Source organism: Gemmobacter sp. (genome assembly GCF_046292685.1).
In the GTDB taxonomy this organism is placed as follows: domain Bacteria; phylum Pseudomonadota; class Alphaproteobacteria; order Rhodobacterales; family Rhodobacteraceae; genus Wagnerdoeblera.
Window position 1 is genome coordinate 16,125 of the sequence record NZ_JBKBQM010000016.1, and the last position, 42,921, is coordinate 59,045.

A 42,921-nucleotide genomic window follows, 5' to 3' on the forward strand; every position below is an offset into this window, starting at 1 on the left:
GGGGCAGCCGCCCCCCCCCACCCCCCCGGGCGCCTCATTCTGCGGCCGCGCGCAGGGTATCGGCGGCAATGCGGCCATCGACCAGCCGCACGACCCGGTCGCAGCGGGCGGCCAGGTCGGGCGCATGGGTCACCAGCACCAGCGTGGCGCCGTGCCGGTCGCGCAGGCCGAACAGAAGGTCCATGATCGCCGCCCCGTTGGCACCGTCGAGGTTGCCGGTCGGCTCGTCGGCCAGCAGGATCCGCGGCCGCGTGACCGCCGCCCGCGCCAGCGCCACGCGCTGCTGTTCGCCGCCCGACATCTGCGACGGGTAATGATCGGTGCGCGCGCCCAGGCCCACGTTGCGCAATTCAGCCTCGGCGCGGGCAAAGGCATCGGTCACCCCGGCCAGTTCCAGCGGCACCGCCACGTTTTCCAGCGCCGTCATGGTCGGGATCAGGTGGAAAGACTGGAACACCACCCCCATATTCAATCGGCGAAAGCGCGCCAGCTGGTCTTCGTCCATCGCGGTCAGATCCTGCCCCAGTGCATGAACCTGGCCCCCGGTGGCGCGTTCCAGCCCGCCCATCAGCATGAGGAGCGACGACTTGCCCGACCCCGAAGGCCCGACCAGCCCCAGCGTTTCGCCTGCCTTGACCTCCAGCGTGATGCCCCGCAGGATTTCGACCGGCCCGGCGTTGCCGGCCAGCACCAGCCGCGCGTCTGCCAGGGAAAGCACCGTCTCGCTCATGAATATCGCCTTGTCCCGCATCCGTTCCGTGATCCTTACCGCCCGATATGGGGCGCGCATCGCGGTTCTCAACCTCTGCGTCACGTTCGGGCTGGCAGTTTCCGTCGCGGCGGATCCGATGCGGCTGGTTGCCCTGGGCGACAGCCTGACAGCGGGCTACGGCCTGGCCGAAGGCGAAGGCTTCGTGCCGCAGTTGCAGGCCTGGCTGCAGGCGCAGGGCCGCGCGGTGACGGTGGTCAACGCCGGGGTGTCGGGCGATACCACGGCGGGGGGCCTTGCCCGGCTGGACTGGACGCTGGCCGAACCCGCCGATGCCATGATCGTGACCCTGGGCGGCAACGACCTGCTGCGCGGCATCGACCCGGCGGCCAGCAAGGCCAACCTCGACGCGATCCTGACGGGCGCTGCGGCTCGCGGCATCGCGGTGCTGCTGATGCCGATGGAGGCGCCGGGGAACTATGGCCCCGCCTACAAGCAGACCTTCGACGCGATGTATGCCGAACTGGCTGCCAGGCACGGCGTGTTGCTGGGCGAGCCCTTTCTGAAACCGCTGGTGCGGGGCGAAACCGAACGCTCGATCATGCGCGAGCTGATGCAGGCCGATGGCATCCACCCCAACAAGGAAGGCGTGGCCAAGATCGTCGAGGGCATGGGGCCGAAGGTGCTGGAGCTCTTGAACGCCGCCGCGAAAAGCTGACGCTGCGAGCCCTCTGGCGCCCGGAACGGTTTCGCGCAAAGCTCGTGGCTGACGGAGGAACCCATGCTTGACACCCTGCGCGCGCTGCTGGGCCCGGCCCATGTGCTGACCGGACCCGATACCGAGCCCCATACCCGCGAATGGACCCGGAAATACCGCTGGCAGCCGCTGTGCGTCGTGCGGCCCGCCGATACCGCCGAAGTCGCCGCCGTGCTGCGCGTGGCCCAAGGCGCCGGCGCCACGGTGGTTCCCGTCGGCGGCAACACGGGGCTGGCCGGCGGCACCCATGCCCAAGGCGCCATCATGCTGTCGCTGGAAAGGCTGAACCGCATCCGTGCGCTCAATCCCGCGGCCCGCACCGTGACGGCCGAAGCCGGGGTCGTGCTGTCGCGCCTGCACGAGGCGGCGGCAGAGGAGGGGCTGTATTTCCCGCTGTGGTTCGGGGCGCGCGGGTCGGCCATGCTGGGGGGCGCGCTTTCGACCAATGCCGGCGGGTCGAACGTGCTGCGCTATGGGTCCACCCGAGGCCTGTGCCTGGGCCTGGAGGTGGTGCTGGCCGATGGCCGCGTGCTGGACCTGATGAGCGAAAGCCACAAGGACAACACCGGCTACGACCTGAAGGATCTGTTCATCGGCGCCGAAGGCACGCTGGGCATCATCACCGCAGCGGTGATGAAGCTGGTGCCCGCCGCCCGTGCCCATGCCACCGCCACGCTGGCCGCGCCGTCGCTTTCGGCCGCGCTCGATCTGCTGCACCGGCTGCAGGATGCCACCGGCGGGCTAGTCGAGGCGTTCGAATTCATGCCGCGCAGCTACATGACCCGGCTGGGTCAGCGGCGCCCCGACCTTGGCCAACCCTTCGACACCCTCCATGACGTGACGATCCTGGTCGAACTGGGCGCCACCGCCCCGCGCGACTGCACCGCGCGCGAGGATGGCACCGTGCCGCTGACCGACCTGCTGGAAGAAACGCTGGGCACCCTGATGGAGCAAGGCGCCGTGCTGGACGCGGTGATCGCGCGGTCCGATGCCCAGCGCCGCCGCATGTGGGAACGGCGCGAGGCGGCGGCCGAAATCACCCTGACGCAGACCCCGCTGGTCGATACCGATGTCTGCGTGCCGCTGGACCGGGTGGAAAGCTTCCTGACCGAGGCGCAGACCCGGCTGGCCGCGATGGACCCGGACGCCACCGATGTCACCGTGGCGCATCTGGGCGACGGCAACCTGCATTACACCGTGTTCCCCAGCCGCGACGACCCTGCGCATCTGGACGCCATCCGCGAGATGATCGAGGACGTGGTGCTGAGCCTTCGCGGCAGTTTCTCGGCCGAACATGGCATCGGGCTGTCCAAGCTGCCCAGCATGGCGCGGCGCAAGAACCCGGTCGCGCTGGACGTGATGCGCGCGATCCGGGCGGCGCTGGACCCGAAGCACACGCTCAACCCCGGCAAGACCCTGCCCCCTGCCACGGAGTGACCCGATGACCGAAACCCGCCAGATCGTGCTGGCCGCCCGCCCCGAGGGCGAACCGGGCCCCGAACATTTCCGGCTGGAAACCGCCACCTTGCCCGCGCTGGCCGAAGGGCAGTTCCGCGTGCGGCTGATCTGGATGTCGCTCGACCCCTACATGCGCGGCCGGATGAGTGCGGCGAAATCCTATGTGCCGCCCATCGCGGTCGGCGCGCCGATGCAGGCGGGCGCAGTGGCCGAAGTCGCGGAAAGCCGCCATCCGGGCTTTGTCGCCGGCGATGTGGTCTTCGGCTACTTTCCCTGGGCCGAACAGGCGGTGACCGATGGCGCCGGCGTGACGAAGGTGGACCCGAAGGCGGCCCCGCTTTCGGCCTGGCTGGGGGTGCTGGGGATGCCGGGCTTTACCGGCTGGATCGGGCTGAACCGCGTCGCCCGGGGCAAGGCCGGCGAAACCATCGTGGTTTCGGCCGCCACGGGGGCGGTCGGGTCGATGGTGTGCCAGCTGGCCAAGGCGCGCGGGATGCGGGTGATCGGCGTGGCCGGCGGGGCGGCGAAATGCGCGCGCGCAGTGCTGGACTATGGGGCGGATGCCTGCCTCGACCATCGCGGCGCGCCGGATGCGCGCGCGCTGTCGAAGGCGATTGCCGAACAGGCCCCGGATGGCGTGGACGTGTATTTCGAGAATGTCGGCGGCAAGACGCTGGAAGCCGTGCTGCCGCGCATGAACGACCACGGCCGCATCGCGCTGTGCGGTGCGATCGCCTGGTATTCCGGCGCGGAAAGCCCGCCGCCCCTGCCGCCGGTCTGGCAGACGATCCTCGTCAAGCGGTTGACGGTGCAGGGATTCATCGTGACCGATCATCAGGCGCATTACCCCGAATTCCTCGCCGAGGTGCTGCCGATGGTGGGCGCCGGCCGCATCCGCTGGGCCGAAACCGTGGCCGAGGGGCTGGGGTCCGCGCCAGCCGCCTTCCTGTCGCTGCTGCGCGGCGGGAACGATGGCAAGCAGCTGGTGCGCATCGGCGCCGACCCGGAGGCCGCCGCATGACCGAGGATCGCCTGACGCGGCTGGAGGCGCTGGCGGCCGAGTTGCAGCGCATGGTCGAGGACCTGTCCGATGTCGTCGCCCGCCAGGAACGCGAGATCGCCACGCTGAACCGCCGCATCGGCCTGCTGATGGAACGCGAGGCCGAACGCGAGGCGGAAGGCGGCGCCATTCCCCTGGCCGACCAGCGCCCGCCGCACTGGTAGCGGGCGGTTAGGGGGTTGCATCTGCCGGCTTGCGGTGATGGTCTGCCCGCAAAAGGGTTGCGGGCATGACGGACTGGCGCAAAGGCTTGATGCGGGGCCACCGGCCGGCCCCGGTCGCTGCGACATTCGCACTGGGGGCACTGGGTGGGCTGGCGGGATGGGCGGTCGGGCTTCCCTTGGGCGTTCTTCTGGGGTCGATGCTGGCGGTGGCCGTGGCGGCGGTGGTCGGGGTGCGGTTCTGGGGGGCGCTGCCGGGCGTGCCGCCGCACTGGCGCTTTGCGCTGGTGCCGGTGATCGGCGTGGCGATCGGGGCCAGCGTTCCGCGCGACATCGTGGACCAGGCCTTGCGCTGGTGGCCCAGCCTGCTGGCCGTCTGCGCCTTTGTGCCGCTGGCGCATTGGGCGAGTTTTCAGCTTTACCGCCGCCTCGGCGCGGTGGATGCGGTGTCGAGCTATTTCGCCGCCATGCCCGGCGGCTTCATCGAGGCGCTGGAGATGGCCGAGGAACGCCGAGCCGAGATGCAGATGGTCATCATGCTGCAATTCCTGCGGCTGATCCTGTGCATCGTGCTGGTGCCGCTGACCTTTGCGCTGGTGACAGGGCACGCCGTGGGGTCGGGCTCGGGCGTGGAGATGCCGGGGGCGGATGTGCCGTTGCACGCCTGGGACGTGGCGGTGCTGGCCGGGGCCGCGGTCGTCGGCTACTGGGGGGCGCATCGGCTGAACTTTCCGGCCGCGGTGTTGTCGGGGCCGCTGGCCCTGTCGGGGCTGGCGCATGCGCTGGGGCTGACGGCGGCAACGCCGCCCGACTGGGCCATCACGGTGACGCAATGGGTGGTGGGCACCACGCTGGGCACCCGTTTTGCCGGCATGGCCTTGCCGCGGCTGTGGCTGGCGATGCGCCTTTCGGTGGTGGCCATCGTGGTGTCGCTGGCCCTGGCGGTGGGCATTGCGGTGGTGCTGGCGGGCCCGGTGGACGAACCTGCCAGCGCTGTAATCCTGGCCTTTGCCCCGGGGGGCATCTCGGAGATGGCGCTGGTGGCGATTTCGCTGCAGATGTCGGCGGTCTACGTGACGCTGCACCATCTGCTGCGCATCGTGCTGGCCGTGGTGGTGGCGCGCGCGGGGCTTCGCTTCCTCTGATGAGCCTGGAACCGCGGCAAGACCGGGGCGCTGCCCCGGACCCCGGGATATTTATCGACAGAAAATGAACGCAGGCCGGAGTCATGAACATTCGGCGAACAAAGCTTTTCCTTGCCGCCCGATCCGCTATACTGCACGCATGTTCCCGGATGATGCCATGACCGACACCCTGCCCTTGTCTGCCCGCGCGATGGCCGCGCGGCCCGCGCCCTATCTGGACGGGCTGAACCCTGCGCAACGCGCGGCGGTAGAGGCGCTGGATGGCCCGGTGCTGATGCTGGCCGGCGCCGGCACCGGCAAGACCAAGGCCCTGACCACGCGCATCGCGCATTTGCTGGCCACCGGCAAGGCGCGGCCGAACGAGATTCTGGCCGTGACCTTTACCAACAAGGCCGCGCGCGAGATGAAGGAGCGGGTCGGCCGCCTGCTGGGGTCGGTGGCCGAAGGGATGCCCTGGATGGGCACGTTCCATTCCATCGGGGTCAAGCTCTTGCGCCGTCATGCCGAACTGGTGGGGCTGAAGGCGAATTTCACCATTCTGGATACCGACGACCAGATCCGCCTGATGAAGCAGGTGATCGCGGCGGCCAATCTGGATGAAAAGCGCTGGCCGGCGCGGCAACTGGCAGGGCTGATCGATGCGTGGAAGAACCGCGCCTGGACGCCGGAGCGGGTGCCATCGTCCGAGGCCGGCGCCTTCGGCAACCGCGGGATCGAGCTTTATGCCGCCTATCAGGAGCGGCTGCGCACGCTGAACGCCTGCGATTTCGGCGACCTGCTGCTGCATTGCGTCAGCATTTTTCAGACCCATGCCGATGTGCTGGCGCAATACCAGCGCTGGTTCCGCTACATCCTGGTAGACGAATATCAGGATACCAACGTGGCGCAGTATCTGTGGCTGCGGCTGCTGGCGCAGGGGCACCGCAACATCTGCTGCGTGGGCGACGACGACCAGTCGATCTATGGCTGGCGCGGGGCCGAAGTGGGCAATATCCTGCGGTTCGAGACGGATTTTCCCGGTGCGCAGGTGGTGCGGCTGGAACAGAACTACCGCTCGACCCCGCATATCCTGGCCGCGGCCTCGGGCGTGATCGCGGCGAATGCCGGGCGGCTGGGCAAGACGCTGTGGACCGACCTGACCGAAGGCGAACGGGTCCGCCTGATCGGGCACTGGGACGGCGAGGAGGAAGCCCGCTGGATCGGCGAGGAAATCGAGGCGTTGCAGCGCGGCCATCGCGGGCGCGATCCGGTGTCGCCCGACGGCATGGCGATTCTGGTGCGGGCGGCGCACCAGATGCGCGCCTTCGAGGACCGTTTCCTGACCATCGGCCTGCCTTACCGCGTGATCGGCGGCCCGCGGTTCTATGAACGTCAGGAAATCCGCGATGCCATGGCCTATTTCCGGCTGGTGGTCAGCCTGGAGGACGACCTTGCCTTCGAGCGCATCGTCAACCTGCCCAAGCGAGGCCTGGGCGACAAGGCGCAGGCCGATATCCAGCGCGCCGCCCGCGCCTGCGGCGGCAGCCTGATCGACGGGGCGGCGGCGCTGCTGGCGCAAGGCGGGTTGTCGGGGCGCGCCGCGGGCGCCTTGCGCGGCTTTCTGGACGGCATCGCGCGCTGGCATGTGGTGGCGGCGACCCCGGGCTACGACCACATCCGCCTGGCCGAAACCATTCTGGACGAATCGGGCTATACCGCCATGTGGCAGGCCGACAAGTCGCCCGATGCCGCAGGGCGGCTGGAAAACCTCAAGGAACTGGTCAAGGCGCTGGAACAGTTCGACACCTTGCAGGGGTTCCTGGAACACGTCGCGCTGATTATGGACAACGACACCGAGGATGCGTCCGAAAAGGTCACCATCATGACGCTGCACGCGGCCAAGGGGCTGGAATACCCGGTGGTGTTCCTGCCCGGCTGGGAGGACGGGCTGTTCCCCAGCCAGCGCAGCATGGACGAACAGGGCCTGAAAGGGCTGGAGGAGGAGCGGCGCCTGGCCTACGTGGGCATCACCCGGGCCGAGCGGTTGTGCACGATTTCCTTTGCCGCCAACCGCCGGGTCTATGGCCAGTGGCAAAGCCAGCTGCCCAGCCGCTTTATCGACGAATTGCCCCCCGAGCATGTCGAGGTGCTGACGCCGCCCGGCCTGTATGGCGGCGGCTTCGGGGCGGCGGCGACCTCCACGGTAGAAACCCGCGCGGCGCAGGCCAATGTCTACAACAGCCCCGGCTGGCAGCGCATGCAGGCGCGCGGGACCGGACCGCGCAGCGTCGCCGCCCCGAAAGAGGCGCGCGGCCTGACGATCGACGCGACCGCCGCGCCGGCCCATGCGCCGGGCGCGCGGGTGTTTCACCAGAAGTTCGGCTACGGCACCGTTTCGGCCGCCGAGGGCGACAAGCTGACGGTCGCGTTCGACAAGGCCGGGGTCAAGCACCTGATGGCGGCCTTCGTGGTGGCCGCCGACCGGGCGGACGACGTGCCGTTCTGAGCACCCGGCGTTGTGACCGATGGTCGGGTGCGGGATGGTGCCGGCAGAGGGACTCGAACCCCCGACCCTCTGATTACAAATCAGATGCTCTACCAGCTGAGCTATGCCGGCGCCGTGTCCCTGATAGCGGAGCCCCCGGGGCAAGGCAAGCGCCGGGCGCCGGGCTCAGGTCACCGCCGCCTCGCCGTTGCGGGTGCCGCGCGCCAGCAGCGCCACCGCCAGCAGCGACACCGCCATCACCAGCAGCGCGGCGGGGGCAGCTTCGGCCAGGGCTTCGGTGCTGGCCTTTTCGTAGACGCGGGTGGCCAGCGTATCGTAGCCGAAGGGGCGCAGCAGCAGCGTGGCCGGCAGTTCCTTGACGCAATCGACGAACACCACCAGAAGCGCGACCCCGACCGAGCCGCGGATCAGCGGCAGGTGCACCCGGGCCAGCGTGCCGCCCGCGGTCTGGCCCAGCGACCGCGCCGCCAGCGGCAGCGAAGGCGCAATGCGGCCCATCGCGCTGTCGGCCGCCCCTTGCGCAATGGCAAAGAAGCGCACGACATAGGCCAGCACGATCAGGCTGGCCGATCCGGTCAGCAGCAGCCCGGGGTCGCGGCCGGTCAGCGCCAGCACGGCATCGGCCAGACGGTGATCGAACGCCGCCACCGGAATCAGCAGCCCCACCGCCAGCACCGCCCCCGGCGCGGCATAGCCGAGTGTGGTGGCAGGCATCAGCAGACGCACCGCCGGGTTCCGGGCCATGCGCAGGCCGTAAACCATGACCAGCGCCGACGCGGTGCACAGCACTGCCGCCAGACCGCCGACCGCGATCGTGTTCCACAGAGCCTGGCCCAGACCGGGGGCGACCCAGTATTCGGGCTTGCGCGCCGCATGCCAGCCGATCACCGCCACCGGCAGCACGAAGCCGGCCGCGAAGGGCACCGTGCACAGCACCGTCGCCAGCCCCCCGCGCCAGCCCGTCAACCGCCGCGGCACCACCGGGCGCGACTGGCGCGCGGCGCGGTGGAACCGCGCCTGACGGCGCCCGGCCCGTTCCACCAGCATCAGCGCCAGAATCACGCCCAGGCTGACCAGCGACAGTTGCGCCGCACCGCCCGCGTTGCCGGCCGTCAACCAGACCGAGAAGATGCCGGTGGTCAGCGTCTGCACCCCGAAATGGGTGACCGCACCGAATTCGTTCACGGTTTCCATGCAGGCCAGCGCCACGCCGGCCGCAATCGCCGGGCGCGCCAGCGGCAGCCCCAGCCGCCAGAACAGCCCCCAAGGCCCTGCGCCCAAGGCACGCGCCACCTCGTAGGCATTGCCCGACTGTTCGCGGAACGCCGCCCGCGCCAGAAGGTAGACATAAGGGTAAAGCGCCGCAGCCAGCACGACCACCGCGGCACCGCGCGACCGCACCGGCGGAAACCAGTAGTCGCGCGGGGTGGCCCAGCCGAAGGCCGCGCGCAAGGCGCCTTGCACGGGCCCGGCATATTCCAGCAGATCGACCAGGGCATAGGCACCGATATAGGCCGGCACCGCCAACGGCAGAAGCAGCGCGATATCCAGCACCTTCGACCCGGGAAAGCGATACATCGTCACCAGCCAGGCTGCCCCGGTGCCCACCGCTGCGGTCAGCACCGCCACCCCCGCCATCAGCACGGCGGTATTCGCCAGATAGCGCGGCAAGGTGGTGGCCAGCATGTGCGGCCAGATGTTTTCCACCGGGTTGAAGGCCATCCACAGCACCGACACCACCGGCACCAGCACCAGCGCCGCGATGACAAAGGCCAGCAGCGGCCACAGGCCGGGCAGGCGCCGCAAGCGGCGGGAAACAGGGGGCATGGCGGTATCCATCGGCCGCGCTTACACCGAAAGCGGTTTGCCTGTAAAGAAAAGCGCCTATACTGCGCGGCACGAAGGGGCCGCAGAGCCCTTGCAGGAAAGGTTGAGGCGCATGCAGATCGTCTATCACCTCGGGGCGCATTGCACCGACGAAGGGGGCCTGCTGCGTGTGCTGCTCCGCAACCGTGCCGCCTTGCTGGCGCAAGGCATCGCCGTGCCCGACCCCGACCGCTACCCGGCCTTGCTGCGTGCGGCCGCCGCCGCCTTTGCCGGGCGCCTGCCCGACGAAAGCCAGTCCGAGGCGCTGCTGGAAACGCTGCTGCCTGCCGACGAGGACGACGCGGCAACCCGGCTTGTGCTGTCGTTCGAAGGGTTTCTTGCCTTTCCGCGCGATGCGGTGACACAGGCGCAACTCTATCCGGCCGCCGGCGCGCGGGCGCGCGGCCTGGCCGCCCTGTTCCCGCAAGGCGACATCGCCTTTCACCTGGCCTTGCGCAACCCGGCCACCTGGCTGCCCGCCTTGTCGGCCCGCCGGCGCAGCAAGGGGCAGGATCCCTTGCCCGACGGCTTCGACGCCGGCGCCCTGCGCTGGTCCGAGCTGGTCGGGCGCCTGCGCACCGCCTGCCCCGATGCCAGCCTGACCGTCTGGTGCGACGAGGACGCACCGGTGCTGTGGCCTGCGATCCTGCGCGCGGTCGCCGGCCACGCCGAGGGCGAGGCGCTGGAAGGCGCGCTGGCGTTGCCCTCAGGGCTGATGACCGACGAAGGCGCCCGGCGCCTGACCGCCTGGGCCACGGACGCCCGCCCCGCGACCGATGCCGCCTGGACCGAAGGCATCGCCGCCTTCTTGTCGCAGTTCGCCGTGCCGGAACGGATGGATACCGCCATCGACCTGCCGGGCTGGACGGACGAAACCGTCGCCCGCCTGAGCGCCCTTTACGACCAGGATTGCGCGCGCATCGCCGGCATCGAAGGGGTGCGGTTCCTGACCCCGTAAAGGCGGCTCAGGCGGTAACGTCCAGCCCGTAAATCCAGTCGTAACGGCGCAAAAGCTGCCCCGGCGCCAGACGCGACACCGCACCGAGGCCCAGATGCGCAAAACCGCGCCACGGCGCGCGCAGGTGGTAGTTGCGCGCATTGGCATTCGCCGCCTCGACGATGCGGGCGCAGCGCGTGGCGCGCGCGGCCTGGTAGGCCGCCAGCGCCGAGGCCAGATCGCCGGCCTCGTCCAGCGTTCGCGCCAGCACCCAGGCATCCTCCAGCGCCATGTTGGCGCCTTGCGCCAGAAAGGGCAGCGTCGGATGCGCGGCATCGCCCAGCAGGGCAAGGCCGCGGTCGGGCACAGCCGTTGCCGCCTGCCCCCAGACCCGGGCGACCGGGTGGCGGAACAGGCCCCAGAGCCCGCTTTCCTGCACCTGGTCCAGCCAGCCGCGCACCCGCGGGGCAAAGCCCTCGAACGCCAGCCGCAGATCGGGCGAATCGTCTTGCAGGGACCAGCTTTCCTCGACCCAGCGGCCGCGTTCCTCGACCGCCACGATGTTGCGCAACCGGCCGCCGCGCAACGGATAGCTGACCAGATGCCGCCCCGGCCCCATGTGAACCTCGGCCACTGGTGCTGCGTCAGGTTCGGCCGCAATCACCGCGCGCCAGGCCACCTGCCGGGTAAAGAACGGTGCCACCCGGCCATTCAGCGCCGCCCGCACCGCCGAATGCAACCCGTCGGCGCCGATGACCAGCCCCGGACGCAGCGCCTCGCCATCTGCGGTCGTCAGCACCGGCCCCTCGGGCGAAAGGTCCACCCGGGCGATCCGGTGCGACAGGCGGATGTCCGCGCCGGCGGCGCGCGCGCCTTGGGCCAGCAGGTCGATCAGGTCGGCGCGATGCACGAATTGCCAGCTTTGCCCCGGGCGCAGCCGGCCCAGGTCCAGCCGCGCGACCGGCGCGCCCGACGGCCCGTCGATCAGCGCCACCCCGGCCGAACGCAGCCCCGCCGCCGCCAAGGCATCGCCCAGGCCCAGGGCCCGCAGCACCGCCGCCCCGTTGGGGGTGATCTGCAACCCGGCGCCGACCTCGCGGATGGCGTCGGCCTGTTCCAGCACGGTGACCGCGGCGCCGCGCAAGGCCAGCGCCCGCGCGACCGCCAACCCGGCCACACCGGCGCCCAGCACGGTGATCGGTCGGTCCTTCAGCATCGGGTTCCCTTTTTTGCAAATGCGAACGCCGGGGCAGAACCCCGGCGCGGCGGTCACTGCAGCGACCTCGGTCTTGCCCGGGCAGATCGGGTCAATCGTCGCGGTGCACGCGCTCGCGGCGTTCGTGCTTTTCCTGCGCTTCCAGCGTCATGGTGGCGATCGGGCGGGCATCCAGCCGCTTGAGGCTAATCGGTTCGCCCGACATCTCGCAATAGCCGTATTCGCCGTTCTCGATCCGGCGCAGCGCGGCGTCGATCTTGGCGATCAGCTTGCGCTGGCGGTCGCGGGTGCGCAGCTCCAGCGCGCGGTCGGTTTCCTCGCTGGCGCGGTCGGCGATATCGGGCACGGACCGGGCGCTGTCGTGCAGGCCCTCCAGCGTCTCGGCGCTCTGGTCCAGCAATTCGGCTTTCCAGACCAGCAACTTGCGGCGGAAATATTCCAGTTGCCGCTCGTTCATGAACGGCTCGTCCTCGGCGGGTCGGTAATCCTCGGGCAGGAAGATTTCGGCTTTCATGACTGCTCCCCGTGCGGGGGCCGGCCGGTTCGGATGGTCGGAAACGGACATGCGGCCCCTCCTTCTGGCGGGGTCCATAGACCATGCGCCGGGGATTGTCACGAGGGATTCCGGCCGGGGATGCCGCCGGGTTGCAGGGGCGGGCCAGCATGCTATTGTCCGCGCCAGCCCGCGCAAAGGACCGCAAACCCGATGAAATTCGCCTCGACCGAAACCTACGTCGCCACCGAAGACCTGACGGTTGCCGTCAACGCCGCCGTGACCTTGCAGCGCCCGCTGCTGGTCAAGGGCGAACCCGGCACCGGCAAGACGGAACTGGCCCGCCAGGTCGCCGCTGCGCTGGGGTTGCCGATGCTGGAATGGCACGTCAAATCCACCACCCGCGCGCAACAGGGGCTGTACGAATACGATGCCGTCAGCCGCCTGCGCGACAGCCAGTTGGGCGACGAGCGGGTCAAGGATGTGAAGAACTACATCCGCAAGGGCAAGCTGTGGCAGGCGTTCGAGGCCGACACCCGCGTGGTGCTGCTGATCGACGAGATCGACAAGGCCGACATCGAGTTCCCCAACGACCTCTTGCAGGAGTTGGACCGGATGGAATTCTTCGTCTACGAAACCGGCGAAACCATCCGCGCCCGGCACCGGCCGGTGGTCATCATCACCTCGAACAACGAAAAGGAATTGCCCGACGCCTTCCTGCGGCGCTGCTTTTTCCACTACATCCGCTTTCCCGATATCGAGACCCTGCGCGCCATCGTCGCCGTCCACTTTCCCGGCATCAAGGATGCGCTGCTGACCACCGCGCTGACGCAGTTCTACGAGTTGCGCGAAACGCCGGGGCTGAAGAAGAAGCCCTCGACCTCCGAGGTGCTCGACTGGCTGAAGCTGCTGCTGGCCGAGGATCTGTCGCCCGAAGACCTCAAGCGCGACGGCAGCAGCCTGTTGCCCAAGCTGCACGGGGCCTTGCTGAAGAACGAACAGGACGTGCACCTGTTCGAACGCCTCGCCTTCATGGCCCGGCGCCAGCAGGGGCGGTGACACGGTGGCCGAGGTTCCGGATATCCGCGACGACCGGGTGCCGGACCTGGCCGACGTGTTGGAGCTTTACCGCGCAAACCATTGGTCCAGCGCGGAAAAACCGGATCAGCTGATGGCTGGCCTGCGCGGGTCGCACAGCCTGCTGACCGCCTGGCAAGGCGCACGGCTGGCGGGGCTTGTGAATGCGGTGTCGGATGGTGCCCTGGTGGTCTACTATCCGCACCTGCTGGTTCACCCCGCGCTGCAAGGCCAAGGCATCGGCAGCGCCCTGCTGCGCGCGATGATCGCGCGCTATGCCGGGTTTCACCAGCACGTCATCATGGCCGATGGCGACGCGATCGGGTTCTATGAAAAGCTGGGCTTCGCCCCGGCAGGCCGCACCCGTTCGATGTGGATCTACGACGGCAACGACCACTGATTCTCGCGCAACGGCCGATGCCCCGTTCCCCTGCTCGACCTGACTCTCCTTTCGCATCGCAGGCGCACCGGCGGCCACCGATGACATGAAGGTGGCCGGACCCCGGTCTATAGTATTGGATTCGCAACACATGTTGCGAGCGTCATCGGATCTTGCCGAACCTTCGTTCCGATGACGCCGGCACCATTGCAAACCTTCTGGCCAGCGCCGGGGCGGCGCGGTAGACAGGGCGCCGGAAGGCTATATCGGCGCAAGGACCATGACCACCCCAATTGCAGGCCTTGCGCGAAACTGGCGCGACCGGGTCTTCGGCCCGCCCGAAACGCGCCGCATGATGCGCGAGAACCTGCGCGGCAAGGCCGACTTCGTTGCCGCGGCCCATGCCTACATGAAGCATCCGGTAACGCTCTACACCTATGCGCTGCCGCTGACGCTGCTGTTCGTCGGGTTGATGAAACCGGAATACCCCAAGCTCGATGCGCCGGAATATGTCGGCCACCTCATCACCTCGGCCAAGGTGCTGGTGTTCTGGGGGGTGAACTGGCTGCTGCTGGGGCCCATCCTGTGGTGGGCGATGCCGCGCGGGGTGCCGTTCGTCGCGGTGCCGATGACGCTGTGGCTGGTCGCGGTTGTCGGCTCGCAAGCGCTGTCGCTGCTGATCGTGCCCGGTTTCGAATGGAGCTGGGTGCGCCTGCTCCGCCAGGCGACGCTGACCCTGCCTTCGACCCTTGTCGCCGTGCATGCCGTGGCGCCGATCCTGCGCGAAAGGCTGGGCAATATCCCCGAGCTGGTGCCGATCTGGTCGCCCAAGGTCGGCGTCCGGGTGCCCCTGCTGCTGAAACTGCCGCCCGACCGGCGCGGGCGCATCCGCCGCATCCATGCCGCCAACCAGTATGTCGAGGTGGTGACCGACCAGGGCGTTACGTTGTTGCGCATGAGCCTGCGCGACGCCGTGGCGCTGTTGCCGGCCGAAAAGGGTTGGTTGTGCCACCGATCCTTGTGGATCCGGCGCGACGAGGTGGTGGCGGTGGCCTATACGCGCGGGCAGCCGCAGATCACCGACCGCGACGGCCAGACCTGGCCGATCAGCCGCAAATCCGTTGCCGAGATCCGCGACGCGCTGAACATCGAACCCGAGGAGGCGCCGACGGGTTAGGCCGCCGGAAACCGGCGCCCCCCGCACCGCGTCAGGTCAGCTGCATCTCGAATGGCCGCAGTCGGCGCAGGTCATGCAGCCTTCGACCATCTTCATGGCATAGCTGCCGCACGACGGGCAGGCCGGCCCGCGCGGGCGTTCGCCCACCCGCACCGCCTCGGCCTTGGGGTCGGACTTCAGCCCCAGCCCTTCGCCGGCGATGAAACCGATGGCCACAAGGTGCCGTTCGATCACGCCGCCGATCGCCGCGAGGATCGAAGGGATATAGCGCCCGTCCATCCAGGCGCCGCCGCGCGGGTCGAACACGGCCTTCAGTTCCTCGACGACAAAGGACACATCGCCCCCGCGGCGGAACACGGCCGAGATCATCCGCGTCAGCGCGACGGTCCAGGCGAAATGTTCCATGTTCTTGGAGTTGATGAACACCTCGAACGGCCGGCGGTGGCCGGCGACGACGATATCGTTGATGGTGATGTAAAGCGCGTGTTCGCTGTCGGGCCATTTCAGCTTGTAGGTCGCCCCTTCCAGCGCGGCGGGCCGGTCCAGCGGTTCGGACAGATACACCACCTCGGCCCCTTGCGCGCTGCTGGCGCGGAGCTGATCGGGTGCCTCGGCCGGCACCTTGTCCGAGCTTTCCGAAACGCTCAGCACCGAGCCGGTCACGTCATTGGGCCGATAGGTGGTGCAGCCCTTGCACCCCATGTCCCAGGCCGCGAGGTAGACATCCTTGAAGGCATCGAAGGAAATGTCCTCGGGGCAGTTGATGGTTTTCGAAATGCTGCTGTCCACCCACTTCTGCGCCGCGGCCTGCATGCGCACATGGTCCAGCGGCGGCAAGGTCTGGGCGTTGACGAAATAGTCCGGCAAGGGCGCATCGCCGTGCAGGCGCCGCCACAGCGCCACGGCGTAATCCACCACCTCCTCCTCGCTGCGGCTGCCGTCGGGTTGCAGCACCTTGCGGGTATAGGCATAGGCGAACACCGGCTCGATGCCCGACGACACGTTGCCGGCATAAAGGCTGATGGTGCCCGTGGGCGCGATCGAGGTGAGCAGTGCGTTGCGGATGCCGTGGGTGCGGATCGCCTCGCGCACATCCGCATCCATGTTGCGCATGTTGCCCGAGGCAAGGAACCTTTCGGCATCGAACAGCGGAAACGGCCCCTTTTCGCGCGCCAGATCGACCGAGGCCAGATAGGCCGCGCGGGCAATCGCCTTCATCCAGGCTTCGGTCTGGGCCACCGCGGCATCCGAACCATAGCGCAGCCCCATCATCAGCAGCGCATCGGCCAGCCCGGTCACCCCAAGGCCGATGCGGCGCTTGGCGCGCGCCTCCTCGGCCTGTTGCGGCAGCGGAAAGCGGCTGGCATCGACCACGTTGTCCATCATCCGCACCGACACCCGCACCAGCGCATCCAGAGCGGCCGGGTCCAGCCTGGCCCGGGGGGTGAAGGGCTCGGTCACCAGCCGCGCAAGGTTGACCGACCCCAGCAGGCAGGCGCCATAAGGCGGCAAGGGCTGTTCGCCGCAAGGGTTGGTGGCGGCGATGGTTTCGCAATAGGCCAGGTTGTTGGCCTTGTTGATACGGTCGATGAAGATCACGCCCGGCTCGGCGTAATCGTAGGTCGCGCGCATGATGCGGTTCCACAGGTCGCGCGCCTGCACGGTGCGGTAAACCCTGCCGCCGAACTGCAATTCCCACGGGCCATCGGTCTTGACCGCGTCCATGAAGGCATCGGTCACCAGCACGCTGAGGTTGAACATGCGCAGGCGGGCCGGATCCTGCTTGGCGGTGATGAAGGCGTCGATGTCGGGGTGGTCGCAGCGCAGCGTGGCCATCATCGCGCCGCGGCGGCTGCCGGCCGACATGATGGTGCGGCACATCGCATCCCAGACATCCATGAAGCTCAGTGGCCCGCTGGCATCGGCGGCCACGCCCTTCACCTCGGCCCCGCGCGGGCGGATGGTGGAAAAATCGTAACCGATGCCGCCGCCTTGCTGCATCGTCAGCGCGGCTTCCTTGAGCATGTCGAAGATGCCGGCCATGCTGTCGGGGATGGTGCCCATGACAAAGCAGTTGAACAGCGTCACGCTGCGCCCGGTGCCGGCGCCGGCGGTGATGCGCCCGGCCGGCAGATAGCGGAAATCCTCCAGCGCGGAATAGAATTGCTGTTCCCAATGCGCCGGGTCGGCCTCGACCTCGGCCAGCGCGCGGGCGATGCGGCGCCAGGTGTCTTCGACGGTGCCGTCCACCGGGGTGCCGTCGGCCTCTTTCAGCCGGTATTTCATGTCCCAGATCTGCGCGGCGATGGGGGCGTCGAAACGGCTCATGCATGGTCCTCGGGCGGGGGCGGAAGGGCGAGGATAGTGCGCTGCCCCGGTCGGGTCAACCGCGGGCGGCTTTCTCACCATCGCGTGAGGGCCGATGGCGGCGGGCTGACAGGCGGGCAAACCGCGTTACCCTCGGCAAAAGCCGCCTGCCCTGCCCTGCCTTGCGGAGGACCGATGCGCCTGTCTGCCCTTGCCATGACGATCCCGCTGGCGGCCCTGCCCGCCGCCGCCCAGGTGCCCGGCGCGGTGGGCACGCGCATTCCCAGCCATTGCATCGCGCTGGCCCAGGCGCCGGGGCTGGAGGTGGTGCACCGCGCGGCCTTCGGCCAACCCATCGCGCAGGATCGGGTGCGCATCAGCTTTCTGCACCACGCGATGTTCCTGATCGAAACGCCCGGCGGGCTGACGGCGGTGACCGACTATACCGGGATGCTGGGCTCGGCCGACCACGTGCCCACCGTGGTCACCATGAACAACAGCCACAGCACCCATTGGACCGCAAACCCCGACCCGCGCATTCCGCATGTGCTGGAAGGCTGGGGCACGGCCGACGATCCGCAGAACCACGACCTCGACCTTGGCGAAATGCGGGTGCGCAACGTGCATACCGACACGCGCGGCGGCTGGGAAGGCGGCGGTCGGCGCAACGGCAACTCGGTCTTCGTGTTCGAGGCGGCGGGCCTGTGCATCGGGCATCTTGGTCACCTGCACCACGAACCCGACGAGGCGCAATATGCCGCGCTGGGGCGGCTGGATGTGGTGATGGTGCCGGTGGACGGCGGCTACACCATGGGCCTGCCCGAGATGATGCGGGTCATCAGCCGGCTGAAATCCTCGGTCGTGCTGCCGATGCACTGGTTTTCGGGCACCGCGCTGGAATTGTTCCTGCAAGGCATGAAGGACGAGTTCGACGTGGTGCGGCTGGACCAGAACCACATCGAACTGGGGCTGCGCGACCTGCCGGGGCGCCCCACCATCATCGCGCTGCAACCGCAGATGCTGCGCTGAGCGCGCGCCGCCGTCAGTCGGTGCGGTCGCGGCTGAAGGCATAGGCCAGGCACCCGGCCGCCAGCACCAGCGCGAAAAACCCGAACAGCGTGGCAAAGGCGGCTTCCGGCGGGGCGCCCGGCGCGCGGGCTGCATCGTACACCCGGCCCGACAGCATCTGGAACAGTCCGACCCCGCCGATGGCGAACAGGTTGCACAGCGTCACCCCCCGCCCCACCAGATGCGGCGGAAAGAACGCGCGGCCATGCGCCATCAAGAGCGGGAACGACATGCCGAAGCACCCTACGGCCGCAAGCAGCAGCATCGCGGCCAGATAGCCCGGCGCCGGCCAGACCCACAGCACCGCAAGACAGGCCACCCCGATCAGGTTGCCCCACAGCACGACGCCCTTGCGGGTGCCGAACACCCGGTCCATCGGGCCATAGGCAAAGTTGCCCACCACCATCGCCAGCCCCATCGCCAGCGTCAGCGCACCGATGCCGGCGGCATCCAGCCCCAGCACCTGCGCGCCATAAGGCCCGACCCACAGGCCCCGGATGGCCCCCGAAGGCGCATAGTTGACCAGCAGCATGGCAAACACCGCCCACATCGCCGGCCGCATCAGGATCTCGCGCATGCCGCCCGGGCCTTCGGGCGCCGGGGCGGGCGGCGGATCCTGCACGGTGCGCCACAGCACCAGCGCCACCACCAGCGTCAGCGCGCACAGCGCCCAGACCGTGCCGCGCCAGCCGAAGGCCTCGACCGCCAGCGACAAGGGCAGCGCCGCCCCGAGGTTGCCCATGCTCCCCACCCCGATCAGCACGCCTGCCAGCGTGCCGAACACCGCCGGCGGATAGGTGCGCGCAAAGATGTAGAAGGCCGACATCAGCACCGGCGCGCAGCCGATGCCGATCAGCGCCATCGCCAGGCTGATGGCGCCGGGCGTGGTCGCGCCGGCGAACACCGCCGTGCCCCCCGCCCCGCCGATCGCCAACAGCACGGCCACGGTCCGGCGCGGGCCAACCCGGTCCAGCGCATAGCCGACCGGGATCTGCGCCAGCGCAAAGATCAGGAACCACAGACCCGAGGCATCGGCCAGTTGCACCGGGGTCGCCCCCAGATCGGCCTGCAAGGCCGGCGACAGCACCGCCAGAAACGCCCTGTAGAACTGGCTGAGCACATAGCCCACCACCAGCGCGGCAATGCCGAGCCTCATGTCACGGTCTCCTCCCCGGTTCGCGGCGCGACTGTGCCGGGGTCGTCTGCGGGTTGCAAGGGCCCGCAGGCGCGAGGGCGCGCGTTCAGTGCCCGTGGCGGGCCAGCCAATCCTTCATCCAGGCGATTTCGGCTTCCTGCGCGGCAATCACCGCTTCGGCCAGCTTGCGCACCTCGGGATCCTTGCCGTGCTCCAGCACGATGCGCGCCATGTCCACCGCGCCCTGATGGTGCGGGATCATGCCGCGGATGAAATCCACGTCGGCATCGCCGGTGTATTCGATGGCCATGCCGCCGTGCATGCGGTCGTTGGCGGCCATGAAGGCGCCGGTCGAAGGCGCCTCGGTCATTGCGGCGGCGTGGCTGCCATGCCCGGAATGTCCAGTGCCCTGGGCGGCAACCGGCGCGGCCAGCGCAAGAAGGGCGGCAAAGGCGATGCGGATCATGCGATGTCTCCTGCTGCAAGTCGTTCTGCTGCGTGATGCGGCCTTCCAGTTGCAGGAAGGCAAGTCACGCCCGCGTGAGGCGGCGCGCCTCGGCCAGCGCCTCGGGCAAGGCCGCGGCCAGCGCGGCCAGATCGGCCTCGGTGCCGCAGCTGATGCGGATGCAGCGGTCGTGGGGGGCCACGAAGGGCATGCGCACGAAGACGCCGCGCGCCACCAGCCCGGCCAGCACCGCCCGCGCCAGCGCGCCATCGCCGCCGCAATCCACCGTCACGAAGTTGGTGGCCGAGGCCAGCGGCACCAGACCGTTCGCACGGGCAATGGCGCCGATGCGCGCGCGCGCCGCCACCACCTCGGCCCGCACATGCGCAAGCCAGGCGCGGTCCTGCAAGGCCGCCAGCGCCCCGGCCTGCGCCACGCGCCCGATGCCGAAATGGTTGCGCACCTTGTCGAAGGCGGCGATCAGCCCCGGCGCGGCCAGCGCATAGCCCACCCGCAACCCGGCGAGGCCATGCCCCTTGGAAAAGGTCCGCAACCGGATCACCCGCGGGTCATCGGGGTCGATCTCGGCGGCGGTGCCTTCGGGTGCGAGGTCCACATAAGCCTCGTCCAGCGCCAGCAGGCAGCCATCGGGCACCGCCGCGACCATCGCCGCGATGGTCGCGCCATCGTGCCAGCTGCCCATCGGGTTGTCGGGGTTGGCCAGATAAACCAGTTTGGCCCCCACCTCGGCCGCGCGCGCGACCAGGGCGACGGGGTCTTCGTGATCGCCGCGATAGGGCACCTTGTGCAGCACGCCGCCAAAGCCCGCGACATGGAAGTTGAAGGTCGGATAGGCCCCGTCCGAAGTGACCACCGCATCGCCCGGCGCCACCAGCAGCCGCACCAGATTGCCCAGGATACCGTCGATGCCCTCGCCCACCAGCACATGCGCCGGGCTGACACCATGCTGCGCGGCAATCGCCGCACGCAGGTCGAAGACTTCGGGGTCGCCATACATCCAGGCATCGGCCGCCGCCGCCGCCATCGCCGCCACCGCCGCAGGCGACGGGCCGAAGCGGCTTTCGTTCGCGCCAAGCCGCGCGGCAAAAGGCGCCCCCCGCGCGCGTTCCTGCGCCTCGGGCCCGACAAAGGGCACCGAGGCAGGCAACCCCGCCACCAGATCCGTGTATCGCGGCCCGCGCATCGGCCCCTCCCTTGCCTGACTTCGACGAAAAACTGCCCCCGGCCGCCGCGTCAAGGGGGCGCGAGGGCCCCCCGCGCCCGCCGCCCGCCCCCGCCTTTCCACCGCCGGTGCACCCAGAACCATTGTTCCGGGTGCCGGCGCACCAGCGCCTCGAGCGAATCGTTCAGCGCCTGGGTCATCGCTTCGGGCGTGCTCGGCGGGATCGGCGCCTCGACCACGATGTCGAAGCCCAGGCCATCGGGGCGCCGCACGCCATAGGTGGGCACCAGAAGCGCATCGTATTTCAGCGCCAGTTCCGCCGCCGACAGCGCCGTGCGGGCCTCGACCCCGAAAAACTCCAGCAATGCGCCGTGATCCATGTTGTGATCGACCAGCATCCCCACCATGCCGCCCGACCGCAAGTGCCGCACCAGCGCGCCCAGGCCCTTGGCCCCCCGCGGGAACAAGGGCTGGCCGATGCGCCCGATCGCCGCCTCGTAGATGCGGTTGAAGCTCGCGTTCTTCATCGGCATGTAGAGCGCGCCGACCCGGTAGCCCCGCGCCACCAGCGCGGCGCGCGAGGCATCGTAATTGCCGAAATGGCCGGTCACCAGCACCACCGGCCGCCCGGCGGCATGGGCGGCCTCCAGCGCCGCCACCCCCGGCCCGGTCGGCGGTATGGCGGCCGCGCGGGCAATGAACTCTGGCCCGGAAAAGATCTCGATCACCGTGCGCCCCACGCTGTCGGGCACCTCGCGGCACAGCCGATCCACCTCGGCGGGGGGCAACTCGGGCCAGGCCAGCGCAAGATTGGCCCGGATGCGCGCCGGCCAGCCCGCCAGCGGCGCCACCAGCCGCGCCACCAGCCAGCCGAACAGCGGCACCCGCCAGCGATAGGGCAAGGCCAGCGCCAGGCCGATCAGCCCGCGCACGATCCCCGTCTGCACCCTGTCGCGCCAAACCGATGCCATTTCGCTATCTGCCCCGTCGCGCCCCGCGCGTCTCGCGGTGCCAGACATACAGCCCCGCCGCCACGATCACCAGCGCGCCCAGCACCGTCCAGCCGTCGGGCACCTCGTCGAACAGCGCAACCCCCCAGACCGAGGCGAACAGCAACCCGACATAGCCGAACGGCGCAATCACCGCCGCCTCGGCCAGCGCATAGGCCCGGATCAGGCAGAACTGCGCCGCCGCCCCCAACAGCCCGAGCCCGACGAAGCGGGCCAGATCCCCGGCCGCCACCGGCTCCCAGACAAAGGGCACCAGCGCACTGGTCACCGCCGTGCCCAGAAGCGCGGTGTAGAACAGCGCGGTCATCACCGGCTCGTCCGAACCGACCTTGCGCGTGATGATCGCATAGCCGGCATAGCACACCGCCGCCCCCACCGGCAGCAAGGCCGCCGGCTGAAACACCCCGATCCCCGGCCGGATGATGATGAGCGCCCCGATCAGCGCCACCCCCACCCCCGCCAGGCGCCGCGGCCCCAGGCGTTCGCCCAGAAACGCCCAGGCGCCCAGCGTGATCAGCACCGGCGCGATTTCCATGATCGCCGTCGCCTCGGCCAGCCCGATATGCGCCAGCGCCGAAAAGAACAGCGCCGTCGCCCCGAACTGGAACACCGACCGCGCCGCATGCGCCCCCGGATAGCGCGTGACGAACCCTTGCCGCCCGCGCGGCAACAGCAGCAGGCCCACGATGGCCGTCTGCCCGGCATAGCGCGCCCAGACCAGCTGCACCGCCGGATAGTCGGGCACCAGCGCCTTGGCCAGCGCATCGAGCCCGCTGAACAGCAGCGCCGTCAGCAGCGCCAGCCCGATGCCGGCCGCGGCAGGCGAAAGCCGCGCCACCCCGCCCTAGCCCCGCGCCAGCGGGCGCAGGTCCAGCATGCGGTGAAAGGCAAAGCCGTAGCCCGTCACATCCGCCCGCATTGCCACGTCCAGCGTCGGATGCCACAGCAGGATCAGCGGCAGATCCTGCTTGGCCAGCGCGATCATCCGCGCGACATCGGCCTCGTAGGCGGCACGGTCGGTTTCGTGGCGGGTGCGTTCGACCAGGGTTGCGAATTCGGCATTGCGGTAGCTGCCGAAGTTCCAGCGCGTCTCGCCGTTGTAGAAGATGCGGAAGAAGTAATCCGGGTCGGCCAGAAAGGCGATGGAGCCTTCGAAGAAGAAGGGCACCGTCTTTTCCTGCAACCGCGTGCCCAACTGGCCGGCCGGCACCTTCTCGATTTCCACCGTGATGCCGATCTGCGCCAGCGCCTCCTGCAGCAGAATGGCCACCGGCTCGGCCACCGCCGCCTGCCCCAGATCGAAGGCAAAGGGCACCGTCACCGGCCCCACCCCCGATTCCGCCATCAAGGCACGCGCGCGGTCAAGGTCGGTGACATAGCCCATCGGCTGCGGAAAGCGCAGACCCGCCGCCGGATCGTCGCCCCACAGCGGCTGGCCGCGGCCGTGCAAGGCGGCGGCGAACATCGCGTCATAGGGCAGCGCTGCGGCAATCGCCGCGCGCACCTTGGGGTTGTCGAAAGGCGCGGTCTGCGTGTTCATCCCGATGAACTGGAAGGCCTGGGTCGGCACGCCGGCCACCTTCACACCGTCCAGCGCCGCGATGCGCGCCACATCGCGCGGCGCCACATCCTGCATCACATCGGCCTCGCCGCGCGCCAGCGCCGCGATGCGGGTTTCCGCCTCGGGCACCACCTGCCACAGCACCCGCTCCAGCGCCGGGCGCGGGCCCGACCGCCAGGCGTCGAACCGTTCGAACACCACCCGCTCGCCCAAGGTGGCCTCGGCCACCCGGAACGCGCCGCCCCCCGCCGGATTGGCCTGCAACCACTTCATCGCAAAGGGGTCGTCGGCGGTGGCATGGCGCCTGGCCAGCTCCGAGTTGACGATGATCGGATAGGTCAGCGCCAGGTTGGGCAAGGCAAAACGGTCGGGTTGCGGCAGGTCGATGCGGATGGTCCGCGCATCCAGCACCACGAACTGCGCCGGGTCGGTCATCGACCCGCTGGCGAACTGCGCCTTGCCGATGGGGCTCGACACCACCCGGTCCAGCGACCACTTCACATCCGCCGCCGTGACCGGCGCCCCATCGTGAAAGGTTGCCCCTTCGCGCAGCACCAGGGTAATCGCGCGGCCATCGTCCGAAACGGTCCAGCTTTCGGCCAGCTCGCCTTCCAGCGCGTAGTAATCGAAGGTCGCGGTGCCGTCGCCCCTGTCCTTCCAGCCAAAGCGCAGCAGCCGGTCGTAGACGTTCCAGGAAATCTGGATCGACTGCCGGTTCAGCCCCGGGGAAAAACTGTCGAAACTGTTCGGGCCCGCCTCGGACAGCACACGCAACTGCCCGGCCGGCGTTGCGGCGCGCGCAAAGGGCGCGGGCAGCAACCCGGCAGCAGCGGCGGCGGCAAGAAACTGGCGGCGGTTCATGGGGGTTCCTCCTTGGCAGGGTCCGGTTCGCGCCGCCTTCCTACCTGCGGCAGCGCAGCATGAAAAGCCCCCCGGGGGCCGCCTCAGACCCCGCGCGCCAGCGCCGCAACCCCGGTCCGCGCGATCTCGCGCAGACCCAGGGGGCGCATCAGCTCGGCAAAGGCGTCGATCTTTTCCGGCGCGCCCGTCATCTCGAAGACAAAGCTTTCCAGCGTGCTGTCCACGACATTGGCCCGGAAAATCTCGGCCAGCCGCAACGCCTCGATGCGCAGCTCGCCCTTGCCCGCCACCTTCAGAAGCGCCAGCTCGCGCTGCACGCTGGGGCCTTCGACCGTCAGGTCGTGCACATCGTGCACCGGCACCATCCGCGCCAGCTGCGCCTTGATCTGCTCGATCACCTGCGGCGTGCCGCGGGTGACGATGGTGATGCGGCTGCGGTGCCCGGTATGGTCCACCTCGGCCACGGTCAGGCTGTCGATGTTGTAGCCGCGCCCCGAAAACAGCCCGATCACCCGCGCCAGCACCCCGGATTCGTTGTCCACGATCACGGCCAGCGTGTGGCTTTCGATCACCTCGGCATGCGGGTCGCGCAGGTCATAGGCGGAATGGCTCGTCGAGCCCTGCTTGATATTGAGCGGCGACATCGCCTCTCCCTTCATTTTCTGTCGAAAAATATCCTCGGGGGTTTCTCAAGGGGGTGGAAAACCCCCTTGAGGCGGGGGTGCGGGGGCGGCAGCCCCCGCCGCCCCGCTCAGACCAGCACGGCGCCGCCGGCCTGGATCACCCCTTGCGTTTCCGCCTCGCCCAGCAGCATCTCGTTGTGCGGCTTGCCCGACGGGATCATCGGGAAGCAGTTCTCGTGCTTTTCCACCAGACAGTCGAAGATCACCGGCCCGTCATAGGCCAGCATCTCGCGGATGGCGTCGTCCAGGTCGGCGGGGTCCGACACCTTGATCCCCTTGCACCCGAAGGCCTCGGCCAGCTTCACGAAATCGGGCAGGCTCTCGCTCCACGAATGGCTGTAGCGTTCGCCGTGCAGCAGCTCCTGCCACTGGCGCACCATGCCGAGCCGCTCGTTGTTCAGGATGAACTGCTTGACCGGCGCCCGGAACTGAATCGCGGTGCCCATCTCCTGCATGTTCATCAACCACGAGGCTTCGCCCGCCACGTTGATGACCAGCGCGTCGGGGTGGGCGATCTGCACGCCGATCGAGGCCGGCAGCCCGTAGCCCATCGTCCCCAGCCCGCCCGATGTCAGCCAGCGGTTCGGCTGGTCGAAGCCCAGGAACTGCGCGGCCCACATCTGGTGCTGGCCCACCTCGGTGGCGATGTAGCGCTTGGGGTGGTGCCTGGTCAGCGCTTCCAGCCGCTGCAACGCGTATTGCGGCTTGATGACCTTGTCGGAATTGCGGAACGCCAGACAATCGACCTTGCGCCACTCGTCGATCTGCGCCCACCACTTCGCCAGCGCGGCCTTGTTGGTCTTGCGCCCGCGCGCCTTCCAGATGCGCAGCGCATCTTCCAGCACGTGGCCCACATCGCCCAGGATCGGCACATCGACCCGGATCACCTTGTTGATGCTCGATGCGTCGATGTCGATGTGCACCTTGCGGCTGCCGGGGCTGAAATCCTTGATGCGCCCCGTGATGCGGTCGTCGAACCGCGCGCCGACGTTGATCATCAGGTCGCAGCCGTGCATCGCCAGGTTGGCCTCGTAAAGCCCGTGCATCCCCAGCATGCCGATCCAGTGCTTGCCGCTGGCCGGATAGGCGCCCAGACCCATCAGCGTCGAGGTGATCGGGAACCCCGTCGCCTCGACGAATTCGCGCAACAGCTGGCTGGCGCCCGGCCCCGAGTTGATGACGCCGCCCCCGGTGTAGAAGATCGGGCGTTCGGCGGTTTCCATCATCTCGACCATGCGGGTGATGGCCTCGATATCGCCTTTCAGCTTCGGCTGGTAATGCCCGACGCGGGCCTGCCGCGGTTCGGTATAGACGGCTTCGGCGAACTGCACGTCCTTCGGAATGTCGATCAGCACCGGGCCGGGGCGGCCCGAGGTTGCCACATGGAAGGCCTGATGGATGGTTTCCGACAGTTTCGCGGTATCCTTCACCAGCCAGTTCATCTTGGTGATCGGCCGGGTGATGCCCACGGTATCGGCCTCCTGGAAGCCGTCGGTGCCGATCATGAAGGTGGGCACCTGCCCGGTCAGCACCACCAGCGGGATGCTGTCCATCAGCGCGTCCACGATGCCCGTCACCGCATTGGTCGCGCCCGGGCCCGAGGTCACCAGCACCACGCCCGGCTTGCCGGTAGACCGGGCATAGCCTTCGGCCATGTGCACCGCCCCCTGTTCATGGCGCACGAGCACGTGGCGGATATCGTTCTGCTGGAAGATTTCGTCGTAAATCGGAAGCACGGCGCCGCCGGGATAGCCGAAGACAACCTCGACCCCCTGATCCTTCAGGGCCTGCACCACCATCTTCGCACCCGTCATCATCCGCGACATCTGATCCTCGCTTGTCCCGACCGCGCAACAAAAAGCCCCCGAACTTCGGGGGCGCATGGAAGGTGACCTGGCATCCGTCACCGGCCCATGCGCCACGTCCCCGAAATTACGACAAGAGCAACCACGTTCCTGCCTCCTGTTGCGATGCGGCGGACATTATGCCTGCCGCCGCGTAGCGTCAACCGCGAAAGGCGGGAAAAAAGTGTCGCATAGCCGGAAAAACTTGAAGTTTTGTTGCGCCGGGCGATATTGCGGCGAAATCTTTGCGAAAGTGCCGGGTGCGAAATGGGCAAAGGCGGGGGTGTGCCCCCGCCTTTGCCGATCTTTCGGTCCTGCGTGGCGAAGGGCTCAGAACCATTCCAACGGATCGTAGATCGTGATCGCGTTTTCCACCGCGGCCAGAACGGTGGCGTTCAGCGTCAGCGTGTTGCCGTTGCCGAAGTCGAAGACCACCCTGGTGCCGACCTGGGTCGCCAGGGCAAAGGCATCGGCGGCGGTCGCGGCAAGGTCGCTGCTGAAATACAGCCGGTCGGATTGCTGGGCCTTGAAGTCCTGCACGGTATCGGCGCCCATGAAGGTGCCAAAGACGAACACGTCTGCCCCCGCGCCACCGTTCAGCGTGTCGTTGCCTTCGCCGCCGAACAGCGTGTCGTTGCCGTTGCCGCCGCGCAGGATGTCGTTGCCCAACCCGCCATACATCCGGTCGGCCCCGGCGGCGCCGTCGATCACGTCGTCGCCATCGTCGCCGAACACGAGGTCATCGCCATCGTTGCCGTTCAGCATGTCGTTTTCGCTACCGCCGAACAGCGTGTCGTTGCCCGACCCGCCATTCAGCCGGTCGTTCCCGGCGTCGCCATAAAGCAGGTCGTCTTCGGTGCCGCCGTCCAGCCGGTCGTTGCCGTCGCCGCCGAACAGCGTGTCGTCCTGCGAACCGCCGCTCAGCTTGTCGTCATCACTCCCGCCATACAGCAGGTCGGCACCCCCCGCGCCGATCAACGAGTCGAGGCCGTTGCCACCGAACAGGACGTCGTTGCCGTTGCCCCCGTCCAGCGTGTCGCGGCCGTCGTCGCCGTAAAGATAGTCGAGGCCATCGCCCCCGATCAGCCGGTCGTTGCCACTGCCGCCGAACAGCACGTCGCTGCCGGCCGCGCCGTTCAGCAGGTCGGCGTCGGCGCCACCGTAAAGCGTATCGTTGCCGACCCCGCCATCCAGCGAATCGGCCCCTGCACCGCCGGACAACACGTCATCCCCCTCCTGCCCCAGCAGGGTGTCGTTGCCCCCCAGCCCCTGCAGCAGGTCATTGCCGGTGCCGCCATGCACCCAGTCGGCCCCGCTGGTGCCCACAAGGCTGTCGTTCCCTTGCCCCAGGTCCAGCGGCTGCAGGCTCCAGTCGTCGAGGCCATCGACGCCGACCACGCTGTCGTCCTGCGAGGTGCCGGCAAAGGTCTGCGCCTTGGAGACGTCCAGCAGGGTCTGGGTGAACTGCCCCCGCGGGCCGAACAACGAGGCCGCCGCCCCGATGATCGACGTGGTCGCGGTCACCGTCGCCATGAAGGCGGTGAAATCGGCCGGCGAGGCAATGGTGGGCAGCGCGGCCCCGGCGAGCGCGTAGTAATGCGTCTGGTTCGATGCGGTCTGGATCGCCAGGACCGTGGTCTGCTTGCCGCCGCCCCAGGTCCAGCGGCCGATCGAAGCCACCGAGTCGAGATCGACGCGCAGGGTGTTGTTCAGCACCACCGATTGCAGCTTGGCATCGGGCGGCAGCGACAACGTGATCGAGGAGAAGGCACCCGCAACCGGGGCATCCATCGTGTACTGGAAGCGGAAGTATTCCGAGGTGGTCCACTTCATCGAGCTGGTCTGAAACCCGGTTGCGGCACCCGAAAGGTTCGTGGCGATGCGGAAACCGGAAAAGCTGTGGGTGGTCATGTCCTGTCCCTTATTCCTTTGGTCCCGCGGCCTTGCGGGGGGCAAGCGTGGTGAACGACAGGTTTTTTGCAGGGGGATTATGTCCCGATTAGGGCAGCACGGCGGTATTCTGCAGATCGTCCGGCCCCAAGTAAAAAAGACCGAAACGCAGGCCGGCCGAGGTGGGCGGCGCCCCTGCGGCGCGCAGGCGTGCTAGCGCCCGGTGCCCTGCAACACGCCGTGTTCCAGCGCATAACGGGTCAGCCCCGCAGTCGAGCTGATGCCCAGCTTGCGCTTGATGTTCTTGCGATGGGTTTCGACCGTGCGCACCGAGATGTCGAAGCGCCCTGCCACCTCCTTGTTGGACTGGCCTTGCGCCAGCGCCAGCAGGATTTCCTGTTCGCGGCTGGTCAGCGGCTCGCGCCCGTCGGCGGTGCCGGGGCCGAGGCTGGTGGAGGCGCCGGTGCACAGGTAGCGCTCGCAGCGCATCACCGTGTCGATGGCCAGCTTCACCTCGTCGGTCGGCACGTCCTTCAGAAGATAGCCCATCGCCCCGTGGCGCAGCGCGGTCGAGATGTATTCGGGGCTGTCGTGCATCGACAGGATCAGGATGCGCGTATCGGGCCGCCGTTCCAGGATGATCTCGGTGGCCGACAGCCCCGACAGGCGCGGCATGTTCAGATCCAGCAGGATCACGTCGGGGTCCAGCGCCGCGACGCGGTCCACCGCCTCTTGCCCGTTGCACAGCGTGCCGACGACCTGCAGGTCGTCATAGGTTTCCAGCAGCGCGCGGATGCCTTGCGCCACCATCGGGTGATCGTCCACGATCAGGATGCGGACAGGGTCGTCGGTCATGGTCGGGCCTCGCTGGCGTTGCCGGGGGGCAGCATGTGGGTCAGGGGAACGGTCGCCTCGATCAGGGTGCCGCCGTCGCGGGCGGGCAGGATGCGCAAGGTGCCCTCCAGTTGTTCCATCCGCTCGGCCATGTTGCGCAGACCCAGCCCCTGAGCCTCGGCCGTCTTGCCGCCCTGAGGCATGCCGCGGCCGTTGTCCTCGATCCGCATCAGCGCGCCGTCGCGGGTGCCGCGCACCAGCACGCGCACGCGGCTGGCACCGGAATGGCGTTCGATGTTGGTCAGCGCCTCTTGCGCGATGCGGTAAAGCGCGATCTTGGCATCCTTGTCCAGCCGGTTGCGGAAGGGGTTGGTTTCGAACTCGACCACAATTCCGGTGCGGCGGCCGAAATCCTCGGCCAGCCCTTGCAGCGCGGGGCCAAGGCCCAGGTCGTCCAGCACGCCGGGGCGCAGGTCGCGGCTGATGCGGCGCACCTCCTGGATGGCGCCGTTCAGATGGTCGATGCCCTGGCTCAGCGTTTCGGAGGCGCCCTCGTCGCCGCGGGTCAGGCGGCGCCGCGCCAGCTCCAGCGCATAGCGCACGCCGACCAGCATCTGCGAGATCGAATCGTGCAGCTCGCGCGCCACGCGGCTGCGCTCGGCCTCTTGCGTGTCGAGCACGCGCTGGGTCAGCGCCTTGAGCTTGGCATCCGCCAGCCGGCGTTCGCGCACGTTGATGAACACGCCCGTGCCGAACACCGCCAGCACCGCCGCCAGGGTAATCGCACCGATCAGGGCAAAGGTATCGCGCACGCGGGCCTCGACCTCGGCCCGCGCGGCGGCGACCACGGCCTGCACGTCGTCGATGAAGATGCCGGTGCCCACAACCCAGCGCCAGTCCTGCAGGCCCTGGACATAGGCGACCATCAGCGCCTCCTCTCCGGTGCTGGGCTTGGGCCAGTAATAGGCATGATACCCGCCGCCTTCGCGGGCCAGTTCGATCAGGCGGTCCACCACCGGGGTGCCGCGGCTGTCGGCCAGCCCGCGCCAGTTGCGGTTGATGAGCCAGGTCTGGCGCGGACTGACGATGTTGGTGCCGTCGTAGTCGTAGATGAAGAAGTGCCCGTCGCGGCCATAAACCATGGCCGCCATCGTCTGCGCCACCTCGCGCTTGGCGCGCAGGTCGTCGGGCATGGCATTGCCGTAGACGATGCCGAAGGCCGTGCGTGCCATCGACAGGTAGTTGCGCAGCTCGGCCCGCTTTGCGTCGATCAGCGCGGCTTCCAGTGCCGCGATTTCCCGGTTCGAGGTCTGTTTCGCCTGCCAGGCGACAATGGCCATGATCGCCGCCACCGCAAGGATCAGCGGCACCGTGGCCAGCAGAAACAGCTTCTGCCCGTAGCTGGGCCGAAACCGACCCCAAACGCCTGTCACCTCGCCCCCATCGCATCTGTCGCCTGCGCCGAAAATGGCTTGCCGCGCCGGCAGCGTCAACGCAGCGCCGGGGCGGACTACGTAGTAATGGGGATTTTCAACGCGAGAATCGCCTGGCTAAGGTGCAGCACCTGAAAACTGCGCCAGGGCAAACCGGGCGCATCCTGTGGGAGGACTCCGATGGACCGCCGTTCATTCCTGACCAAAGCTGCCGTGGGCGGTGCAACCGCCGCCGCGGCCACCACGCTGGCCGCGCCGCTTTATGCCCGGGGCAAGCGCACCCTGACCATGGTCACCACCTGGGGCCGGGGTCTGGCCGGCGTGCACGATGCCGCGCAGCGCGTGGCCGACAGCATCACGGCGATGACCGATGGGCAGCTGACCGTGGACCTGAAGGCCGCGGGCGAGCTTGTGGGCGCCTTCGAGGTGTTCGATGCCGTGGCCTCGGGCCAGGCCGACATCTATCACGGCGCCGACTATTACTGGGTCGGCCAGCATCCGGGCTATGCCTTCTTTACCGCGGTGCCGATGGGCATGACGGCGCAGGAACTGGCCAACTGGTATTACCAGGACGGCGGCATGGCGCTGCATGACGAACTGAACGCCATCTTCGGGCTCAAGGGCTTCCTCGGCGGCAACACCGGGGCGCAAGGCGGCGGCTGGTTCCGCAAGGAGATCACCTCGGCGGCCGACTTCAACGGGCTCAAGTTCCGCATGCCGGGCCTGGGCGGCAAGGCCCTGGGCAAGATGGGCGCCTCGGTGCAGAACATCCCGGGCAGCGAGATCTATCAGGCGCTGTCCTCGGGCGCGCTGGACGGCACCGAGTGGATCGGGGCCTGGGCCGACGAAAAGATGGGCTTCCAGGAAATCACCAAGATCTACTACACCGCCGGCTTCCACGAGCCGGGCGCAGGCCTGTCGGTCACCTTCAACCGCGCGCTGTTCGAAAGCTTCACCCCCGCCCAGCAGAAGGTCTGCGAAATCGCCGCGGCCGAATGCCACCAGTGGAACCTGTCGCAGTTCCTCGCCAATAACGGCGCCGCCCTGGCGCGCCTGCAGGCCGCCGGGGTCAAGGTCAACGCCTTCCCGGACGACGTGTGGGATGCCTTCGCCAAGGCGACCAACGAAGTGCATGCCGAGAACATGGGCGACGAGCTCTACAAGAAGATCTACGACAGCGCGATGGCCTCGATGAAGTCGTCTTCGGCCTGGCTGCAACTGACCGACGGCGCCTATGTGGCGCAGCGCAACCGCACGATGGGCTGACCCTGGCCCTGACCGCCTCCGCACGGCGGGCCGACCTGGCGTGCGCGAACCGGACCCCGGGCCGAACCCGGGGCCTCAGTCAGACTGCAAGCGCGCCTGCCCTTTTCGGCAGGCGCGCCATTCATGCGCAAGGCGATCGTCGGGCCTTGCCGGGGGGCACTGATCCATGTTCGATGCCGTTCTTTGGCTGATCGGCCGTTTCGGCCAGGCCTTTGCCGATTTCTTCTCGGCCGTCACGCAACCTTCGCTCTGGCTCGACTGGTCGAACGGCGAGGCGCTGGGGCGCTTCATCTATTACGGCGCCAGCCGCGAATTCCTGTTCGTGTTCCTGACCGCGCTGATCGTGTTGACCGTGGCGGGGCTGGTCTGGAAACCCCTGATGTGGGGCGTGGTGCGCGGGCTGGAAGGGTTTACCAACGCCATCGGGCGCACGGTGGCCTGGGTCGGGCTTCTGATGGTGTTGCAGCAGATGATCATCGTCTTTCTGCAACGCATCTTCCGCGTCTCGAAGATCGAGCTCGGGCCGTTTTCGCCGTTCGGCTACAATTTCGTCGAAGGCACGCAGCTGGTCAGCTTCGATCTGTCCTGGTGGTCGGAAGAACTGAAACTTTACAATGCGATGATCGTCTGCCTTTGCATCGGCTACACCTATGTGCAAGGTGGCCATGTGCGGGTGGACCTGCTGTATGCCAACGTGCGCTTTCGCACCAAGCGGGTGATCGACGCGCTGGGGGCGCTGCTGTTCATGTTGCCGGCGGCCTTCCTGACCTGGCTTTATGCCTGGTTCTTCATGTGGCGCAGTCTGGTGAACCCCAAGGTTTCGGCCTCGGAATCGCTTGAGATGATCCTGCGCAAGGCCAAGCTGATGAAATGGAGCGTGGAGACCATCGGTTTCTCGCCCAACGGCTTCAACGCCTATTTCCTGTTCAAGGTGCTGATGCTGTCGTTCTGCTTTCTCGTCATCCTGCAGGCGGTGGCGGTGCTGTATCGCGCCATCCTGGAATGGCGCGAAGGGCCGGAAAGCGAAAACAAATACCTCGACCGCGACGCCACCGGCGACGCCGTGTCGAGCCACTGAGGGGGCGGGCGCATGCTGTTCGGTCTGGACGGGGTCGAGGTCGGCCTCATCATCGTGTTCCTGTGCCTGTTCGGCGGCATCATCTCGGGCTTTCCGGTGGCCTTCGCCATCGGCGGCGCGGGGATCATCGCCTTCGGCATCATTGCCGCGCTGGACAGTGCCGGCGTGCTGATCCATCAGGCGGTGGATACCGGTTCGCAAGCCTACCGCGACCTGGTGGCTGCCGGCATATCGCAGCTTGACATCACCACCTTCCGATATCCCGACCTGCCGCGCGTGGACCAGCCGCTGTTCCCGCAAGGCTGGGAAGTGGCGATGGACCGCAACCTGTCGTTCATCGTCAACCGGATGAACGAACGCGTCATCGCCGGGCAGAGCATCGAGACGCTGCTGGCGGTGCTGATGTTCGTGATGATGGGCATCACGCTGGAACGGTCGCGCATTGCCAACGACCTGCTGACGACGATGGCGCGGGTGTTCGGCCCCCTGCCCGGCGGTCTGGCGGTGTCGGTGGTGGTGGTGGGGGCGTTCCTGGCAGCCTCGACCGGCATCGTGGGCGCGACGGTGGTGACGATGGGCCTGCTCAGCCTGCCCACCATGCTGCGCGCCGGCTACAGCCCGCAACTGGCAACCGGTGTGATCGCCGCCTCGGGCACGCTGGGGCAGATCATCCCGCCGTCGATCGTGATCGTGCTGTTGGGCACGATGGCGGGCGACCTGTATTCCTCGGGCCAGGAAACCCGGGCGCAGATCGCAGGCTGCACCGATGCGCTGACCTATCTGGGCAAGGCGGCGGTGATTTCGGTCGGCACGCTGTTTCAGGCGGCCATCCTGCCGGGCATCCTGCTGGCGGTGCTGTATGCCGCCTATGCCTTCGGCTATGCGTTGCTCAACCCCGACCGGGCCCCTGCGGTCCAGCTGGGCGCCGGCAAGCCCGGCGAGGTCATCACCCGTTCGGATGCGACGCGCTGGTTTCTTTATGCCCCGGTGGCGCTTATCGGCGGCTTCCTGATCCTGTCGCAGGCCAACCTGATCGGCTCGCAGGCCATCGTCGTGTCGTCGCAGACCGACATGGGGCAGACGGCCGAGCTGCGCACCAACGTGTCCGACCGTTGCCGCGAATCGATGATCGCGCTGCACGGCCAGGAAAAATGGGACCGCGCCGTGGCCCAGCAGGCCGAGATCGACGCCCGGGGCGGTGTCGAACAATCCCACGCCCGCACGCCCGAGGAAATGGCCGCGGCCCGCGCCGCCGCCATTGCCGCGGCCGCCCCCATCGGGTCGGGCATCGGCATCATGGTGCTGATGTTCGCGCTGATGCTGACCACGGCGCGCGGTGTCGGCCCGTCGCAGGATCCGCGGCCGCTGATGATCGGGGGCGGGGCGCTGGCGGCGATGCTGGTGCTGGATATTGCGCTGATCGGGCCGGAAACCACGCCCGGCACCACCTTCCTCGTGATGGCCTTGCCGATGGCGGTGCTGCTGTGGTCGTTGCGCCCGGCGGTGGCGGCGCTGGCGGCGAACGATCTGGTGCGGGTGGTGTTTCCGCCGCTGATCCTGATCGTGGCGGTGCTGGGCTCGATCCTGGGGGGCATCACCAACCCGACCCCGGCGGCGGCGCTGGGGGCGGCGGGGGCGATCCTGCTGGCGGCCTTCCGCAAGCTCAAGGACGACCGCAAGTCGGGCGCGCTGATCCTGGCGACCAGCTTTGCCATCGTCATCATGCTGCTGTTCGGCGTGAACTTCGACCTGCGCGTCAAGGTGGCGGGAGTGACCCCGACCGCGGAGCAGTGGGTCGCCTTTGCCATTGCCCAGGCCGCCTATCACTTTGCCGTGTTCGGCGTGCTTTACGGCTGCTGGGTGCTGTGGCGCGGGCGGGTGCTGACCTCGGTGGTGCGCGAGACGACCAAGGTGACCAGCATGGTGTTCGCCATCCTGATCGGCAGCCAGATCCTGAACCTGGTGCTGATCTCGTTCGGGGGCGAACACTACATCCAGAGCTTCCTGCGCGCCTTCGACAACGAGATGACGGTGTTCCTCATCGTCATGCTGGTGCTGTTCATCCTGGGCTTCGTGCTGGATTTCCTGGAAATCATCTACATCGTGGTGCCGATCGTCGGGCCGGTGATCTATGGCGGCACGATGGACCCGGCCTGGGTCACCATCATGATAACGGTGAACCTGCAAACCAGCTTCCTGACGCCGCCCTTCGGGTTCGCGCTGTTCTACCTGCGCGGCGTGGCCCCCAGGGAAGTGACGACGCGCCACATCTACACCGGCGTCATGCCCTTTGTCGTGATCCAGGTGGCGGGGCTGTTCCTTCTGTGGCTGTTCCCCTGGGTGGTCACCATCGTGCCCCGGCTGCTGGGCTGAGCATCGCCGCGGCAAACGAAAGGCGCCGGACCGCAGGGTCCGGCGCCTTGTTCGTTCCGCAGCCGGGATCAGAGCGCGATGCGACGCGCGGCCCCGCGCAGGCTCGACAGTTCCTCGGCCACCAGGAAGGCCAGTTCCAGCGACTGGCTGGCGTTCAGCCGCGGATCGCAGGCGGTGTGGTAGCGGTCCGACAGATCCTCGTCCGACACCGCGCGCAGGCCGCCGGTGCATTCGGTCACGTCCTTGCCGGTCATCTCGAAATGCACGCCGCCCGGCACGGTGCCTTCGGCCTTGTGCACGGCAAAGAACTCGCGCACCTCGCGCAGCACCGACTCGAAGGGCCGGGTCTTGTAGCCCGACGCCGCCTTGATCGTGTTGCCGTGCATCGGGTCGCAGGACCACACGACCCTGGCCCCCATCTCCTGCACCGCACGGATCAGCCGCGGCAGATGGTCGCCCACCTTGCCTGCGCCGAACCGGGCAATCAGCGTCAGCCGGCCGGCTTCGTTTTCGGGGTTCAGCCGGTCGATCAGCACCTTGAGATCGTCGGTCGAGATCGAGGGCCCGCATTTCAGCCCGATCGGGTTCTGCACGCCGCGGCAGAACTCCACATGCGCGCCGTCGGGCTGGCGGGTGCGGTCGCCGATCCACAGCATGTGGCCCGAGCCGGCCACCGGCAGGCCCGTGGTGCTGTCGATTCGGCACAGCGCCTCCTCGTATTCCAGCAGCAGGGCTTCGTGGCTGGTGTAGAACTCGACCGATTGCAGGGTGTGGGCCGTATCGGCATTCACCCCGGCCGCCGTCATGAAATCGAGCGCATCCGAAATGCGGCTGGACAGTTCGCGGTAGCGTTCGGCCTTGTCCTGGTCGGCAAAACCCAGCGTCCAGGCATGCACCCGGTGGATATCGGCAAAACCGCCCGTGCTGAAGGCGCGCAGCAGGTTCAGGCTGGCCGCGGCCTGGGTATAGGCCTGCAGCATCCGCGAGGGGTCGGGGATGCGCGCCTCGTGCGTGGCCTCGAACCCGTTGATGATGTCGCCGCGGTAGCTGGGGTATTCCACGCCGCCGATCACCTCGGTCGGGGCGGAGCGCGGCTTGGCGAACTGGCCGGCCATGCGCCCGACCTTGATGACCGGCACCTTGGCCCCGAAGGTCAGCACCACCGCCATCTGCAGCAGCACCTTGAAGGTGTCGCGGATGTTGTCGGCGCTGAATTCGGCAAAGCTTTCGGCGCAGTCGCCGCCTTGCAGCAGAAAGGCACGGCCTTCGGACACGGCCGCCAGATGGCGCTTGAGCGTGCGCGCCTCGCCGGCGAAGACCAGCGGCGGGTATTTCGCAAGCTGCGCCTCCACCGCGTGCAGGGCGGCGGCATCAGGATAGTCCGGCATCTGCACGCGCGGCTTTGCGCGCCAGCTCGACTTGCTCCAACCCCTGGCCATGACGTGCCCTCCCGTATCCCGTGGCGGTCTGGCGGCTCTATAGGCCGGCGCGCGGCGCGATGCCACCGGAATTTCCCGCTGCCCCCTTGCGGCGCGACCGGATTCCTGATTGCGTAGTCCGGAAACGACACATTCGGGTCGCAACGGGTCGCAAGATGACACCACCGCGCCAGCGCGCCACAACCGCCGAAACCGCCGCTCCGCCCCGGCACTTCGTCTTCCTTCTGCTCGACCAGTTCACGCTTCTGTCCTTTGCGGGCGCGGTCGAACCGCTGCGCATCGCCAACCGCATGGCCGGGCGCACGCTTTATACCTGGGCACTGGCGGGCGAGGCGGGCAAGGACGGCTTTTCCACCTGTTCGAACGGCGCCACCTTCCGGCTGGACATGGGGCTGGAGGAGGTGGCGCGCGACGACACGCTGCTGGTCTGCGGCGGGATCGACGTGCAGAAGGCCACGACACGCGCCGTGCTGAACTGGCTGCGGCGCGAGGCGCGGCGCGGGGTTACCATCGGCGGGCTTTGCACCGCGTCCTGGTCGCTGGCGCGCGCCGGGCTGCTGGACGGGCGGCGCGCCACGATCCACTGGGAAAACATCGACGGCTTTTCCGAGGAGTTCGAGGAGGTCAACCTGACCAAGTCGGTCTTCGTGATCGACGGCAACCGGCTCAGCACCGCGGGGGGCACCTCCTCCATCGACCTGATGCTGAAGCTGATCGCGGCCGACCACGGCGAGGATCTGGCAAACCTGGTGGCGGACCAGCTGATCTATTCGGCCATCCGCACCGACCGCGACAGCCAGCGGCTTTCGGTGCCGACCCGCATCGGCGTGCGCCACCCCAAGCTGGCGCAGGTGATCCAGATGATGGAAGCCGCCATCGAGGAGCCCGTGAGCCCGGCCGAGCTGGCCGACGACGTCGGGATGAGCACCCGGCAGCTGGAGCGGCTGTTCCGCCGCTATCTCAACCGCAGCCCCAAGCGCTATTACATGGAACTGCGGCTGCAAAAGGCGCGCAACCTGCTGATGCAGACCGACATGAGCGTCATCAACGTGGCGCTGGCCTGCGGCTTTGCCAGCCCGTCGCATTTTTCCAAATGCTACCGGGCGCAGTATAATACCACCCCCTACCGCGAACGCGGCACCCAGGGGGCCCCCGGCCCTGCCCTGCCCCGGCTTTCGGTCTGAGGCTCAGCCGCCGAGGCTGGCGCGCAAGGCCGCCGGAAGGCGCGCGGGCCGCCCATCCGCGGCCAGCGCCACCAGCCGGACCACGGCGGAAAACAGCCGCGCCTCGTCGCGCCAGACCTCCTGCAACAGGTCGATGCGCGCACCACCGGCCGCCTGCAGCGTCGTGCGCACCTCCAGCACATCGTCGAAACGCGCGGGCGACAGGTAATCGGCCTCCACCCGGCGCACGGCGAACACGATGCCGCTTTCGGCCTTCAGCCGCACCTGATCCACCCCCAGCCCGCGCACCCATTCGCTGCGCGCGCGTTCGATGAACTTCAGGTAGTTGGCGTAATAGACGATGCCGGCAAGGTCGGTGTCCTCGTAATAGACGCGCAAGGCAAAGCGGTGCATCACCCCTGCCCCCGGCTTGCGCGGGCGAACAGGCGCAGCGCATGGGCGGCATCGGTGGCGGCGGGCGGCAACACCGGATCATAGGCCGCACGGATCACCGCGGCCAGGTCGGGGCGCAACATCGCGCGCCCCTGCACCTCCACCAGCGCGCCTTGCGCCAGCGCGCCTTCGCCCCACAACAGGATCGCCCGCACCGCCTGATCCAGCGCCAGAACCTCGGCCGGCACATTCGCAAGGTCGGCGTCCATCCGCAAGAACACGAAGGCCGCCCGGATCGCCCCCGCCGCATCGAAGCGGAACATGCGATACTGGTTCGCCCCTTCGGCCTGCAACCGTGCGACCAGGGCCGGCAGGCCCTCGACCAGCCGGTCGAGGTTCGGCACCCCGGCCAGTTCGCCCCAGTCGCGGCAGAAGAACACCATCAGGTTGGCGCCCAGTTCGGGGTCGGTTTCCGCCATGCGGTGCCCGGCCAGCGCCACCACCGCCTCGATCGCCCCCTTGATGGCGCCCAGGCTTTCGGCCTCCACGCCGAAGACGACGGGCACGATGGGCCGGCCCCAGCGGGCAAAGCCATAGCCCGACGGGCGGGCGAACAGGCGGGCGACATCCTCGGGCGTGGCAATGGCGGACATGGGGCTCTCCCTTTTCGCTTCCTTCAACCCCGACCGCGCGCGCGATGCAAGGGTTTGACATGCCGCCCCCCCGACCCCACATTCGCGGCATGGCCGCCTATGCCCCGATCCTGCTTGCCATCGTTTACGCGATGCTGATGTATGCCTTTTCCGCCTGGCGGACGAGGCGCGTGCTCGATGCCCAATCCACGCCGCTGCGCGATCCGGCGCTGCGCCGCCTGACCGACCGGATGGCCCACGCGATGGGCGTGGATCACATTCCCGTGGCCATCTACGAGATCGAGCCGGTGAACGGCCTTGCCGCGCCGGACGGGCGCATCTTCCTCACGCGCGGGTTCCTGAACCGCTATCGCAGCGGCGAGGTGACGGCCGAGGAACTGGCCAGCGTGATCGCGCACGAACTGGGCCACGTGGCGCTTGGCCATACCCGGCGGCGGATGATCGACTTTTCCGGGCAGAACGCGGTGTTCGTGTCGCTGGTGGCGCTGCTGTTGCGCGCCATCCCGGTCATCGGCCCGCTGATCGCGGTGTGGCTGGCCAACCTCATCACCACGGCCCTGGCCGCACGGCTGTCGCGCAACGACGAATACGAGGCCGATGCCTGGGCCAGCGCCTTGCTGCTGAAATCGGGTATCGGCACCGCGCCGCAGAAATCGCTGTTCGCCAAGCTGGAACACCTGACGGGCATGCCGATGGGGGCGGTGCCGGCCTGGCTGCTCAGCCACCCGCGCAGCGCCGAACGCATCGCCGCGATCGAGGCGAACGAAGCCCGCTGGACAACGCCGAACCGCTGAAGCGGGCGGCGCGCGCCGGGCGCGCCCCGGGGGTTTCCCAAGGGGGCGCCGCGCCCCCTTGGGCGCCGGAGCGCGAGGGGCGCGCAGCCCCTCGCACGCCCCTCGCGGCTCAGGCCGCCAGGTGCCGCAACCCTTGGGTCACATCGGTGCGCACCGCCAGCCGCAACCCCGGCTCGTCGCCGGCGCGCAAGGCGGCAAGGATCAGCCGGTGATGTTGCGGCGGCTCGTTGCGGCGCAACCGCGCATAAAGCGCGCGCATGGTGGGGCCCAGCTGCAGCCAGACCGTTTCGCAGATCGCCAGCATCGCCGGGGCCTGCGCCCGCAGGTAAAGCGTGCGGTGAAACTCCAGGTTGGTGCGCACATAGGCCACGGCATCGGCACGAACCACCGCCTCGGCGTTCAGCGCATTGATGGCCGCAAGCCGGTCGATCAGCGCGAAATGCGCCCGCGGCAAGGCGCGGGCGGCCAGTTCGGGCTCCAGCATGGCGCGAATCGCGGCCAGTTCCTCGATGCGTTCGGGGCTCAGCTCCGGGGTGGCCACCCGCCCCGAGGACGACAGCGTCAGCGCCCCTTCGGCCACCAGGCGCTGCAAGGCCTCGCGCACCGGGGTAACCGACATGCCGTATTGCGCCGCAAGGCCGCGCAGGGTCAGCGCCTGCCCGGGCGCCAGCTCCCCGTGCATCACCTGCGACCGCAGGCTGCGATACAGCCGGTCGTGGGCCGACAGGGTGGAATCGGACGGACGCGCGCGCAGAACCATGCCCGCCATGTTGCGCGCGCGGCCTGCGCGGTCAATCGCCGAAGCGCCAGGCATGCAGCCGGCTGCCTTCGGCCTTCAGCCAGCGTCGCGGCGCTTCGTATCCGGGCAGCAAGCCGCGCACCACCGCCCAGTAGCGCGACGAATGGTTCATCTCGGCCAGATGCGCCACCTCGTGCGCGGCCACATAATCCAGCACCTCGGGCGGTGCCATCACCAGCCGCCAGCTGAACATCAGCGCCCCCGCCGCCGTGCAAGAGCCCCAGCGCGAGCGCGTGTCGCGCAAGGTCAGCCCGGCATGCGGGCGGCCCAGCCGCGCCGCGTGGCGGTCGACCGCCGCAACCAGGCGGTCGCGCGCCAGCGCCCGCAGAAAGGCTGCCACGCGCACACCCGCCTGTGCCGGATCGCCGGGCACCACCAGGCCCTCGGGCGTCAACTGCACGGCACCGCGCGCCGGCCCGGGCAGGATCGGCCGCATCACCCCTTCCAGCGGCACCGTGCCGCCCAGGCGCACCACCTGCCCCTGCGGAACCCGCGCCAGCGCTGCCGCAATCCAGCTTGCCCGCGCGCGCGCGAAGGCCAGCCCCTCGGCCGGGGGCACGCGCGGCGGCAGGGTCAGCGTGACCTGCCCGTCCAGCCCGGACACCCGCAGCGACATCCGCCGCGCCTGCGCCGAGCGGCGCAAGGTGATCTCCAGCTCCTCCGGCCCCCCCGGGGGCCCCGGAATGCGCGCCATGCCCATGCCCTTCCTGCCTGCCTTGCAAGAGGATTTGACAGTTGCGAGCGCTTGTGACAAGGGATGCCGACTCTGGCCATCCATACCTTGCAAGGGAAAGACCATGCCCAAGGCAGAATGGGGCACGAAGCGCATTTGCCCGACCACCGGCAAGCGTTTCTACGACCTCAACCGCACCCCGATCGTCAGCCCCTACACGGGCGAGGTTGTCGATATCGAAACCGTGCGCCGCAAGGCCGCCGGGGCGATCATCGCCCAGGAAGCCAAGCAGCCCAGTCTGATCGATGACGATCTGGACGCCGAAGACCTGATCGAGGCGGGCGCCGATGACGCCGATCTGGACGAGGAACTGCTCGAAGACGACGACGAGACCGTCTCGCTCGATGATCTGACCGACGTGCCCGGCGGCGAGGAAGAAGTCTGACAATTCCGCCGGGGGGCTGCGTTTTTCCTCTTGCAGCCCCCCGGCGAAGCGCCTAAACACCCGCTCACGAAGCACGGCACGGCAACGCAACGCGCTTCGGACCTCCGGTGGGGCCATAGCTCAGTTGGGAGAGCGCTTGAATGGCATTCAAGAGGTCAGGGGTTCGACTCCCCTTGGCTCCACCAAATCACTCTCACAAGATCAGAGAGTTACGAACATGCCCCCGCAAGGGGGCTTTCTCGTTCTGGCCGAAATCATCACCGGGTCATCACCATGACGGAAATCGCCTGCCCGGAGCGGTGAACCCGTGGCCCGGGGGGGCGTGGCTGCGCACCTCACAGAAGCGCGGTAAGGGCGGGCAAGCAGGGCGCAACCAGCGTGACGTGGCCGGCTGCCGGTTTCGTGGACAGCAGGTCAAGCTCGCATGGCGCGCGCCTCGGACTCCATGGGGCTGATGTAGCCCGGTTTCGATTGCCGTCTGCGCGGGTTGTGGATGCGTTCGATGTGGTCGAACCGAACCGCCCCGGGTTTGCCGGAGGGCATTGTCCCCGGTGGTGGTGTAGGAGGAGGCCGCGCGCGGAGCCATTGACGTAGCGCAGCGCGGGGCCGGCGGTGCCGCTGGCGGTCATCGTCGATCTTCGAAAAAGGTCCGGGTTGCGACACCCGGAACG

The 42,921-nt window shown here is 68.5% G+C and carries 38 protein-coding genes and 2 tRNA genes; 18 read left to right on the forward strand and 22 right to left on the reverse strand.

What is annotated here, in order from left to right; all coding sequences use genetic code 11:
- Window positions 1-34: 34 nt before the first annotated feature.
- The gene (locus ACK4S2_RS06455; protein ID WP_409621772.1) at window positions 35-730 is read right to left on the reverse strand and encodes an ABC transporter ATP-binding protein; all 696 of its coding nucleotides are present in this window, start codon (window positions 728-730) and stop codon (window positions 35-37) included.
- A 118-nt stretch (window positions 731-848) separates the two neighbouring features.
- Here ACK4S2_RS06455 and ACK4S2_RS06460 point away from each other — a divergent pair, with 118 nt between their 5' ends.
- The 6 genes from ACK4S2_RS06460 to ACK4S2_RS06485 all read left to right on the forward strand — a co-directional run bounded on the left by ACK4S2_RS06460 (window position 849) and on the right by ACK4S2_RS06485 (window position 7,775).
- Window positions 849-1,427: an arylesterase gene (locus ACK4S2_RS06460; RefSeq protein WP_409621775.1), complete on the forward strand. Its 579-nt coding sequence runs from the start codon at window positions 849-851 to the stop codon at window positions 1,425-1,427.
- A 63-nt stretch (window positions 1,428-1,490) separates the two neighbouring features.
- Window positions 1,491-2,903 (forward strand): FAD-binding oxidoreductase, encoded by a 1,413-nt coding sequence (locus ACK4S2_RS06465; protein WP_409621778.1) that lies wholly within the window; start codon window positions 1,491-1,493, stop codon window positions 2,901-2,903.
- 4 nt (window positions 2,904-2,907) lie between these two features.
- A complete protein-coding gene (locus tag ACK4S2_RS06470) occupies window positions 2,908-3,945 on the forward strand; it encodes an NADP-dependent oxidoreductase (RefSeq protein WP_409621781.1) in 1,038 nt (345 codons plus the stop codon).
- The gene (locus ACK4S2_RS06475) at window positions 3,942-4,148 is read left to right on the forward strand and encodes a SlyX family protein (protein WP_409621784.1); all 207 of its coding nucleotides are present in this window, start codon (window positions 3,942-3,944) and stop codon (window positions 4,146-4,148) included. Before ACK4S2_RS06470 ends, ACK4S2_RS06475 begins: the two co-directional genes overlap by 4 nt.
- A gap of 65 nt (window positions 4,149-4,213) precedes the next feature.
- Window positions 4,214-5,290: an AbrB family transcriptional regulator gene (locus ACK4S2_RS06480; RefSeq protein ID WP_409621787.1), complete on the forward strand. Its 1,077-nt coding sequence runs from the start codon at window positions 4,214-4,216 to the stop codon at window positions 5,288-5,290.
- A gap of 157 nt (window positions 5,291-5,447) precedes the next feature.
- Window positions 5,448-7,775, forward strand: coding sequence for an ATP-dependent helicase (locus tag ACK4S2_RS06485; protein ID WP_409621790.1), 2,328 nt, complete (start codon window positions 5,448-5,450; stop codon window positions 7,773-7,775).
- A gap of 35 nt (window positions 7,776-7,810) precedes the next feature.
- On the opposite strand, the gene ACK4S2_RS06490 is transcribed toward ACK4S2_RS06485, so the two are convergent.
- Window positions 7,811-7,886, reverse strand: a tRNA-Thr gene (locus ACK4S2_RS06490).
- Window positions 7,887-7,940: 54 nt separating this feature from the next.
- Entirely contained in the window at window positions 7,941-9,602 is a 1,662-nt protein-coding gene (locus ACK4S2_RS06495; protein WP_409621793.1) for an ABC transporter permease, read from the reverse strand.
- A gap of 112 nt (window positions 9,603-9,714) precedes the next feature.
- On the opposite strand from ACK4S2_RS06495, the gene ACK4S2_RS06500 reads away from it, so the two are divergent.
- A complete protein-coding gene (locus ACK4S2_RS06500) occupies window positions 9,715-10,599 on the forward strand; it encodes a hypothetical protein (RefSeq protein WP_409621796.1) in 885 nt (294 codons plus the stop codon).
- 7 nt (window positions 10,600-10,606) lie between these two features.
- On the opposite strand, the gene ACK4S2_RS06505 is transcribed toward ACK4S2_RS06500, so the two are convergent.
- Together ACK4S2_RS06505 and dksA are read right to left on the reverse strand one after the other, a co-directional pair.
- Window positions 10,607-11,794, reverse strand: a complete 1,188-nt coding sequence (locus ACK4S2_RS06505) for an FAD-dependent monooxygenase (RefSeq protein WP_409621799.1) — start codon at window positions 11,792-11,794, stop codon at window positions 10,607-10,609.
- 91 nt (window positions 11,795-11,885) lie between these two features.
- Entirely contained in the window at window positions 11,886-12,308 is a 423-nt protein-coding gene (gene dksA / locus ACK4S2_RS06510) for an RNA polymerase-binding protein DksA (RefSeq protein ID WP_409621801.1), read from the reverse strand.
- Window positions 12,309-12,500: 192 nt separating this feature from the next.
- Between dksA and ACK4S2_RS06515 the strand changes: the two genes are divergently transcribed.
- The 3 genes from ACK4S2_RS06515 to ACK4S2_RS06525 all read left to right on the forward strand — a co-directional run bounded on the left by ACK4S2_RS06515 (window position 12,501) and on the right by ACK4S2_RS06525 (window position 14,920).
- On the forward strand, window positions 12,501-13,346 hold the full coding sequence (locus ACK4S2_RS06515) for an AAA family ATPase (protein ID WP_409621803.1): 846 nt from the start codon (window positions 12,501-12,503) through the stop codon (window positions 13,344-13,346).
- A 4-nt stretch (window positions 13,347-13,350) separates the two neighbouring features.
- On the forward strand, window positions 13,351-13,764 hold the full coding sequence (locus tag ACK4S2_RS06520; protein ID WP_409621806.1) for a GNAT family N-acetyltransferase: 414 nt from the start codon (window positions 13,351-13,353) through the stop codon (window positions 13,762-13,764).
- A 259-nt stretch (window positions 13,765-14,023) separates the two neighbouring features.
- Window positions 14,024-14,920: a LytTR family DNA-binding domain-containing protein gene (locus tag ACK4S2_RS06525; RefSeq protein WP_409621808.1), complete on the forward strand. Its 897-nt coding sequence runs from the start codon at window positions 14,024-14,026 to the stop codon at window positions 14,918-14,920.
- A gap of 36 nt (window positions 14,921-14,956) precedes the next feature.
- On the opposite strand, the gene ACK4S2_RS06530 is transcribed toward ACK4S2_RS06525, so the two are convergent.
- Window positions 14,957-17,248 (reverse strand): adenosylcobalamin-dependent ribonucleoside-diphosphate reductase, encoded by a 2,292-nt coding sequence (locus ACK4S2_RS06530; RefSeq protein ID WP_409621810.1) that lies wholly within the window; start codon window positions 17,246-17,248, stop codon window positions 14,957-14,959.
- Between the two features lie 174 nt (window positions 17,249-17,422).
- On the opposite strand from ACK4S2_RS06530, the gene ACK4S2_RS06535 reads away from it, so the two are divergent.
- Window positions 17,423-18,256 carry an MBL fold metallo-hydrolase gene (locus ACK4S2_RS06535; protein ID WP_409621813.1) on the forward strand — a complete coding sequence of 278 codons (834 nt, stop codon included), beginning with the start codon at window positions 17,423-17,425 and terminating at the stop codon, window positions 18,254-18,256.
- 13 nt (window positions 18,257-18,269) lie between these two features.
- Here the strand turns inward: ACK4S2_RS06535 and ACK4S2_RS06540 are convergent, their stop codons facing one another.
- The 11 genes from ACK4S2_RS06540 to ACK4S2_RS06590 all read right to left on the reverse strand — a co-directional run bounded on the left by ACK4S2_RS06540 (window position 18,270) and on the right by ACK4S2_RS06590 (window position 31,174).
- Window positions 18,270-19,451, reverse strand: a complete 1,182-nt coding sequence (locus tag ACK4S2_RS06540; RefSeq protein WP_409621816.1) for an MFS transporter — start codon at window positions 19,449-19,451, stop codon at window positions 18,270-18,272.
- 85 nt (window positions 19,452-19,536) lie between these two features.
- Window positions 19,537-19,896, reverse strand: a complete 360-nt coding sequence (locus ACK4S2_RS06545) for a DUF305 domain-containing protein (RefSeq protein WP_409621819.1) — start codon at window positions 19,894-19,896, stop codon at window positions 19,537-19,539.
- Between the two features lie 64 nt (window positions 19,897-19,960).
- Window positions 19,961-21,079 (reverse strand): pyridoxal phosphate-dependent aminotransferase, encoded by a 1,119-nt coding sequence (locus ACK4S2_RS06550; protein WP_409621822.1) that lies wholly within the window; start codon window positions 21,077-21,079, stop codon window positions 19,961-19,963.
- 50 nt (window positions 21,080-21,129) lie between these two features.
- Window positions 21,130-22,029, reverse strand: a complete 900-nt coding sequence (locus ACK4S2_RS06555) for a lysophospholipid acyltransferase family protein (RefSeq protein WP_409621825.1) — start codon at window positions 22,027-22,029, stop codon at window positions 21,130-21,132.
- Window positions 22,030-22,033: 4 nt separating this feature from the next.
- Window positions 22,034-22,906, reverse strand: coding sequence for a DMT family transporter (locus ACK4S2_RS06560; RefSeq protein ID WP_409621828.1), 873 nt, complete (start codon window positions 22,904-22,906; stop codon window positions 22,034-22,036).
- Window positions 22,907-22,912: 6 nt separating this feature from the next.
- Window positions 22,913-24,490, reverse strand: a complete 1,578-nt coding sequence (locus tag ACK4S2_RS06565; protein WP_409621831.1) for an ABC transporter substrate-binding protein — start codon at window positions 24,488-24,490, stop codon at window positions 22,913-22,915.
- Between the two features lie 83 nt (window positions 24,491-24,573).
- Entirely contained in the window at window positions 24,574-25,134 is a 561-nt protein-coding gene (gene ilvN / locus ACK4S2_RS06570; protein ID WP_409621834.1) for an acetolactate synthase small subunit, read from the reverse strand.
- A 107-nt stretch (window positions 25,135-25,241) separates the two neighbouring features.
- Window positions 25,242-26,999: an acetolactate synthase 3 large subunit gene (locus ACK4S2_RS06575; protein ID WP_409621837.1), complete on the reverse strand. Its 1,758-nt coding sequence runs from the start codon at window positions 26,997-26,999 to the stop codon at window positions 25,242-25,244.
- A gap of 348 nt (window positions 27,000-27,347) precedes the next feature.
- A complete protein-coding gene (locus ACK4S2_RS06580) occupies window positions 27,348-28,928 on the reverse strand; it encodes a calcium-binding protein (RefSeq protein WP_409621840.1) in 1,581 nt (526 codons plus the stop codon).
- Window positions 28,929-29,120: 192 nt separating this feature from the next.
- Complete coding sequence (locus tag ACK4S2_RS06585) at window positions 29,121-29,762, reverse strand: response regulator transcription factor (RefSeq protein ID WP_409621843.1); 642 nt, start codon at window positions 29,760-29,762, stop codon at window positions 29,121-29,123.
- Window positions 29,759-31,174: a cache domain-containing protein gene (locus ACK4S2_RS06590; RefSeq protein ID WP_409621846.1), complete on the reverse strand. Its 1,416-nt coding sequence runs from the start codon at window positions 31,172-31,174 to the stop codon at window positions 29,759-29,761. Before ACK4S2_RS06590 ends, ACK4S2_RS06585 begins: the two co-directional genes overlap by 4 nt.
- Before the next feature lie 180 nt (window positions 31,175-31,354).
- On the opposite strand from ACK4S2_RS06590, the gene ACK4S2_RS06595 reads away from it, so the two are divergent.
- The 3 genes from ACK4S2_RS06595 to ACK4S2_RS06605 all read left to right on the forward strand — a co-directional run bounded on the left by ACK4S2_RS06595 (window position 31,355) and on the right by ACK4S2_RS06605 (window position 35,891).
- Window positions 31,355-32,440, forward strand: a complete 1,086-nt coding sequence (locus ACK4S2_RS06595; protein ID WP_409621849.1) for a TRAP transporter substrate-binding protein — start codon at window positions 31,355-31,357, stop codon at window positions 32,438-32,440.
- A gap of 166 nt (window positions 32,441-32,606) precedes the next feature.
- Window positions 32,607-33,518, forward strand: a complete 912-nt coding sequence (locus ACK4S2_RS06600) for a TRAP transporter small permease subunit (protein ID WP_409621852.1) — start codon at window positions 32,607-32,609, stop codon at window positions 33,516-33,518.
- A 12-nt stretch (window positions 33,519-33,530) separates the two neighbouring features.
- Window positions 33,531-35,891, forward strand: coding sequence for a TRAP transporter large permease subunit (locus ACK4S2_RS06605; RefSeq protein ID WP_409621855.1), 2,361 nt, complete (start codon window positions 33,531-33,533; stop codon window positions 35,889-35,891).
- Between the two features lie 68 nt (window positions 35,892-35,959).
- On the opposite strand, the gene ACK4S2_RS06610 is transcribed toward ACK4S2_RS06605, so the two are convergent.
- Complete coding sequence (locus ACK4S2_RS06610) at window positions 35,960-37,330, reverse strand: class II 3-deoxy-7-phosphoheptulonate synthase (RefSeq protein ID WP_409621858.1); 1,371 nt, start codon at window positions 37,328-37,330, stop codon at window positions 35,960-35,962.
- A 155-nt stretch (window positions 37,331-37,485) separates the two neighbouring features.
- Between ACK4S2_RS06610 and ACK4S2_RS06615 the strand changes: the two genes are divergently transcribed.
- A complete protein-coding gene (locus ACK4S2_RS06615) occupies window positions 37,486-38,514 on the forward strand; it encodes a GlxA family transcriptional regulator (RefSeq protein WP_409621861.1) in 1,029 nt (342 codons plus the stop codon).
- Between the two features lie 3 nt (window positions 38,515-38,517).
- Here the strand turns inward: ACK4S2_RS06615 and ybgC are convergent, their stop codons facing one another.
- Together ybgC and ACK4S2_RS06625 are read right to left on the reverse strand one after the other, a co-directional pair.
- Window positions 38,518-38,910 carry a tol-pal system-associated acyl-CoA thioesterase gene (gene ybgC / locus ACK4S2_RS06620; RefSeq protein WP_409621864.1) on the reverse strand — a complete coding sequence of 131 codons (393 nt, stop codon included), beginning with the start codon at window positions 38,908-38,910 and terminating at the stop codon, window positions 38,518-38,520.
- Complete coding sequence (locus tag ACK4S2_RS06625) at window positions 38,907-39,539, reverse strand: hypothetical protein (RefSeq protein WP_409621867.1); 633 nt, start codon at window positions 39,537-39,539, stop codon at window positions 38,907-38,909. The genes ybgC and ACK4S2_RS06625 overlap by 4 nt, the downstream gene beginning before the upstream one ends.
- Window positions 39,540-39,628: 89 nt before the next feature.
- On the opposite strand from ACK4S2_RS06625, the gene ACK4S2_RS06630 reads away from it, so the two are divergent.
- Window positions 39,629-40,333: a M48 family metallopeptidase gene (locus ACK4S2_RS06630; RefSeq protein WP_409621876.1), complete on the forward strand. Its 705-nt coding sequence runs from the start codon at window positions 39,629-39,631 to the stop codon at window positions 40,331-40,333.
- A gap of 109 nt (window positions 40,334-40,442) precedes the next feature.
- Here the strand turns inward: ACK4S2_RS06630 and ACK4S2_RS06635 are convergent, their stop codons facing one another.
- Together ACK4S2_RS06635 and ACK4S2_RS06640 are read right to left on the reverse strand one after the other, a co-directional pair.
- The gene (locus ACK4S2_RS06635; RefSeq protein ID WP_409621879.1) at window positions 40,443-41,093 is read right to left on the reverse strand and encodes a GntR family transcriptional regulator; all 651 of its coding nucleotides are present in this window, start codon (window positions 41,091-41,093) and stop codon (window positions 40,443-40,445) included.
- A gap of 31 nt (window positions 41,094-41,124) precedes the next feature.
- The gene (locus ACK4S2_RS06640; RefSeq protein WP_409621882.1) at window positions 41,125-41,817 is read right to left on the reverse strand and encodes a M48 family metallopeptidase; all 693 of its coding nucleotides are present in this window, start codon (window positions 41,815-41,817) and stop codon (window positions 41,125-41,127) included.
- 112 nt (window positions 41,818-41,929) lie between these two features.
- Here ACK4S2_RS06640 and ACK4S2_RS06645 point away from each other — a divergent pair, with 112 nt between their 5' ends.
- The gene (locus ACK4S2_RS06645; protein ID WP_409621870.1) at window positions 41,930-42,250 is read left to right on the forward strand and encodes a TIGR02300 family protein; all 321 of its coding nucleotides are present in this window, start codon (window positions 41,930-41,932) and stop codon (window positions 42,248-42,250) included.
- Window positions 42,251-42,359: 109 nt separating this feature from the next.
- Window positions 42,360-42,435: transfer RNA gene (locus tag ACK4S2_RS06650), tRNA-Ala, on the forward strand.
- Window positions 42,436-42,921: the final 486 nt, after the last annotated feature.

What these genes read in the sequence shown, in the direction of transcription:
- ACK4S2_RS06550 (WP_409621822.1), bottom strand. Translation starts at nt 21,079, where the DNA reads ATGCGCGGGCCGCGATACACGGATCTGGTGGCGGGGTTGCCTGCCTCG.
- ACK4S2_RS06610 (WP_409621858.1), bottom strand. Translation starts at nt 37,330, where the DNA reads ATGGCCAGGGGTTGGAGCAAGTCGAGCTGGCGCGCAAAGCCGCGCGTG.
- ACK4S2_RS06630 (WP_409621876.1), top strand. Translation starts at nt 39,629, where the DNA reads ATGGCCGCCTATGCCCCGATCCTGCTTGCCATCGTTTACGCGATGCTG.
- ACK4S2_RS06535 (WP_409621813.1), top strand. Translation starts at nt 17,423, where the DNA reads ATGCGCCTGTCTGCCCTTGCCATGACGATCCCGCTGGCGGCCCTGCCC.
- ACK4S2_RS06525 (WP_409621808.1), top strand. Translation starts at nt 14,024, where the DNA reads ATGACCACCCCAATTGCAGGCCTTGCGCGAAACTGGCGCGACCGGGTC.
- ACK4S2_RS06475 (WP_409621784.1), top strand. Translation starts at nt 3,942, where the DNA reads ATGACCGAGGATCGCCTGACGCGGCTGGAGGCGCTGGCGGCCGAGTTG.
- ACK4S2_RS06455 (WP_409621772.1), bottom strand. Translation starts at nt 730, where the DNA reads ATGAGCGAGACGGTGCTTTCCCTGGCAGACGCGCGGCTGGTGCTGGCC.
- ACK4S2_RS06565 (WP_409621831.1), bottom strand. Translation starts at nt 24,490, where the DNA reads ATGAACCGCCGCCAGTTTCTTGCCGCCGCCGCTGCTGCCGGGTTGCTG.
- ilvN (WP_409621834.1), bottom strand. Translation starts at nt 25,134, where the DNA reads ATGTCGCCGCTCAATATCAAGCAGGGCTCGACGAGCCATTCCGCCTAT.
- ACK4S2_RS06605 (WP_409621855.1), top strand. Translation starts at nt 33,531, where the DNA reads ATGCTGTTCGGTCTGGACGGGGTCGAGGTCGGCCTCATCATCGTGTTC.
- ACK4S2_RS06635 (WP_409621879.1), bottom strand. Translation starts at nt 41,093, where the DNA reads ATGGTTCTGCGCGCGCGTCCGTCCGATTCCACCCTGTCGGCCCACGAC.
- dksA (WP_409621801.1), bottom strand. Translation starts at nt 12,308, where the DNA reads ATGAAAGCCGAAATCTTCCTGCCCGAGGATTACCGACCCGCCGAGGAC.
- ACK4S2_RS06530 (WP_409621810.1), bottom strand. Translation starts at nt 17,248, where the DNA reads ATGAGCCGTTTCGACGCCCCCATCGCCGCGCAGATCTGGGACATGAAA.
- ACK4S2_RS06470 (WP_409621781.1), top strand. Translation starts at nt 2,908, where the DNA reads ATGACCGAAACCCGCCAGATCGTGCTGGCCGCCCGCCCCGAGGGCGAA.
- ACK4S2_RS06485 (WP_409621790.1), top strand. Translation starts at nt 5,448, where the DNA reads ATGACCGACACCCTGCCCTTGTCTGCCCGCGCGATGGCCGCGCGGCCC.
- ACK4S2_RS06460 (WP_409621775.1), top strand. Translation starts at nt 849, where the DNA reads ATGCGGCTGGTTGCCCTGGGCGACAGCCTGACAGCGGGCTACGGCCTG.
- ACK4S2_RS06495 (WP_409621793.1), bottom strand. Translation starts at nt 9,602, where the DNA reads ATGCCCCCTGTTTCCCGCCGCTTGCGGCGCCTGCCCGGCCTGTGGCCG.
- ACK4S2_RS06575 (WP_409621837.1), bottom strand. Translation starts at nt 26,999, where the DNA reads ATGTCGCGGATGATGACGGGTGCGAAGATGGTGGTGCAGGCCCTGAAG.
- ACK4S2_RS06555 (WP_409621825.1), bottom strand. Translation starts at nt 22,029, where the DNA reads ATGGCATCGGTTTGGCGCGACAGGGTGCAGACGGGGATCGTGCGCGGG.
- ACK4S2_RS06645 (WP_409621870.1), top strand. Translation starts at nt 41,930, where the DNA reads ATGCCCAAGGCAGAATGGGGCACGAAGCGCATTTGCCCGACCACCGGC.
- ACK4S2_RS06615 (WP_409621861.1), top strand. Translation starts at nt 37,486, where the DNA reads ATGACACCACCGCGCCAGCGCGCCACAACCGCCGAAACCGCCGCTCCG.
- ACK4S2_RS06580 (WP_409621840.1), bottom strand. Translation starts at nt 28,928, where the DNA reads ATGACCACCCACAGCTTTTCCGGTTTCCGCATCGCCACGAACCTTTCG.
- ACK4S2_RS06465 (WP_409621778.1), top strand. Translation starts at nt 1,491, where the DNA reads ATGCTTGACACCCTGCGCGCGCTGCTGGGCCCGGCCCATGTGCTGACC.
- ACK4S2_RS06595 (WP_409621849.1), top strand. Translation starts at nt 31,355, where the DNA reads ATGGACCGCCGTTCATTCCTGACCAAAGCTGCCGTGGGCGGTGCAACC.
- ACK4S2_RS06515 (WP_409621803.1), top strand. Translation starts at nt 12,501, where the DNA reads ATGAAATTCGCCTCGACCGAAACCTACGTCGCCACCGAAGACCTGACG.
- ACK4S2_RS06600 (WP_409621852.1), top strand. Translation starts at nt 32,607, where the DNA reads ATGTTCGATGCCGTTCTTTGGCTGATCGGCCGTTTCGGCCAGGCCTTT.
- ACK4S2_RS06500 (WP_409621796.1), top strand. Translation starts at nt 9,715, where the DNA reads ATGCAGATCGTCTATCACCTCGGGGCGCATTGCACCGACGAAGGGGGC.
- ACK4S2_RS06505 (WP_409621799.1), bottom strand. Translation starts at nt 11,794, where the DNA reads ATGCTGAAGGACCGACCGATCACCGTGCTGGGCGCCGGTGTGGCCGGG.
- ACK4S2_RS06585 (WP_409621843.1), bottom strand. Translation starts at nt 29,762, where the DNA reads ATGACCGACGACCCTGTCCGCATCCTGATCGTGGACGATCACCCGATG.
- ACK4S2_RS06625 (WP_409621867.1), bottom strand. Translation starts at nt 39,539, where the DNA reads ATGTCCGCCATTGCCACGCCCGAGGATGTCGCCCGCCTGTTCGCCCGC.
- ACK4S2_RS06480 (WP_409621787.1), top strand. Translation starts at nt 4,214, where the DNA reads ATGACGGACTGGCGCAAAGGCTTGATGCGGGGCCACCGGCCGGCCCCG.
- ACK4S2_RS06540 (WP_409621816.1), bottom strand. Translation starts at nt 19,451, where the DNA reads ATGAGGCTCGGCATTGCCGCGCTGGTGGTGGGCTATGTGCTCAGCCAG.
- ACK4S2_RS06545 (WP_409621819.1), bottom strand. Translation starts at nt 19,896, where the DNA reads ATGATCCGCATCGCCTTTGCCGCCCTTCTTGCGCTGGCCGCGCCGGTT.